Here is a 57671-nt window from a genome sequence, read left to right as displayed (position 1 = left end):
CCTCGCGCGCGAACGAGCTTACGCAGATGCTAGCCGTCGACGAGCTGCGTTCGCTGCAGTCGCAGTGGAACGACTTGGAGAGCCGCTCCAAGGAAGGTGCCGCCGAGCTGGAGCTTGCGCAGTACCGCTTGGGCGAAAAGGAACGCGAGCTCGAGAAGCTCCAGGTCATGCTCGAGGAAAAGGGCCTGTTTGTGGGCGATCTGGGCGAGCAGCGCCGCCATATGCAAGACGTGGTCGGCCGCATTAACTCCGATATGCGCCTGCTCGAGGAAAAGGGCCACAACATGGTGTCGCGCCTGTCCGACATGCGCGGCCAGATCTCGAGCTCCGAGCATCAGCGTCGTCGCGTGGTAGAGGAGCTCGAGGACGCGCGTGCGCAGCTTGAGGAAGTGACCGGCGCGCACATGCAGGCCCAGGAGGACGTTGACGCCGCTGGTCCTGCCGCCGCTCAGCTCCACGAGCGGCGCGTGGCGCTCGACAATCAGATTTCGCAGCTTACGCGTGAGCAACGCGATGCGCAGCGTGTGGCCGATAACGCGGCGCTCGAACTCGCCAAGGTGAAGGACTCGCTGAGCAACGCCGAGGTCGAGGACAACATGTACGCCTCACGCCTGGAGCAGATCGACGAGCAGCTCGAGGAAGTCACGGCCTCACTCGAGAGCCGTCGCGACCGCGCCGAGGAGCTCGACAGTGCACTTGATCAGGCCCGTCAAGCCCAGATTGATGCTCGCGAGGCTACCGAGGTCGCCCGTGCAGCCCTTAAGGACCTGCGTGTCCGCGAGAGCGAGGCGCGCAACAAACTGTCCGAGGTGCGCTCGGAGCTTGCCAGCCAAAAGAAGCTCGATGCCCGCATGGCTGACAGCTCGCCGCTGGTGAGCCGTCTGATGGGTGCGCTGGGCGACGATGTCTCGGGTCGTCTGGGCGACGTGCTCGAGGCCCCGCGTGAGCTTGAGGGCCTGGTTGAGCAATTGCTCGCCGGCGATATCGATGCGCTGCTGTTCGACGATGCGTCCGCGCTTGAGCGTGCCGGTCGTGCCGCTCTGGACCAGAAGAAGGCCTCGGGCGAGGCGCTGCTGGTCGCGCGCGGTGTGAGCGCCTCTGCTGCCGCTAAGGGCGCTGCCGGTTCCCGCCTGGTCGATCGCCTGTCCGTACGCGCCGGCTATGGCCCGGTTGTCGAGGCGCTGCTCGGCGGCTATTACGTTGTCGACGACTTGGCGGCTGCGCTGGCCGCGCCTGTCGTTGACGGCGTGACTTACGTGACCCCCGATGGCGCCCGCGTCGCCTGCGGCGGCCTGGTGCGTGTGGGGCTCGACGCCGGCGAGGCTTCGGGTGCTTTGGAGCGCAAGCGCCGCATCCGTGAGCTCGAGGGCCTGGAACCCGATCTGGCTGCTGTGTTTGAGCATGTGTCGGATCAGGTCGTCGAGGCCAATGCGGCCGTTGAGGAGGCGCGTGCCGCCGAGGGCGATGCCGCCGGCGAGATCGCCCGTCTTGAGGGCGAGCGCCGCTCGCTGCTCTCCGAGATTGGCCGCCTGGAGCAAAGCGCCAACAACGCCGAGGTCGAGCACGTGCGCATCTCCAAGCGCCGCGAGCAGGCCGCCGAGGCCGTTCGCGCTGCGCGCCCGCGCGTTGACGAACTCACCCGTTCGCGTGACGAGGCGCGTGCACAGGCAAGCGACCTGGGTCTCCAGATTGCCGAGGCCAACGATGAGCTCGATCGCGTTCGCCGTGACGATTCCGAGGCCGCCGGTAAGCTCGCCGATGCCAAGGTGCGCCTGGCCCAGACGAGCGAGCGCCTGCGTTCGCTGAAGGGCCGCGTGCCCGACCTTGAGCATCGTCTTGAGGGCATCGACCGTCGTATCCGCGGAACACGCCAGGCTTCGCGCTCGCTCGAGCTGCTGCGCCTGCGCGTCGACCCCATGCACGAACGCTATTCTGCCCTGTTGGAACGCGCATCGGATTGGGCAGCGCGCCTGCGTGACCAGGCCTCTCTGGAAGAGGCGGACTCCGCTTCGCTCAAGAAGACCATCGAGGATGCCAAGGCCGAGGTTGCCCGCGCTAAGGAGCGGGTCGATACCGCCACTGCCACGCAAAACGAGTTCAAGGTCGCACGCGGCAAGCTTGAGGTGCAGGTAGAGGCTGCCATTAAGGCCATTACCGCCGATGGCACCACGGTGCTCGAGGAAGCGCTCATGCTTCCTGCTCCCACCGACCGCGACGCCGCCGAGCGGGAGCTCAACCAGCTCGTGCGTCATATCAACAATCTGGGCCCCGTGAACCAGGTTGCCATGGAGGAGTACGAGCAGCTCAAGCGCCGCGCCGACTACATCGAGGACCAGCTGGCCGATCTGGAGAGCGCGCGCAAGGCGCTCACCAAGATCACAGTGGCCATTGATCGCAAGATGCGCAAGGCGTTTCTGGTGACGTTTGAGAAGGTCGACGCGAACTTCCGCGAGATCTTCGCCATGCTGTTCCCGGGTGGCCAGGCTCATCTTGAGATGACCGATCCCGAGCATCCTGCCGAGACGGGCATTGAGGTTGTGGCGCAGCCGCGCGGCAAGCGCATTACTAAGATGATGCTCATGTCGGGTGGCGAGAAGAGTCTGACGGCGCTCGCCCTGCTCTTTGCCGTGTACCGCACGCGCACGGTGCCGTTCTATGTGCTTGACGAGGTCGAGGCGGCGCTTGATGACGCCAACCTGTCCAAGCTCATCGGAGCCCTCGATGTGCTGCGTTCCGATACACAGCTCTTGGTCATTTCGCATCAGCGCCGTACTATGGAGGACGCTGACGTTCTCTATGGCGTCTCGATGCAAGCCGACGGCGTCAGCCGCGTCGTCTCGCAAAAACTCGATCGCGAAACCGGAAAGGTCGTGAATGCATAATGGGATTCTTTGACGCTCTCTCGCGCGGACTTGAGCGCAGCCGCGAGGCCCTCAACGAGGTCTTCTACTTTGGTGGCGAGGTCGACGAGGACTTTTGGGAGGACCTTGAGGACACCCTCGTCATGGGTGACATGGGTGCCGAGGTCGCTATTCAGGTCTCCGATGACCTGCGCGATGCTGCTGCCAAGAAGAACCTTAAGACCGCCCCGCAGCTTCGCCGCGCTCTGGCCGAGCAGCTCGAGGGCCATTTTGTGCCTGTTGAGCGTGATCCGTTTTCCGATACGCCGAGCTGCGTGCTGTTTGTGGGCATCAACGGCGCCGGCAAGACCACAACGGTCGGCAAGATTGCGAGCGCCATGGCTGCCCGCGGCAAGAACGTGGTGATCGGTTCGGCCGACACCTTCCGCGCCGCCGCCATCGAGCAGCTCGATGTGTGGGGCCAGCGTGCCGGCGTACCGGTTATTAAGCGTGACCGCGGCTCCGATCCGGCGAGCGTGTGCTATGACGTGCTCGACGAGGCCGATAAGCGCGGCAGCGACCTGGTGCTCATCGATACCGCCGGCCGTCTGCACACAAGCCCCGAGCTCATGCGCGAGCTTGCCAAAGTGGTCAACGTGACGCGTAAGCGCGCCGCCAATATGGCTGCCGGCCCCATGCCTGTCTCGGTCGTCCTCGTAATCGATGCCGCGACGGGCCAAAACGGTCTGAACCAGGCGCTCGAGTTTAACGAGGCGCTGGGCCTGGACGGTATTATCATGACTAAGCTCGACGGCACGGCTAAGGGCGGTATCGCCATGGCCGTGGCCGAGAAGCTCAAGCTCCCGATCCTGCGCATCGGCGTGGGCGAGCAGGTCGATGACCTGCAGGAGTTTAACGCCAAAGATTTCTGCCGCGCCCTGGTGGGCGAGTCCAACTAAGGAGTAACCAGTGTTTGATTCCCTGAGCGATCGCCTCAACGACACATTTGACCGCCTTCGCGGCAAGGGTAAGCTGACCGAGGCCGATATCACCTCGGCCATGCGCGACATTCGCATGGCGCTGCTCGAGGCCGACGTTAACTTTAAGGTCGTCAAGGAGTTCGTTGCTAAGACCAAAGAGCGCTGCATGACCGCCGAGGTCATGGAGTCGCTGTCGCCGGCGCAAAACGTCGTCAAGATCGTGCTCGACGAGCTCACCGAGATGCTCGGTTCCACCGAGAGCAAGCTCGTCTTCAGCAATCGCATCCCCAACGTCATCATGCTCGTGGGCCTGCAGGGCTCCGGTAAGACCACGGCAGCTGTAAAGCTGGCCTACCTGCTCAAGAAGCAGGGCCGCTCGCCGTTGCTCGCCGCGTGCGACGTCTACCGCCCTGCCGCTGCCGACCAGTTGGCCACGCTCGGCGGAGAGATCGGCGTACCGGTCTTCCGCGGCGACGGCGCACACCCGGTCGACATTGCCAAGGGTGCCATTCAGGAGGCCGTCGACCACCTGCGTGACGTCGTCATCGTCGATACCGCCGGTCGTTTGCAGATCGACGAGCAGATGATGCAGGAGGCCGTGGACATCAAGAAGGCCGTCAAGCCCGATCAGGTGCTGATGGTCGTCGATGCCATGACCGGCCAGGATATCGTCAACGTTGTCTCGACCTTCGCCGAGCGCACCGACTTTGACGGTGTGATTATCTCCAAGCTCGACGGCGACGCCCGTGGCGGCGGCGCACTTTCAGTGCGTCAGGTGACCGGCAAGCCCATCAAGTTTGTGAGTATGGGCGAGAAACCCGATTCGCTGGAGCCGTTCTACCCCGACCGCATGGCCAAGCGAATCTTGGGCATGGGCGATGTTGTCGGCATCATCGAGAAGGCCCAGGAGGCGGCCGACGCCGAGCAGCTCGAGGCTGCCGAGCGTATGCTGCGCGAGGGCTTTACCATGAACGACATGCTCGACCAGATGAAGGCTGTCAAGAAGATGGGCGGCATGAAGGGCATTCTGGGCATGCTCCCCGGTGGCCAGCGTGCGCTCAACCAGATGGGCGGCAACCTGGATGAGGGCATCTTCGACAAGAACGAGGCCATTATCATGTCGATGACTAAGGAGGAGCGCCTGCGTCCCTCCATCATCAACGGCCAGCGTCGCGCGCGTATCGCCAAGGGCGCCGGTGTGACCCCCACCGAGGTCAATAGCCTTATGAAGCAGTGGGGCGAGATGAACAAGATGATGGGCCGCATGCGCTCGATGGCCAATCAGGCACAGGCCGGCGGCAAGAAGGGCAAAAAGGGTAAGAAGGGCAAAAAGATGCGCATGCCCAATATTCCCGGTCTGGATGCCATGGGCCTGGGCGGCATGGGCGGCCTTGGCGGTCTTGGGACGGGCGGCCCTAAGTCCGATATGGATCTGCTGCGTCAGATGGAAGCGCAGATGCGTAATAAAAAGTAACGGCTGGTTAGCCGAGTGCAGCGAAGGCCGCCCGGATGGTGTTCCAGGCGGCCTTCGCCGTTAGACCATTGTTTGTTGCGCACGTGGAAGTGCGTTCGCGCCAGGGTATTTGCCGCTAGTGGCAACCGCAGCCCTCATGGCCCTCGTGCTCGTGATGGCCGTGGCAGCCACAGGATTCGCCGTGCTCATGGGCGTGCTCGTGGTCATGGTCGTGGCAGCCGCACGTGGCCTCGCCGTTCTTTGCGAGCGTGCCGGCAATGAGGGCCTCGACGCAGGCATCGCAGCTGCCCTGGGCGCCCGCATAGACCGTGATGCCGGCCTGGGTGAGCGCGTTGATAGCACCGCCGCCGATACCGCCGCAGATGAGCGTGTCGACGCCGGCGTTGGCGAGCAGACCCGCCAGCGCGCCATGGCCGGTGCCACCGGTGCCTACGACCTGCTCGTTGAGCACCTTGCTATCCTGGATGTCGTAGATCTTGAACTGCTCGCTGCGGCCAAAGTGCATAAAGATGTTGCCGTTGTCGTACGTCGTTGCCACCCTCATGGTGTCGACCTCCTTTGCTGGCCATGCGGCCGTCGTCGTGGTAATGGGGGAGTACGCGATATTGCCACCTTCGATGACAAGTGCTCGCCCGTTGACCAGCGCGTTTGCCACCTTGCGATGTGCGCGGCTGCAGATGGCCGCCACGGTGGCACGAGCGATACCCATGTGCTGGGCGACTGTCTCCTGATTAAGGCCTTCCAGGTCGCATAGGCGCAGGACCTCGAGCTCGTCGACCGTCATATCGATAGCGTCTCCGCTGGCAAGGCCATCGGGGGTAAAGCCGCGGTATTCGGGGATGATCCCGACGCGGCGCAGTTTTTCGCGTCTTCCTGCCATACACTCTCCAAATCTGACATATGTCAATAATAGGATAACGAACGCGCGGATTTGCGCAAGGAAATTCTGGCATATGTCAGAAAATGAGGGCTTATGTTTGGGCTGTGGGGCCGCGTGCGCCTGGGCTACAATGAATCTCGCTTGTAGGCGACTGACAGGAGGGTCAATGAGCAAGGCTGATCAACAGTTTGTAACCATGTGCCGCGATATTCTGGACCATGGCACCACCACCGAGGGGCAAAAGGTCCGTCCGGTGTGGGAGGACGGCACCCCTGCCTATACCATTAAAAACTTTGGCGTTACGGCACGCTACGACCTGCGCGAGGAGTTCCCCGCGCTTACCCTGCGCCGCACGGCTCTTAAGTCTGCGATGGACGAGATCCTGTGGATCTATCAAAAGAAGTCCAATAACGTCCATGACCTTAACAGCCATATTTGGGATGAGTGGGCCGACGAGACCGGCTCCATCGGCAAGGCCTACGGGTACCAGATTGGCCAGAAAAGCCATTATGCCGAGGGCGATTTCGACCAGATGGACCGCGTACTGTACGACCTTAAGCATACACCGTACAGCCGCCGCATCATGACCAACACGTACGTGTTTAGCGACCTTTCCGAGATGCACCTGTATCCGTGCGCCTACAGCGTGACTTATAACGTCACGCAGCGCCCGCAGGACGATAAGCCCACGCTCAACATGATTCTCAACCAGCGCAGCCAGGACATTTTGGCCGCGAACAACTGGAATGTGTGCCAGTACGCCATCTTGCTGATGATGGTCGCGCAATCGGTCGATATGATTCCCGGCGAGCTGCTACATGTGATTGCCGATGCCCACATTTACGATCGTCATGTCGATATCGTCCGCGAACTTATCGAGCGTCCGCAGTTTGCGGCGCCTAAGGTAACGCTTAACCCCGACGTGCACGATTTCTATGCGTTTACGACCGATGACCTGATCGTGGAGGGCTACGAGCACGGCCCGCAGGTCAAGAACATTCCCATTGCGGTGTAGGTGGTGCTCATGACGTGTAAGCTATCTGCCATCGTCGCCGTGTGTGACGATTGGGGCATTGGGTGCGAGGGCGACATGGTGGTGTCCAATCGCGCCGACATGCGCCATTTTGTGGCGTGCACCAAAGGGTGCCCGGTTATTATGGGACGCAAGACCCTGCTGAGTTTTCCCGGTGGGCGTCCGCTCAAGAACCGCCGCAATATCGTGCTCACGCGTGACGAGAGCTTTGCTGCCGAGGGCGTCGACGTGGTGCATAGCGTCGACGAAGCGCTCGCCGTGGTTGCCGATGAGCCCGTTGCGTGGGTGATCGGCGGTGGCGAGGTGTATCGTCAGTTTTTGCCGTACTGCGTGGAGGCCGAGGTCACGCATGACCACTGCGTCCATCCCGTGGACACGTACTTTCCCGACTTGGACGCCGATCCCGCGTGGGAGATTGCGCGGCGTGGCGGGGTTGCCACGATTGCCTCGGGCGAGGGTGACGAGGGTGTCGATTATGAGTTCGTGACGTATCGTCGCGTTGAGGCATAAATCGCCTGGCGTGAACGGTATCATCGGGTTGATTGAGTGCATGGGGCGGCGCTTAGCGTCGCCTCGTTTGGTATAGATGTGCTGTAAAGAAGGGTGCGGGCTGGCTGCTATGACTGATGCCGTTGAGGTGCTGCGAATCGATTCGCTCGAGGACGAGCGGCTCGATGCCTACGTGCGACTGACCGAGCGTGAGCTTCGCTGCGTGCTGGAGCCGCAGAAGGGCATTTTTATCGCCGAGAGCGCCAAGGTCATCGAGCGTGCGGTTCGCGCCGGATACGAGCCGGTGAGCTTTCTTTTGGGCGAACGCTGGCTCGATCAGATGATGCCGCTGTTTGAGCGCCTGGTTGTGCGCGAGGGCGCGGGTCCGGTTCCTGTGTTCGTTGCCTCCATGGAGCTCATGGAGCAGCTGACGGGTTTTAACGTGACGCGCGGTGCGCTCGCGGCATTCCGTCGTCCACGCCAGATTCCGGTAGCCGAGTTCTTGAGTGGCGTCGTCGAGGCGGCGGGTGAGCGCCCGGTGCGCGTGTGCGTGCTCGAGGGCATTGTCGACCACACCAATGTCGGCGCGATTTTCCGCTCGGCGGCTGCGCTGAACGTCGATGGCATTTTGGTGAGCCCCACTTGCTGTGACCCGCTGTACCGTCGCTCGGCCCGCGTGAGCATGGGCACGGTGTTCCAGGTGCCCTGGACGCGCATTGGCAGCGAGGCGCGCGTATGGCCGCATGATGGGCTGGCGGCGCTGCACGATGCCGGCTTTTCGTGTGCCGCCATGGCGTTGACGGATGATTCGGTGTCGCTGGACGATCCCGTGCTGCAGGAGATTGACCGCCTAGCGATCTTTATGGGTACCGAGGGTGCCGGCTTGGGCACCAAGACCATTGCCGGCTGCGACCGAGCCGCGCGCATTCCGATGGCGCACGGGGTCGATTCACTCAACGTTGCCGCTGCGAGTGCCGTCGCCTTTTGGCAACTGTGCCCGCATGTGAGCAACGAGTACCACTACCAGCCGGGGCTGTATCACTAGGCAGATATTTCGCACCGGGCTCTGGTTCGGGACGTTTCGGCCGACGTCGGTCGGTGCTAAGCTGGTTTTGGCTTTCGTTTTAAAGTGCCGTTTTGTTGTTTGACGTACGCTGGTGGGGAGGGCGTGTGGCTAAGAAATCTACGGCTATCGATGTAACGCAGGGCGTTATTTGGCAGCAGCTGCTGTCGCTGTGCGTCCCCATCTTCTTTAGTTCGTTCTTTCAGCAGGCATACACGCTTATCGGTACCTATATCGTCGGTCAGTTTGGCGGCAAGCTCGCGCTGGGTGGCATTCAGGCCACGATGGTGCTTACGGAGCTCTGCATTGGTTTTTGCGTCGGTGTTGGTGCTGGATGTGCCGTTATTACCGGCCAGTTTTTTGGTCAGCACGATGACGAGCGCTTGAGCCGATCGGTCCATACGGCCATGACGCTCGCGCTGGTGGGCGGCATTGTCATTTCCATTCTGGGCATGGTGTTTGTCGAGCCGATGCTTGTGCTGATGAATACACCGCATGAGCTGCTGGCCGAGGGTGTGGCGTATGCCCGTTGCTACTTTGCCGCCATGTTTGCGGCGCTGCTGCTCAATATGGGCACCGCGCTGCTGCGCGCCGTGGGTGATACGCGTGGCCCTGCCGTGATCATTGCCTCCGGCTGCCTCGTGAACGTGGTACTGGATATCATTTTTGTCGCCGTGCTGCATATGGAGGCCCTGGGCTGCGGTATCGCTGTGGCGCTGACCATTTGCTCCAATGCCACGATGATTGTGATTCGCATGATGCGCGCTCCGGGCGCGTGGCGCCTGTCGCTCTCTAAGCTCGGCATCGATCGCGGCATTTGCAAGAGCATGCTTTCGTGCGGTTTGCCGCTTGGTTTTCAATCGGCGGCGTATTCGATCTCCAACGTCTTGATTCAGGTGTCGGTCAACTCGTTTGGAGCCGATGTCACGACCGCTTGGGGTCTTTCCGGTCGCCTGGACGGCATTATCTGGATGGTGACCGAGGCGCTTGGTGTGTCGATTACTACGTTCTCGGCGCAGAACTTTGGTGCGCGCAATTACGATCGCATGCGAAAGGGATACCACACGTCGCTCGTGCTTTCATTTGTGCTTATCGGTGGCCTGTCTGCCGTGCTGCTGGTATTCTCGGGCCCGCTTTCGCGTCTGTTTATCGACGATGCCGCAATTTCGGCCTACACCACGACGATTCTTCATTTCATCGCGCCGTTCTACGCGATCTTCTCGATTATCGAAAACGCGTCCGGCTCCATCCGCGGCGCTGGCGTGAGCTTCCAGCCTATGATGCTCACGATATTCGGCACGGTCGTGCTCCGCGTGGCGTGGGTGTTCGCGATTATGCCGCTCGACCCCTCGCTCGAGCATCTGCTGCTGGTCTACCCCGTAACCTGGGTAATAACCGCCACGATGTTCACCATCTACCACCACAGCGGCAACTGGCTAGGCCGCGCCACTGCCTAGCCGGCACTTGGGAACTGGCTAGGCCGCGCCACTGCCTAGCCGGCACTTGGGAACTGGCTAGGCCGCGCCACCGCCTAGCCGGCACTTGGGGACGTTCCTTTTCTGCCGGCACATAGGGACGTTCCTTTTCTGCCGGCACATAGGGACGTTCCTTTTCTGCCGGCACTTTGGGACACTCCTTGGGAAGTAATTTCGCCTTTTTCGGAGACTCTGTTTGTCGTGCCCTGTAAACTGTCAAAACGGGCTTAGCAAATTAGATCGTCCGCGCCTATCAGATGTTGCCCGGTGGGTTTGTGATGGGAGGGCGATATGCCAAGAACGGGTAGAGTCGTTTCGTTAACAGGCTATAACCACATAATCGCACGCGGTAATGGCGGCATCTGCATCTTCGAAGACGATGAAGATCGCTATCGGATGCTTACGCTGTTCGAGGATAAACTTGTCGGTAATGGCGTTGGCGTTACAGCATGGTGTCTCATGTCGAATCATTTCCATCTTATGGTCGACGATCATCATGAGAAGATATCTTCGTGCATGAGCGGCGTTCTTACCTCGTATGCGATGTATTTCAATCGCAAAACAGATCGAGTTGGGCACTTGTTCCAAGATAGATTTACTAATATTCCGGTCGAGAATGATGTACAAGCAATTTCGCTTGCCGACTATATTCATATGAATCCGGTCAAGGCAGGCATTTCCGCCGTTGATACATATCGTTGGTCCAGTTACCGAGCGTATGCTTACGGTTATGATGGATTTGGATTCTGTGACCCCGGGATTGTTCTAGATCTCGTGGGTGGATCTCTTGAGTATCGTCACTATCTTGCCGATCGAATTGACCAAGCGCCCTACGATGCTGAGCCTCGACCACGCATCCTGGATGATGAGGCTCTTGAGGTCGCCAAAAGCGTTGCCGCCCCTATATCACTTCCCGAGCTTGCTTCCATGAAACCATCTGAGCGGAAGCCCATTCTCTGCAAATTGAGAAGAGCGGGTCTCACGATTAATCAAATAGTGAGGGTCGTTGGCATTGGTCGTACGTCTGTTGTTTCTGGTACGGCAGGTTGGAAGAAGATTTAGGTTACTGGATAGGTGACGGCGCAGGAGTGTCCCCAACTGCCGGCAAAAAAGAAACGTCCCCAAGTGCCGGATTAGTATTCGATGCCTTGGCGGGCTAGGAGGCCTTCGTCGAAGTAGTGTTTGATGGGACGCATTTCGGTTACTAGGTCGGCAAGGTCGGCGAGGGGCAGCAAGCCGCGGCCGGTGAGCACGAGCTCTGTGGTGGTCGGTTTCATTGCGATCAACGCTTCGACATCTTCGCGCGTCACAAAGCCTCGGCGCATGGCTTCTCCCAGCTCATCCAAGATCAGCATGTCTACCTGGCTAATCTGCTCGCGTGCGAGCTCCATGATCTGCGCGGCGCAAGCCTCGGGCGTGTCGCGATCGGCCTGCACAATGCGCAGTCCCAGGCGCGGCGCGGCATCGTGTTCGGCGCAGTGCAGCTTCTTGGCAAACTGCAGCATGAGTACGTTGAGACCATAACCTGTGGCACGCAAAGCCAGCCCCAAGGCGGCCGTGGTTTTGCCCTTTCCGTCGCCCGTGTAGATCTGAACCTTGCCGACTTCCAGTGATGCCATCTCTGTCCTTTCGTGCCCGGCGTCGGTTTATCGTCGCTCGGGTTGGGTATTCTAGAAACCATTATCAACCCCAGTAGATGGAGTTCAAGCAGATGGAGATGGATGACAACAAACGTAGACGGAATATGATCCTCTACGTGCTCATCGCCTTCGTCGTCTACCTCGTGCTCTCGACCGTTCTGTTCCCCAACATCGGTCACACGCAGCAGATTACGAAGACCGATTACTCGACGTTTGTCAAAGCGCTCGATAAGAAGAGCGTCAACAAGGTCGAGTACAACACGGACGATTACACGATTTATTACACCAAGAAGGGCGAGGACGAGAACATCGCCTACAAGACGACCGGTGTGCCGAATGATGCGGGTTTTACCGATCGCGTGCTTGAATCCGGTGCGTCCCTGGAATCGGTCGTTCCCGACAAGAACTCGGGTTTGATGACCTACTACCTGCTCACCCTCATTCTTCCCATGGCGATTTTCTTCCTGATTGGCTGGTGGCTCAACCGCCGCATGAAGAAGGCCATGGGTGATGACGGTCCGTCGATGAACTTTGGCGGCGGTGGTTTTGGCGGCGGTGGACTGGGCAAGTCCGGCGCGCGCGTGATCGCCTCCAAGGACGTGGGCGTGACCTTTAAGGATGTCGCCGGCCAGGAAGAGGCCAAGGAGTCCCTCAAGGAGGTCGTCGACTTTCTGGAGAAGCCGCAGCGCTACGAGGAGATCGGCGCCAAACTGCCACGCGGTGCTCTCCTTGTCGGCCCTCCGGGTACCGGTAAAACCCTGCTCGCCAAGGCTGTGGCCGGCGAGGCGGGCGTGCCGTTCTTTAGTATTTCTGGTTCTGAGTTTGTTGAGATGTTCGTTGGCCGCGGCGCCGCTAAGGTTCGCGATCTGTTTAAGCAGGCCAAGGAAAAGGCCCCGTGCATCGTGTTTATCGACGAGATCGATACCATCGGTAAGAAGCGCGATGGCGGCGGCTTTAGTGGCAACGACGAGCGCGAACAGACGCTCAACCAGCTGTTGACCGAGATGGACGGCTTCGATAACCACAAGGGTATCGTCGTTCTTGCTGCTACCAACCGTCCCGACAGCCTTGACCCGGCCCTGCTGCGCCCCGGTCGTTTTGACCGTCGCATCCCCGTTGAGCTGCCCGACCTGACCGGACGTAAGAACATCCTCGAGCTGCATGCAAAGAGCGTGAAGACGGAGCCGCCGATCGACCTGACCGCGATTGCCCGCGCCACGCCCGGTGCCTCGGGCGCCGACCTGGCCAACATCATCAACGAGGGCGCGCTGCGTGCCGTCCGCGAGGGTCGCAAGCGCGCGACTCAGGATGACTTTGAGGAGTCGGTGGAGGTCGTCATCGCCGGCCAGCAGCGTAAGTCCACGGTTCTGTCCGACCACGAGAAACAGGTCGTGTCCTATCACGAGATCGGCCATGCCATCGTTGCCGCCCGCCAGAAGGGTTCTGCGCCGGTTACCAAGATCACCATCGTGCCGCGTACGAGCGGTGCTCTGGGCTACACCATGCAGGTCGAGGAGGATGAGCGCTTCCTGACCACGCGCCAGGAAGTCCTGGACAAGCTCGCTGTCTATTGCGGTGGCCGTGCAGCCGAGGAGCTTATCTTTGGCGAGATGACGACCGGTGCCGCCAACGATATCGAGCAGGCCACCAAGCTCGCCCGCAACATGGTGACGCGCTTTGGCATGTCCGATGAGTTTGGCATGATGGCGCTTGGTACCGTTCAGAATGCGTACCTCAACCAGGATACGTCGCTCACCTGCGCCCCCGGTACGGCCGAACGCGTGGACGCGATAGTCGCCAAGCTGATCGAGGATGCGCACGACCGCGCTCTGCAGATCCTCAAGGAGAACAAGTTTAAGCTCCATGAGCTGGCTCGTTATCTGTACAAGAAGGAGACGATCACGGGCGAGGAGTTCATGAATCTCCTCACGCGCGAGAATCCGCTGATGCCAAAGCAGCAGTAATACTGGTTGCGCAGTGTCTATCGCCCCATTTGAGTGTCCATCTCAAATGGGGCGTTTTGCGTGGGGAGAGTTGAATATGAAAATCGTGGTAAGTGCCTGCTTGATGGGCGAGAGCTGCAAGTATAACGGGCTCGATAACTACCATCGCGAGCTGGTCGAAGCGTGCGAATGCACGGGGACCGAGGTACTCTTGGTGTGCCCTGAGGTCTTTGGCGGCCTGCCCACGCCGCGCAAGCCGTCCGAGATTGTGAACGGCGAGGTCCGTACCTGCGAGGGCGTCTCGATCGATCGCGAGTTTCGCCTGGGCGCAGAGCGCGCACTCGATATGTGCGAGCAGGCGGGCGGCCCGTCCGAAATCGCTGCGTGCATCCTTCAAGATCGTAGTCCCTCGTGCGGTGCGGGTCGCATCTACGACGGAACGTTCAGCGGTACGCTCACTGCGGGCAACGGTGTTTTTGTCGACCTACTGCTGCACCACGGGTATCGTGTGATTCCCGCAAGTGAGTTCGACCCCAGCATACTGGAACATTGTCCATAGCACTCGAACCCAACACTTCCTCACGGGTGACCGTTTTGGCATCATCCGTGAAGTTTATATTGAGTACGACCCGGTCATCAAAGACGTAGACCGAGTTGACAGGCACGTACCCAGGCAGCCCCTCCCCGCGGCTCTCGCGCAGGAACGCGTACACGGCCCTCCCGTCTCTTGCGCCCCTCCTGGAATTGTCCACATCAGTGTAGCCAATTCAGTCCGCCAAGGGCTGAAGCCCGGACAACGCGGCGATGGAGGGCTTCTTCGGCCTGCTCAAGAAGGAGTTCTGGCACGGCAGGGACTGGTCGGACTGGACCCCCGCCCGCTTCATCGAGGAGCTCGGGGGCTGGATCGGTCGATACAATACGGAGAGGCGCAGCGATGCGCTCGGTGGCCGCACGCCGGCCGAGTTCCGCTCCGCGCTGGGAAGGGCCGCGTAACGGTCCAAGAAATCGTCCGCAGTCCCCATTCTTGCCCCTTTGGGACAGCTTCTTGTTGGGGCGTGCCTGCCCCTAACCCTGCTAGGAACGAGTACAGCAAACTGGAATTTTCAAATTAGTCTTTGCAAATTACCTTTGAACCTTCACCATCAATTACAATTCCCTGACGGTTGTTAATTGGGCATAGATTCAAATCCGAAAACTCAGTCATTATTTTCTCGGTAACTTTCTTAAATGGTGCTGTAAGAAAATGCGGAAGAACATAGAAATCAATCAAATTAAGCCCTGAATCATCTTCTTGTGAGTAGTCCTCCGGCTTTTCATCCATTTGCTCGATATATTGGATGCTTGGAGCGCATACAATCGCACCTGCCGATTCACCAATCATCAGTTTTCCCTTTTCCAATTCTTTCTTCAACAGCTCATCCGTTCCCGTTTTACGGAGCTGGTCTATAAGGAAAAAAGAATTTCTGCCGGTAAAATAGATCACATCTGAATCTTCAAAAAGAGACTGTATCGTTGAATAAGCCTCCGTTGAAATATCAATTTCAGTTACGATTGCTCCCAACTTTTTGAATAATTTTCGAGCCGAGCCGACATAACCGGTGTAGCCTTCACGCAGCGAAGCTGTTGGAATAAATGCGACTTTTTTATTTTCAATTTCTTCCTTTACCAGACTTCCTACACTTGAAAAGTGAGAACATAAAAACAGTTTCATCAATATTCTCCTATATATAAATTCTTATTTGTTGAACTAAGCCGTGTATACCATACTCTCCAATGAAAGAACGCCCTGATATAGCGAAATTTTGCCGTTTTCCTGCGTACGTGCGTACACACTCCACAGGAATTCTAAGGGGCCTGCCCCCTTAGCACACGGACTTTGGAACAAAGTCTAGTGTGTTACGCCTTGCCAGAGGTGTACGGGCTCCCGGTATGCACGTACGCAGCAATTGCCATCAATGCGCCATATAAGTGGCGATCAAGTTCGCATAAAGCGACCTTGATCCCGCAAAACAAAAGGCAGGATACCATCACCACGATGATACCCTGCCTCTGTTCGTTCCTGTTTACCGTTCCGAGTAGTCCTTCCGCAGAATTTCCGATAAACAAAAAACGTACCCGAACCCTTTCTCGTAAAGAATCGGGTTCGAGTACGAACTGAATGCTGGAGCAATAAAAAACCACCAGAAAGGTGCCTGTCCCCTTTGTGGTGGTTTTGGGCCAGTCCTAGAGCGTGTGGCCGTAGGTGTTGGCAGCCTTGATGGCGGCGGCGAACTTTTCGTCGGTGAAGGGCTCGGGGTTTCCCTGCTTCCACTCGTTGGTGGCGTGCGCATACTCGCACAGGGCGGGGATATCGGACTCGGAAAGCCCGACCTGCTCAAGCGTTACGGGCAGCCCCATCTCCTTGTTAAAGGCTGCGTAGCGCTCAAGGTTCTCGGTGTCGCCCGTGTAGGCAAACAGCACCAGCACGCCCAGGCTCACGACCTCGCCATGCAGGTAGGTGCCCTCGCGCGGAATGCTGCAGGTGGCGTTGTAGAACGCATGCGCCACGCTCGAGTTGTAGTAGTAATCGTTTTGGTTGGTCAGGTTGGAGACATAGCCCGTGTTGACCACGATATCGAGCGCGATCTGCTTGACGGCCTCGGTCGACAGGTTCTGGCGAACGTCCTCAAGACCCTGCACGCCATAGGTAAACAGCGGCTCGGAGCAGGTGTGCGCGAGCGCCAGGCCAAGACCGGCGGTGTGCTCCAGGTTGCCGGCGCTCGTGGCGTATTCGACCTCGGGCTGCTTGGACAGGGCGTCGCCTACGCCGGCCCAGAAGTACTCCGCCGGAGCCTCGGCAATGATCTTGGGGTTGATGAAGATGTGTGCGGGGCGGTTGGGGTACGAATAGCCCTCGAGCGAGCCGTCGTCGTTGTAGACAACGGCAATGGCGGTCGCGGCCGAGCAGTTGGAACAGATCGTCGGCACCGTAAAGACGATCTTCTTGAGTTCGATGGCCGCCGTCTTGACGGTATCGAGCGCCTTGCCGCCGCCGCACGCGATAAGTACGTCGGCCTCTTGGCAGGCGGGGGAGTTCACAACCTTGGCGATATTGGCGCGCGTGCTGTTGGTGCCGTAGACACGCGTCTCCAGAATCTCGACGTCGGTTCCCGCCAGCGCGGTTTCGATTCCGGGAAGCGCCGCGGCCAGCGCTCGTTTGCCACCGATGATTGCGACCTTGGTCGCTCCGTACTCGGCCAGCGCGCCGGGCAGCTCGTCAAAGCAATCCTCGCCGACGGTATAGTCGCTCATTCCAATCGTGCGCATAGCAGCCTTCTTTCGTTAGATAAAGTGCTTTCAGGTATTTTGCTCCAAGAGAAGGCTAGTGACCGTGAGAAATTTCTAAAGTATGAAACCGATGTTGAGGGTTTTTCGCCAGCGTTGACCGTGCTACCATACAGCGCAGAAGCGTTGATGGGGACGAGTAGTCGGCCGTCCGCATGCTACAGAGAGCGGGGAGCGCTGAGAGCCCGTGCATGCGACCGATGAAAATCACCCCGGAGCTGCGATCCCAACGGACGCGCCGTGCAGGCACGTCTTAGTAGACATCGCCGAGATGGTCGTCGATACAGGCCAGCCGAGTAACGGATGCGAGCGCGCGATAACGCGAGCGAGGGCATCTAAGCTGGGTGGTTAAGCGAAGAGCTTTTGCGGGCACGCTGCCCGTTTTGTGGCGCTTCGTCCCAGCTTGTAAGGGACGGGCGCTTTTTTGGTGCCCAACGGGCGTGCGCGCCCACGACATGAAAGGGGTACCGTGGCAAACGAGTACAAGCAGACGATGAATCTGCCCAAAACCGGTTTTCCCATGCGTGCCGGTCTTTCCAAGTCCGAGCCCAAGCGACTCAAGGACTGGCAGGACAACAAGGTCTACGAGCAGGTTTTGAAGAAGAACGAGGGTCACAAGAAGTTCGTGCTGCACGACGGCCCTCCGTACGCCAACGGCCCGATCCACATCGGCCACGCCATGAACAAGATCTCCAAGGACATGATCAACCGCTACTGGATGATGCAGGGCTATGAGGTTCCCTACGTCCCCGGTTGGGACTGCCATGGCCAGCCGATCGAGCACAAGGTCGAGGAGAAGCTCGGCACCGAGAAGTTCAACCAGACCTCCACGGCTAAGATCCGCGAGCTCTGCAACGAGTTTGCTGTCGAGAACATCGAGCTGCAGAAGGCTGGCTTCCGTCGTCTGGGCGTGCTCGGCGACTGGGACAACCCCTACCTGACGCTCTACCACCAGCATGATGCTGCCGACATCGAGGTCTTTAAGGCCATGTTCGATAAGGGCATGATCTATCGCGGCCACAAGCCGGTTCACTGGTGCAAGCACTGCCACACCGCTCTGGCCGAGGCTGAGATCGAGTACTCCGACGAGACGAGCCCGTCCGTCTTCGTCCGCTTTGAGATGACTTCCAAGCCCGCTGGCCTCGAGAGCTTCGACGGCCCGGTCGACTTTATCATCTGGACGACCACGCCGTGGACCATCCCCTCCGACCAGGCAGTTTCTCTCAAGCCCGGCGCCGCCTACGTCGCCGTTGAGCATGATGGCCGCGCCGAGGTCATGCTCGAGGACCTGGCCCCCAAGTGCTGCGAGGAGTTTGGCTGGGAGTACACCCCGGTCATGGTCGACGGCAAGCCCTATGTGGTTCCCGCCGAGACCTTCCACCACATCCACTATAAGCAGCCGATCTTTGACGGTGTCGAGGGCGTGGCCCTGCTGGCCGATTACGTCGGTGTCGATGACGGTACCGGTATCGTCCACAACTCGCCCGGCCACGGCGTCGACGACTACTTCGCCTGCCTCAAGGAGGGCATCACCGACATCTGCATGCCGGTCGATGACGACGGCAAATTCTACACCGGTGAGGAGTTTGGCACCGGCGGCCCCTTCAGCGGCATGGATACCGACGAGGCCAACCCGCACATCATCGAGTTCCTGCGCGAGCGCGGTACCCTGGTCCTCGAGAAGAAGATCACGCACAGCTATCCGCACTGCTGGCGCTGCAAGCATCCGGTGCTCTTCCGTGCCACCGACCAGTGGTTCGTCTCGATGGACAAGACGGGTCTGCGTGAGCAGGCTGGCAAAGAGGTTCGCGAGAACGTCAAGTGGTATCCGGCTCACGCCGCCAACCGCATTGGCGCCATGGTCGAGCAGCGTCCCGACTGGTGCATCAGCCGTCAGCGCAACTGGGGCGTGCCTATTCCCAGCTACACCTGCGCCGACTGCGGCGAGAAGGTCATGAACGACGACACGCTCGATGCCGTCATCAAGCTCTTCCACGAGAAGGGCTCCGACGCCTGGTTCACCGACGCTCCCGAGAGCTACCTGGGCGAGGCCTGCGTCTGCCCCAAGTGCGGCGGTCATCACCTTAAGGCCGATAAGGACATCCTCGACGTGTGGTGGGACTCTGGCGTGTCCTGGAAGGCCGTCTGTGAGTACCGTCCCGAGCTGGAGTACCCGGCGGACGTCTACCTCGAGGGCTCAGACCAGCACCGTGGTTGGTTCCAGAGCTCGCTGCTTACCTCGGTGGGCGCCAACGGCCACGCTCCGTACAAGGCGGTCGTCTCGCAGGGCTTCACCCTCGACGGTCAGGGCCGCAAGATGTCCAAGTCACTCGGCAACGTCATCGACCCCAATAAGGTCTGTGACGAGATGGGCGCCGACATCATCCGCCTGTGGGTTGCCTCCGTCGACACCAGCTCCGACGTTTCCATCGACCACGAGATTCTCGCCCGTACGTCCGATGCCTACCGTCGTTTCCGCAACACGCTGCGCTTCCTGCTCTCCGAGCTCGAGGGTCAGTTTGAGCCCGAGACCGACGGCGTCGCCTTTGCCGATCTGCTGCCGCTCGACAAGCTCATGGTTGCTCGTCTGACCCAGGTCCAGGCCGAGGTCGACGACGCTTACTCTTGCTACGAGTTCCCGCGCGCCTACCGTGCGCTCTACGACTTCGTGGTTACCGAGCTTTCCAACGTGTACCTCGACGCCCTGAAGGACCGTCTGTACTGCGAAAAGCCCGGCTCGCTCGAGCGCCGCAGCGCCCAGACCGTGCTCGCCGAGCTCTTCTCGATGCTCATGCGCGATCTGCAGCCGATTCTGTCCTACACCGTCGATGAGGCCATGGCCTATGCGCCCGCCGGCTGCGTCGATCATCAGAAGTACGCCGCGCTGCTCGATTGGTACAAGTCGCCCATCACGATCGACGAGGCCAATGAGTTTGAGGGCGTGCTCGAGGCTTCGCTCGAGCTCCGTGGCGCCGTGACCAAGGCCCTTGAGGATGCCCGCTCCGTCGGCACCTTCACCAAGAGCCAGCAGGTCCGTGTCAAGGCGGTCGTTCCCGCCGAGATGTATGCGCTGCTGACCGGCGACAAGGCCGTCGACCTCGCCGAGTTCTACATCGTCTCCGCTGTTGAGCTCACCCAGGGCGAGGAGCTCTCCGTTGCCATCGACGCTGCCGAGGGCGAGTGCTGCGACCGTTGCTGGAACTACCGCACCACCGTCGGCGAGTACAACGGCCACGCTCACATCTGCGAGAGGTGTGCGAACGCCCTTTAAGGCACGGTAACTCGGCATTTTAGTTATAGGGAGAATCTGGGCGCCTTCGGCCCATTTGCTCTGTTGAATAAAAGCGGCATTCTGTTTTCAGAATGCCGCTTTCGTTTTTAGCTGGTTATTTCGCTTGTGTTGGTGGATATGTCGTGCGCTCTGCGTGTGGCAATATAAGATGGTTACTTGCACTTAACGTTATTTGAGCTTTGAGGGTAGGGGATTTCTTTGGGTCGTGGTGCGGATATGACGCCGCCTTTGCGTTGGCGCCTGGGCGTTGCTGGTGGGGTGGCGCTCGTTGTGCTGCTTGTTGACCAGCTGACCAAGCTTGCGGTTCGTGCCGTTGGCGATGCTCTGCATGTGACTGTTATCCCCGGTGTGATCGATTTCGTGTTTGTTCGCAATATCGGAGCCGCCTTTAGCATGGGTGAGGGCCATGGTATGGCTTTTGCCGTGCTGGCGCTAGCGGTCATTGTCGCCATTGCCGTGTACCTGGTTCGTGCGCCTCAGCTCGCTCAGCTGGAGGTCGTGGGCATGGCTATGGTTGCGGGCGGCGCCATCGGTAACGCGATCGATCGCCTTGTCTTTGGCTTCGTGACCGATTTTTTCGCCACCACCTTCATCGACTTTCCCGTCTTTAATGTGGCCGATATCGGCATTACGGTCGGTGTGGTGCTGGCGCTCTTCGGTTACATGTTCTTGAGCCCCGCGGCTCGTGAGGTCGATGCGACCGCCGAGCTTAACGCCCGTGACGAGGCCCGTGCCAAGCGCAAGGCTAAACAACGTGGGGAGCGTGCCCGCAAGATTCGCGAAAGGACTGAGCGCTAATGGCCGACATCCATATCCTTGTTGCCGACGATGCCGCTGGTCAGCGTCTTGACGCCTATCTGGGCGCCAATGACGGCTGCCCTACGCGCTCTGCCTGCGCACATCTGATTGAGGGTGGGGTCGTAGTGGTCAATGGCGAGACCTGCCTGTCCAAAAAGTACGCCGTGCGAGCCGGTGACCGTATTTCGGTTGATTTGCCCGAACCGCACGATCCCACCGACGTGATTCCCGAGGCCATCCCGCTCGACATTCGCTATGAGGACGACTACCTCATCGTGCTCTCCAAGCAGCGCGGCCTGGTGTGCCATCCTGCGCATGGTCATGAGAGCGGTACGCTCGCGAATGCGCTGGTCTATCACTGCGGTATCGACCATCTGGGCACCGTGCAGGGCGAGGACCGCCCCGGTATCGTACATCGTTTGGATCGCGATACCTCGGGTCTTATGCTTGCGGCAAAGGACGACGATACCCAGCGCGCGCTCCAAAATCTTATCCGTACGCGCACGCTCGACCGCCGCTACATTACGCTCGTTCACGGTCATATCGCCATGGATGAGGGCACCATTAACACCGGCATTGCCCGTTCTACACGTGACCGTGTCAAGATGGCGGTTTCCGATGATCCTTTTGCACGCCAGGCCATCACGACCTTTAAGGTCCTTGAGCGCTTTGATTCCACGCGCTTTGATGACGGCTACACACTCGTTGAGTGTCACCTGTTTACCGGTCGCACGCATCAGATTCGCGTGCACATGCGCCATATCAACCACGCCTGCGTGGGCGATCCGCTCTACGGTAAGTGCGATGCGCGTGCCGATCAGGGTCTGACCAGGCAATTCCTCCATTCCTGGCGCGTGGCGTTCGATCATCCCGTGACGGGAGAGCGCATTGAGTGCCGCGACGAGCTGCCGTGGGATCTCGCCGCCGTCCTCGACGACTTAGCCCCGCGTTCGCTTGGCCGCACTGCTGCCGGCGACGAAATCGTACCGCAGCTCGGCCTGCTCGAAGCCTAGCCAGTATTAGGTGGTTTCTTGAACTCGGTAAGCCTGCGGTAAGATATACGGTTGTTTACGTAACACGTTCCTGGGAGCCTGCATGCTCGCCTTTTTACAAACCAACACACCCATCGTGATCTTCAACCAGATTGTCGTCACGCTGCTCACGGTCTGCTTCTTGTACCAGGTGGTCTTCTTTGTCATCGGTGCTCTCCGCGGCGAGGTTGCGCCTCCCAAGGCCAAAAAACTCCACCGGTATGCCTTCTTTATCGCGGCGCATAACGAGGAGGCCGTGATCGCCAACCTCGTTCGCTCCATCAAGGACCAGGATTATCCGTCCGAGCTCATCGAGGTCTTTGTCGTCGCCGATGCCTGCACCGATAACACCGCGCAGCTCGCGCGCGAGGCGGGCGCTGTCGTGTACGAGCGAAACGACCTGGCCCGTAAAGGCAAGAGCTGGGTCATGGACTTTGGTTTTGACCGCATTCTTAACGAGTATCCCGATACCTTTGAGGGCTACTTTATCTTCGATGCCGACAACGTTATCTCCCGCGATTACGTCTCCAAGATGAATGACGCCTTTGACCAGGGCTTCCATGTGGTCACAAGCTACCGCAACTCCAAGAACTTTGGCAGCTCGTGGATCTCGGCAGCGAATGCCACTTGGTATCTGCGCGAGGCGCGTTTTCTCAACAACGCGCGCAACATCTGCAAGACGTCCTGCGCCGTATCGGGTTCGGGCTACCTTATCTCGGCTAGCGTTATTGAGGGCATGCACGGCTGGCAGTTCCATACGCTGACCGAGGATATTCAGTTCACCACGTTCTGCGCTATTCACGGCATTCGTATTGGCTATGCGCCGGCGGAGTTCTTTGACGAGCAGCCTGTGACGTTTAAGGCGTCCTGGAAGCAGCGTATGCGCTGGACCAAGGGCTTCTACCAGGTGTTCTTTACCTACGGTAAGCATCTGGTCAAGTCGACCTTCCGCTATCATCGTTTTGCCGCCTACGACATGTTTATGACGATTGCCCCTGGTATGCTGTTATCGCTGATTTCGATGCTCGCCAACGCCACGTTCCTGATCGTCGGTGGTCTTTCGCATGGCTTTTTGGCTACCGAGGTTGAGATGCAGGCTTGTGCCGCCTCGCTCATTATGACCTTCGCGATGATGTATCAGACCTTCTTTATCCTGGCGCTACTTACGACCATCTTCGAGTACAAGCACATTCATTGTGCGCAAAAGTGGCGCCTGGTGACCAACCTGTTTACCTTCCCGATCTTTATGTTCAGCTATATCCCCATCACGGTGGCTGCGTTGTTCCTGAAGGTCGACTGGGTCCCGACGCAGCATGCCGTCAGCGTTACCCTCGACGAGGTCATGCAGGGCGCTAAATAACCACCACCAAAACCACCACGAAGGGGACAGGCACCTCTGTGGTGGTTTTTGCTTTTGAGAGACTGCCCCGGGAGGTGTTCAATGGTCTATATTCCCTTTTGGATCTGCGCCTTTGCCGGTGCGGTGATTGATGTCCGTGAACGGCGGTTTCCCAACGCGCTTGCCGCCGCATGCGCCGTGGCGGCGTTTGCAGGCGTTTGGCTGGACAGGGGCTTGAACACGGCGCTTGACCACGCCGGTCCTGCCGTTATCGTGTACCTTTCCCTTGTGCTCACTGAGTCGCTCTGGCGTCGTGCTCGCCAAGCCTCCGGCATCGGCATGGGGGATGCCAAGGCGCTCTTCGCGCTTTGCACGTTCGACCCTCTGGGGGGCATCGTGGCATTTGCCGTCGCGCTCCTGGTCCTGGCCCTCTCCTGCCTCTTCACAAAATCGCGCTCCCTGCCATTGCTCCCGTTTTTGGTGCCGATATTTGCCATAATCGAGGTCGTGGGCTGCACATTGTAACCGATTGCGCATCCTTTTTAAGGAGCATGCCATGGCAACTAATCAAGAAACGGCCGTCATTAAGGCGCGCATGGACCGCATTCCCGCGGCGTTGTCGCCCGAGCTGGTCGAGCGTATCGCCGCCGACCGCGCCTCGGGTGTCGTTAATCCTTATCGATGCTGCGACGACCAGGTCATTCGTCGTATAGATCGCGCTGCCGACAAAGGCACGCTTATGCGTCCGGCGTTTATGCGCGATACCGAAAAGATTCTTCATCTTCCTGCGTACACGCGTTATGCAGGCAAAACGCAGGTCTTTAGCTTTCGCAGCAACGACGACCTGTCGCGGCGCGGCCTTCATGTGCAGCTCGTCTCGCGCATTGCCCGCGATATCGGCCGTGCCCTGGGCCTCAACTGCGATTTGATCGAGGCGATTGGCCTGGGCCACGATTTGGGCCACACGCCCTTTGGCCATGCCGGCGAGCGTTTCCTCAACGATATCTATCACGAGCGTACGGGTCGTTATTTTTTCCATAACGTGCAGTCCGTCCGCGTGCTCGACGCGTTGTACGGCCGCAACGTGTCGCTCCAGACGCTCGACGGCGTGCTGTGCCATAACGGCGAGTACGAGCAGCGTGTCTTTGAACTCTCGGACATGGCGTCGTTTGACCAGTTCGACCGTACCGTCGAGGACTGCATTGCCAAGGGCTATGGCGCGATCGAGCACCTGCGCCCCATGACCCTCGAGGGCTGTGTGGTGCGTATCTCGGATATCCTCGCCTACGTCGGTCGTGATCGTCAGGACGCCATTGCGGCGGGCCTGCTGTCGCCCGACGCTTTTGACGATGGTCGGGGCGGCGCCTATAACAGCTGGATTCTCACGCACGCTTCCATCGATATCGTTGAGCATAGCTATGGTAAACCGCGTATCGAGATGAGCGAGGACCTGTTTGAGGAGATCCGCCGGGCGAAGCGCGAGAACTACGAGAAGATCTATAGCAAGGGCGGTATCGAAGGCGATTCTGAGGCAGAGTTGCGTGAGGCCTTCGAAAAGCTCTACGACCGTTGCCTGCAGGATCTAAATAAAGGCGACGAGTCCTCTTACATCTTTAAGCATCACGTTTCGCGCATTGAGCAGCAGCTTTCCTACTACGATCGCACCTATGCCTGGCAGGACGACAAGGATCAGGCCGTCGTCGATTACATCGCAAGCATGACGGATGGTTATTTCTGCGAGCTGACGAGCAAATTGTTCCCAGGTCTAAAGTTTCCGCACCGCACCTATATTAACGAACGGTAGTTCGTATCCTTTCGGTATACTGTTGGTCAACAACGATTTTGATTAATGCACGGGATGGCTATGGACGACCTTTTTTCTGCTTCGACGCGCGAGCGCTCCTTTAAAAATGCGCCGCTTGCGGTGCGTATGCGCCCCAATTCGCTCGACGAGTATGTGGGCCAGCAAAAGGCCGTCGGTAAGGGCTCGTGGCTGCGCGCCGCGATTGAGCATGACGTGCTGTCGAGCGTGATTCTGTACGGCCCGGCTGGCACGGGCAAGACGACGCTGGCCCACATTATCGCCAACCATACCAAGAGCGAGTTTGTCGAGGTCAGCGCCGTGACGGGCACTGTGAAGGACCTGCGCCGCGTAATCGATGAGGCTAAGACCCGTCTGAACACCTACGACCGCCGCACCATTCTGTTTATCGATGAGATCCATCGCTTTTCGAAGTCGCAGCAAGATGCCCTGCTGCATGCGGTCGAGAACCGCACCGTCATTATGATTGGCGCTACGACGGAAAACCCGTACTTTGAGGTCAACTCGGCATTGCTCTCGCGTGGGCGTGTGGTAGAGCTTGAGCACCTGAAGGACGAGGATATCGCCACGCTCATTGAGCGTGCGCTCGAGGCGCCGCAGGGTTTAAACGGTAAGTTCTCGGCCGATGAGGATACGGTTAAGACCATCTGCACGCTGGCCGCGGGCGATGCTCGCTCAGCGCTCACGACGCTCGAGCTTGCGAGCGAGATTGCCGTTACGCGTCCCGATACCGAGGGGACGCCAGCGCCGGCGGCGGGGGAGCGCTATCCCATCACTGTTGACGATGTGAAGATCGCCAATCCACGTCGTGGGTTTTCGTATGACAAAAACGGTGACATGCACTACGACATTATCAGTGCGTTTATTAAATCTATGCGCGGCAGCGACCCCGATGCCACGATCTATTGGCTCGCGCGCATGATCGATGCAGGGGAGGATCCCAAGTTTATCGCTCGCCGCATCATGATTCAGGCTTCCGAGGATGTTGGCAACGCCGACCCGCAGGCGCTTTTGGTGGCGCATGCCGCATTTAAATCTGCCGAGGTCATTGGCTATCCCGAGTGTCGCATCAACCTGGCTCAGGCTGCGCTCTATGTGTGTCTGGCGCCTAAGTCCAACGCGTGCGAGGCCTCGATCGATGCGGCGCTGGCCGATATCCACAGCAGTGGTCTTCGCGAGGTGCCCAGCTACCTGCGCGATCGTCACCGTCCCGGCAGCGACGAGTATGGTGTATACAAGTACCCGCACGATTATCCCGAAGGCTGGGTCGATCAGCGCTATTTGCCCGAGGGGTTGGAGCGCGGCGCGTTCTGGCAGCCTGCCGGCCGCGGTTGGGAAGAGTGGCGTGTGGAGCAAAGCGAGCGCGACCGTACCGGCAACGCTCCCAAGTAGGCCATTGGCGCCTCGCACATTCCCTTTGGGTATCTTTGCCCTTCTTTGGGGTACCATGAAAAACGTCTGTATTTCGATTCCTTCGGGAGGCTTGTATGAGTCCCATTCAAATTGCCCTGCTGGTGCTCGCCGTTGCCGGCGTGTGGGCTGTTGTCGAGCTCGCGCTCACGCTGCGCAAGACCCGCACCGTCGTCGACTCGCTCGACAAGACGGTGAGCGACCTCAATAATACGCTCGCCGAGGCACAGCCCGTGGTGGCAAAGCTCGATGGCGCCGTTGACGAGCTTACGCCGGCACTTGCCCAGATGGAGCCGCTCCTCAAGTCGAGCAAGACTGCCGTTGACGCCCTGACGTCTAACCTCGTTGAGGTTGAGGCGGTCGTTCGCGACATTTCCGAGGTTACGGGCAGCATGGCCGAGGCCAGTAATGCCGTGTCGAGCGTGACTGATTCTGCGGCCGGCGCCGTGCAGAAGCTCTTCAATAAGGTGAAGGCTCCTGCAGCCGACGCCGATCGCAAGCTCGCCGCTGCCGCCGCCGAGGCCGAGCAGCCTACTGAGCGCGTTCTGATTGGCGATGACGATGCCGCTGCTGACGACGAAGATGTTCAGAAGCCCGCAGCCAAGCCTGCTCAGTATTACACCTATACGCCTGCCAAGACTTCCGAGGAGTCCTGCGATGAGTAGTGAAGCAACCTGCCCCATCACGCTGAGCGTTGCCGGTGATCCTCGTCTCGCGCGCTTGGTGCGCATGACGGCCGCCAACGTCGGCGCCCTGTGCTCTATGTCCGTCGATCGCATCGAGGATATCCGCATGGCTGCCGAGGAAGCCTTCATCTTTGGGTGCACCGCGGTCGACTGCGACGACATCACGATCAATTTCGATGTGGACGAATCTCACGTCGGCATGACCTTTACCTTTGGGGAACAGGCCACCGTCGACGAGGATGACCAGGCTACTGTGTATGCCGAGCTCATTCTTGCAAGCGTGTGCGATTCCTACGAAAAGACTGCGGCGCCCCTAACGCTTTCCCTCGACCTCAAGGCGGATATCTAATATGACCGAACGTTCCCGGAGCGGCAAGACCGCTTGGGACAAGGAGAAAACCCGCGAGCTGTTTCGTCGTTATAAGGAGACCGGTGATCCGGATGCCCGCGAGCAGCTCGTCATGTCCCATATGAACCTGGTAAGGTTTCTTGCCAACAAATTTAAGAATCGCGGCGAGCCGCTCGACGACCTGATGCAGGTTGGCTATTTGGGCCTGCTCAAGGCAATCGACCGCTTTGACCCTGAGCGCGGACTCGAGTTCACCACGTTTGCCACGCCCACCATCTTGGGCGAGATCAAGCGTCACTTCCGTGACAAGGGCTGGAGCGTGCGCGTGCCTCGTCGCCTGCAGGAGCTTTCTGCCAAGGTTAACCAGGCTACCGACAAGCTTACCAACGAGTTGCAGCGCTCGCCCAAGGTCGAAGAAATCGCTGAGTACCTGGACGTGACCGTCGACGAGGTCCTGGAGGCTATGGAATCGTCTTCGGCCTATACCTCGGTGCCCATTGAGGCTCCTGGTGCGTCCGATTCCGACGATGCGCCCTCGATTCTCGACCGCTACGCCGACGACGACAACGAGCTCGACTTTACCGATGACCGCCTGGTAATCGAGGAAGCCATCCGCGATTTCTCGCCGCGCGAGCGCGAGGTTATCGAGCTGCGTTTTGTGAAGGGCATGACCCAGATCGAGATTGCCAAGAAGCTTGGCATCTCGCAGGTGCAGGTCTCGCGCCTGCTGCGCCGTACCCTTAAGAAGATTCAAGATAAGATTGACCCCGACGGAGTGATGATTCGTTCATGAGTGAGCACCCCCAACAAATCGACCGCACGCTTCGCGATACCCGCATTCTGACGCTGCGCATTTGGGGCGTCGTCGGCTGCATTGTCATCGCTGCCGTCATCTTTAACCTTATGGGCATCCTGGCACCGGTCATCGAGTTTCTCGCTGTCGGTTCCATCATCGCTTTTGTGATGTCTCCGATCACCAACTGGCTCGAGCATCACGGCGTCGGACGTGGCCTCGGTTCGCTCATCGCACTCATTGTGGTTGTTGCCGTGCTCGTCGGCGTCGTCTGCATCCTATCGCCTATTTTGCTCGGTCAAATCATGGAAGTCCTGAGCCGCCTGCCCGAGCAGCTTCGTGTTGCGGGTGGCGATCTCAACGAGATGCTCTCGCACGCTAAGACGCTCAACAACACGCCGCTCAAGGAGTATCTGGACGACAATCTTTCTTCGTTGGTTACCGTAGCGTCCAAGTACGTCTCGCAAATCGCTGCTGAGCTCGGCCGCGGTGTGTTTCCGCTCATTACCAACACGGCCTCGCAGCTGTTCGTCATCTTCCTGGGTCTGGTGCTTGCCTACTGGCTTGCCTGCGATTATCCTCGCATGCACCACGAGGTCTGCACCATCATCGGGCAGGAAAAGGAGACCTCGTACCGCTTTATGGTGGCCATCCTTTCGCGTTCGGTCGGCGGCTACATGCGTGGCATGGTCATCACATCGATCTGTGGCGGTTTTCTTGCCTTTATTGGTTTTACGATCATCGGCCATCCGTATGCAGCACTCATGGCTATCTTTACCGGCATTATGCACCTGGTTCCGGTTGTCGGTCCCTGGGTGAGTGCGGCGATCGCCACGGTGCTCGGCTTTATGTTCAGCCCCATGCTGGCGTTGTGGACGCTTGTCGTGACCATGGTGGCTCAAAACGTCACCGATAATGTCATTTCGCCTAAGGTCATGCAGAGCTCGGTGCAGGTGCATCCCGTTATGAGCCTGACGGCTCTCGTTATCGGTTCGGCACTCATGGGTCCCATCGGCATGGTTATCGCCATTCCGCTGTGCGCGGCCCTCAAGGGCATTTTCGTCTACTACTTTGAGAACGAGACCGGCCGCCAGCTTGTGGCCTATGACGGCGCCGTGTTTAAGGGCACGCCGTACCGCGATGCCGATGGCAACCCGGTCGCCGCCTACGACGCGCTCGGCGACGACACCTTCATCTACGAGTCCGAGCTCATCGGCAACGAGACCGCGCCCGAGGCCAAGGCTATGCCCAAGCCCGAGCTCGATAATCCCTGGATCAAGCTCTCGGGTCTTCAGCCCGATGCCACGGGTTTCTTCAAGAATCCCTTCGCCAAGGATGACGATTCCAACTCTGATGACGATACCAAAACCGGCATCGACGGGTCCATGGACGATTCGGATTCTAAATAGGCCCCATTAACGTTTCTTGAAGTTGTAAATGACAAGAAACGCGAGCAAAGCGATTGATAAGGGACCGGCAACATAGAAAAAGAGAATGTCAATTGCGCGTAAAGTGTAATAAGCCTTATCGCCGGACATTACTGCATACAACACGTAGCCAAATGCTGGTTGGTTTGCGTACCAGCAGGAGAAAGCCAATAGCGTTAAAAGTGCCGCTAACAGAAGTGCATTGAGGAAAAATCGTTTGCTTTTCATCGATCGCTCCTTCCGGGTGACTCTTATATGTAATTCTACAGCAGTCCTTTTTCAAAGGATCGCACAGTACTAAATAACGTGCACTTTCGCTGGAGGGTCGCTGTTTGGCGGCCCTCTTTTTTGCACAGGCGCGGTGGGATGGTAATATCTTTACGTTTGAACTGTTTCGATGTGAAACCGAGGAGATTCCCTCTATGAGTGCTGACTACCCGTCAATGACTACGGCCGAGATTCGCTCTAAGTTCCTCAACTTCTTTGAGGAGCGCGGTCTTAAGCTCTATCCTTCTTCGTCCCTCGTCCCCGACGATCCTTCGCTGTTGCTTGCCAACGCCGGCATGAATCAGTTTAAGGAGTACTACCAGGGCAAGAAGACCATGAAGGAGATCGGCGCGATCTCCTGCCAGAAGTGCGTCCGCACCAACGACATCGATTGCATCGGCGAGGACGGCCGTCACCTGTCCTTCTTTGAGATGCTCGGCGACTTCTCCTTTGGCGGCGTCTCCAAGCAGCAGGCCTGCGCTTGGGCCTTTGAGCTCATCACCAAGGAGTTCAAGCTGCCGCTCGATCGCCTGTACTTCACCGTCTTTACCGAGGACGACGAGACCCATGACGTATGGCGCTCCCTGGGCGTTGCCGAGGATCACATCTCCCGCTTGGGCGAGGACGACAACTTCTGGGCCGCTGGCCCCACCGGTCCCTGCGGTCCGTGCTCTGAGATCTACTTTGACATGGGCGAGGAGGTCGGTTGCGGCAGCCCCGACTGCAAGCCTGGCTGCGACTGCGATCGCTTCCTTGAGTTCTGGAACCTCGTGTTTACCCAGTACGACCGCCAGGAGGACGGCTCCATGCCGGAGCTGCCGCACCGCAACCTCGATACGGGTATGGGTCTGGAGCGCATGGCCGCTATCATGCAGCACAAGACCGCTAACTACGACGGCGATCTGATGCAGCACCTCATCAAGCTCGGTGAGAAGATCAGCGGCAAGACCTATGACGCCGACGATTACTCCGGCGCCAGCCGCTCCCTGCGCATCATCGCCGACCACTCCCGTGCCGTCGACTTTATGATCTCTGACGGCATCCTGCCCGGTAACGAGGGTCGCGAGTACGTCCTTCGCCGCCTGCTCCGCCGTGCCGTGTTCCACGGTCGTCTGCTGGGCATCGAGGGCGCCTTCCTGACCAAGTTCATCGACGAGGTCAACGCTCAGATGGGCGAGGCCTATCCCGAGTTGCTCAAGAACGTCGCGCTCGTTAAGGGCATCGTCGCCTCCGAGGAGGAGCGTTTCTCCACGACGCTCGACAACGGCCGCTTCTACCTGGATGAGGCTCTGGCCGCGCTTGCCGAGGGTGCTGTCCTTCCGGGCGACGTCGCCTTTAAGCTGCATGACACCTTTGGTTTCCCCATTGACCTGACCGTCGAGATTGCCGGCGTCGCTGGCCACGACGTCGACATGGACGGCTTTACCGCCTGCATGGAGGACCAGAAGGCCCGCGCTCGCGCCAATGCCAAGGGCGACGCCTGGGGCAGCTTCAACGACGTGTGGGTCGAGCTTTCGGACAAGGTCGCTGCGACCGAGTTCGACGGCTATGACAACGATGTGATCGAGGATGCCAAAGTTGTCGCTATCGTTCGCAACGGTGAGTCCGTCGAGTCCGCCGCTGCGGGCGAGGATGTCGAGGTTGTTCTCGACTGCACCCCGTTCTACGCCGAGATGGGCGGCCAGCAGGGTGACGCCGGCGAGCTTTCCGCCGAGGGCGTTGCGCTGACCGTTTCCGATACCAAGAACCACAACGGCCTGTATGCTCACGTCGCCCACGTCACCGAGGGTACGCTGACCGTCGGTACTACCGTGACCGCCGCGCTCGACGCCGAGCGCCGTGGTTTCCTGCGCCGCAACCACACCGCCACCCACCTGCTCGACGCTGCGCTTAAGCAGGTCCTGGGCGAGCATGTCTCCCAGGCTGGCTCGCTGGTGACGCCCGAGCACCTGCGCTTTGACTTCACGCACTTCGAGGCCCTGTCCTCCGAGCAGCTCAAGGCTGTCGAGGACCTGGTCAACCAGCAGATCTTCGCCTCCAAGCCGGTCGTGACCCGCGTCATGGGCATCGACGAGGCCAAGGCCGCCGGTGCTGTCGCCCTGTTTGGCGAGAAGTATGGCGACGTCGTCCGCGTTGTCTCCGTGGGCGCCGAGGACCAGCCGTTCTCCCGTGAGCTCTGCGGTGGCACCCATGCCGCCAACACCGCCGAGATCGGCCTGTTCAAGATCATTTCCGAGTCCTCTACGGGCTCCAACGTCCGCCGTATTGAGGCCGTGACATCTAAGGGTGCTCTCGACTACATGGCCGACCGTCTGGCGCTCGTCGACGCCGCCGCTGCTGCGCTCAAGTGCCGCGTGGATGAGGTTCCCGCCCGCGTGGAGAACCTGCAGGCCGAGCTGCGCGAGACTTCCAACAAGCTCAAGAAGGCGCTGACCGGTGGCTCCTCCGACGCTATCTCCAGCGCCATCGAGGGCGCCGTCGAGCTCGACGGCTACAAGCTCGTCGTCGCTGAGCTCCAGGGCCTTGAGGCTGCCGACCTGCGCAACGTCTGGGATACCGTGCACCAGAAGGTCGCCGGTCCTGTCGCCTGCGTCGTCGCCAGCGTGACCGAGAAGGGCACCCCGGCCCTGCTCGCCGCCGGCTCCGATGACGCCGTCAAGGCCGGTTTCCACGCCGGTAACGTGATCAAGCAGATCGCGGGCCTGGTCGACGGTCGCGGTGGCGGCCGTCCCAACATGGCCCAGGCCGGTGGCAAGAACGCCGCCGGCATCGCCGATGCCCTCGCGGCCGCTAAGACCGCGCTCGGCGCCTAAGAATCTAGGTAGTCGCTGTGGTCGCGCTTGCGCTGGACATAGGGGAGACCAGGATCGGCATCGCCGTCTCGAGCCGTGATGGCAAGATGGCGATGCCTGTCAAGGTGCTCCCGGCTGCAGAGGTCACCGGTATGGCCAAGACGTTCCGCTACCTGGTTGAGGACTATGAGCCCGATATCCTGGTAAGTGGGCGTCCCCTGACCATGGCCGGTGAGCCCGGTCCCCAGGCCGAGCGCGTTGCCGCTGTTGCGCAAAAGATTGCCGACGAGCTCGATCTTCCGTTGGAGTTTGAGGACGAGCGCCTGTCCTCGCAAGAGGCAAAGCGTATCCTGCGCGAGCAGGGCCTCAACGAAAAGCAGATGAGGGGCAAGATTGACATGATTGCCGCCAGCCTGTTTTTGCAGACGTGGCTTGATCGTAAAAACGAGGAGGTTTCGCATGCCTAGCGCTTCCGATCCGCGCCAGCCGAATTGTACACGTCAGTCGGCGTCGCGCCCTGCCCAGCCTGGCCAGCGTCCGGCACAGCCGACCCAGCGCGCAGCTCAGTCTGCCGCGCGCCCGGTGCAGTCCTCCTCTCGTTCGGCCCAACCTGTTCAACGGACGGGTCAGCAGCCTTCTGCTCGTTCGGTTCAGTATCCGGCTTCTCACGCGGCTCAGCAGCCCACTGCTCGTTCGGCTCAGCCTGCAGGCGGTGCTCGCTTTAAGCAACAGGCACCTACCCAGCGAACGCAGGCCCCCCAATCGCATTCGCATCACGCTCGCGGGTCGCATGGCGTTGCTCCGGCGACTCGCTCGAGCTACAACACGCATGCTCGTCGCGGTGCTCAAAAGAAGAGTTCTCCGGTTCCTATGATCATCGGCGTTGTGGTGGCCGTAATCGCGCTTGCTACTATCGCTTTCTTTGTCGTACCTTCCGTTAAGGGCTTCTTTGCCGGTGAGGATGCGAAAGTCGCTGCTGGCCAGCAAGTTACGGTGACCATTCCCGACGGTGCTTCGGGCGATACGATCGCCTCGATTCTCTCCGAGAACCATATCGTCGAAAATCCCAAGGATTACTACGCGGCGGTGAAAAAGCTTAACGCCGATATGTCGCTTAAGCCTGGCACCTACTCGTTCACCACACTCATGGATGCGACCAAGGTTGTTCAGCAGCTCATGGAAGGCCCCAACGCGGGCTCCAATGCGCTGACTATCCCTGAGGGTCTGACAGTCGATCAAGTCGCCGATCGCGTGGCCCAGGCCTACGACAGCATCTCTAAGGAAGACTTCCTCAACCAGGCCAAGGCCTCCAACTACGTGGACGACTATAGCTTCCTTAAGGGCGCCGCCAACGACTCGCTCGAGGGTTTCTTGTTCCCCAAGACCTATTCGTTGGGTGATTCGCCGACGGCCGATGACGTGATTCGCGCCATGCTCGATCAGTTTAAGACCGAGTACAAGTCGCTTGACTTTGCGAGCTGCGAAGCCAAGATCAAGGAGCGCTACGGTGTGGAGATGTCCGACTACGACATCGTCAACTTGGCCTCTATCGTTGAGCGCGAGGGCCTCAACGCCGATCAACGTGCACACGTGGCCTCGGTCTTCTACAACCGCCTTGCCGGCAAGCTCGACGGTCTGCGCTATCTCAACAGCGATGCGACCATGATGTATGTCACCGGTGGCGAGGTTACCGCCGACGACCTGCAGAGCGATAGCCCGTATAACACCTATAAGCACGAGGGCCTGCCACCCACGCCCATCTGCTCTCCGTCGCTCGAGGCACTCAAGGCCACGCTTGAGCCAACCGACTCCGATGACCTGTATTTCTACATTACGCAGGACGAGGAGTACTTCTCGCAAACCTACGAAGAGCATCAACTGTCTTGGAATTAGCATGAGGATTTTTAGCCCCAAACGATACGTTGCCTCGGTCGATCGCATCGACCTTGATACCCTGTGGGCCGACGGCAAACGCGCCATTCTGCTCGATCGCGATAACACTCTGGTTCCGCGCGACACCGAGCAGGTTCCCGCCGCGGTTTCCGCTTGGCTCGATACCGCCCGCGCCAAAGGCTTTAAGCTGTGCATGGTGTCCAACAACTGGCATCGCGATCAGGTCATGAGCTCTGCACGCGAGCTGGGACTCGAGGCCATCAGCCACGCCATGAAGCCCGCCCCGTTTGCCTTGAAGGCGGGTCTTAAGCGCCTTGGCGCCACGGCAGACGAGGCGGTGCTGATCGGCGATCAGCTGTACACGGACGTGTGGAGCGGTAACTTTGCCGGCGTTGACACTATTCTGGTCAAGCCGCAGGCAACCCAGGACCTGTGGTACACGCAGATCTTCCGTATCTTTGAGCGCCGGGCCCTGCGCGACCTTCCCTGCGAGGAATAGGTTTCGCCATGTCTCAGCACATCAAACACGGCTGCGACCATATCTTCTTTATCGGCTTTTTGGGCGCGGGCAAATCGACGCTCGCGCGCAACGTCGGCACTATGTTCAAGCGGCGTTTTATCGATACCGATCGTTTGGTTGTGCGTCGATGTGGCAAGTCGGTGACCGAGATATTTGAGACCGAGGGCGAGGATCGTTTTCGCGAGCTTGAGACCTCGGCACTCCGTTCGCTTCAAAGCGAGCGCAGCCTGCTGGTGTCGTGCGGGGGTGGCATCGTCGAGACGCCGGTGAACATTGAGCTGATGCATGAGATGGGTATATGCGTGTACCTCGAAGGCGACTTTGAGGACTCGTTGCGCCAGATTCGCCGCTCCGATACCCGGCCCGATTTCCGCTCGCCCGAGCACGCTGCGCGCCTGTTTGAGCATCGCCGTCCGCTGTATCGCCAGGCCGCCGATATTACCCTTGATATTCGCAACAAGTCCTTCGAGGACGTTTCCTACCTTTGTGCCGAGATGCTTTTGGAGCGTGGACTGCTATGATTCGCCGTCAACTTATCAATTTCCAAAACCGCAGTGTCGATGTCCGCGTTGGATTGGGCGCGTTCGAGGAGCTGTCGCGCATGTTTGCCTCGGCTGTGGGCAAGCCTAAGCGCGCGATGGTGGTTTGGAACGACGCTACATCCGAGCGTTTTGGCGAGGTCGTCGAGCATGCGCTGGTCGACGCCGGTTTTGCCGTGTCGCTGCTCGTCCTCGAGGTTTCTCCTGCCGGTGCTACGCTGGCCGATGCCGATACCGTCTTTGGCGCCCTGTCGGCTAACGGCATTACCTGCGACGATCTCGTTGTCGCTGTCGGTGACACGGCGACCTGCTCGGTCGTTTGTTGGTGTGCCAATCAGTGGTGCGGTCGCACCGAGTGCGCCTTGCTGCCGACGACGTTCGACGCCATGCTCACGGTTGCGACGACCATGAAGCCGCTTGTCGCCTCGTCCGCGCATGCGCTTCCCGCTATCGCGTTCTGTCCCGAGCCGGGCTTGGTCGTGTGTGACCTCGACCTTGTTCGCGAGGCGGCCCCCGAGGACCTCAAGCTCGGCTATGCGGTACTTGTTGGCACCATGCTTTCGAGTAGTAAGTCCCGCTGGAATCAGTTTACCGAGACCGTTCCCGAGATTCTCGCGGGCGAGGAGGTCGCGCTCGTCAATGCCGTTCAGTGGTCTCAGACTGCCCGCAAGGACGTGCTGATGGCTACGAACCCGAGCGCCCGCCATGCGCTCGATTTTGGCAAGACGGGGGAGCGTACCCTGCGCGCCTGCTTGGGCGATGCCGCTTCGCAGGTGCCTGCCTACCAGCTGTTGTCCGAGGGCATGCGCTTTGAGGCGCGCCTAGCACACGATGCCTGCGACTTCGATATCGATTACGTCTTTGAGGTCGATGACTGCCTGGAGGACTTTGGTATCGAGGAGCTCGCCTTCGATCTGGAGCCTGCCGCATATATCGAGGAGTTCCGCAGGCAGCAGTTTGTCCGCTCGAACCGTAGTATGTTGCCGCTGCCCGTGGCACTCGGCGCCATTCGTCTAACGAGCGTTGAGGACGAGGTCCTCGACCGCCATGCTCACGCCTACTTGGCTTCTCGCAAAGAACTTCTCTAGGATTTATTGACATACATCGTCTTTCGTATCATGTTGAGGGGCGGGTTTCCAATCGGTTGCGAATCGCGCGCGATTCCGTACGCTGATTGAGCCCGTCCCGTCTTTATGAAGACAACAAGAAAGGAATCTGCATGTCAGAGTTTGCTGCCGGTCCTGCCGGTCGTATTGAGCGTGTCCGTGCCCTGATGGCTGAGCGCGGCTACGACGCTATCGTGGTGCGCGACGAGGCCAACCTTCGTTGGCTTACGGGCGTGAAGGGCGTCTTCGATTACACCTTCGAGTTCCCGCACGCTGCGTTTATTACAGCCGACCAGTGCCTGTTCCATACCGACTCGCGCTATCTCAACAGTTTTGAGGAGAACACGCCCGCCGGCAGCCCCTGGGTTTACGACATGGACGAGGGCGCCATCCCCGGTTGGGTCGCCGGCAAGATCGCGGCCAACAAGTGCCGCGTCTGCGCTGTCGAGGACGACATGCAGATCAATTTCTACCAGGGTATTCAGCGTGGCCTGGAGGACCGCTCCGTTGCCTGCATGCTGCCGCTGATGCATGACGACATCCGTAAGATGCGCGCCATCAAGGACGCCGAGGAGATCGAGCTCATGCGCCACGCGCAGTCGATCACCGACGCCGCCTTCCAGCACATGCTCGGCTATATTAAGCCCGGTATGACCGAGAAGCAGGTCCGCAACGAGCTCGAGAACTTTATGTTCGCTAACGGTGCCGACAGCCTGGCCTTTGGCTCCATCGTCGCGAGCGGTCCCAACACCGCCAATCCGCATGCCGTCCCGAGCGACCGTGTGATCGAGAAGGGCGACTTCGTTCTCATGGATTATGGCGCGGGCTACTGCGACTATCGCTCCGATATGACGCGTACCGTCGTGATGGGCGAGCCCACGCAAGAACAGCTCGACCTGTACGCGCTCGTGCGCCGTACGCACGAGGAGTGCGTCGCCGCCATCCATCCGGGCGTCGAGGGCAATGACATTTTCAAGCTTTCCAAGAAGATCATTGGCGATGCCGGCTATGGCGATTACTACAACCATGGTCTGGGCCACGGCGTGGGCATTGACATCCATGAGCTGCCCAACTTCAACCGCAGCAAGAATATCATCGAGGTCGGCTCGGTTATCACCATGGAGCCCGGCGTCTACCTGCCCGGCGTGGGCGGCGTGCGTCTGGAGGACTACGGCGTGGTCACCGAGAACGGCTACGAGCCCTTCACCAAGACGCCGCATGACCTTCACGTCATCGATTGCTAGCTCATTTCGATAGATTTTTGGGGCGGGACGTCCGGATCGATTCGGACGCCCCGCGTTCTCTTTTTATGCGCTCGCTGCAGGCGCCGTCTGCAAGTGTATAATTTCGGTCGTATGTAATTTGGACGCTTGTGCGTTCTGCCCATAACAAGAAAGGTCACTATGCCTACCATTTCTACCGCCGACTTCAAGAACGGCCTCGGTCTTCGCATTAAGGACAAGGTCTACACCATCGTCGAGTTCCAGCATGTCAAGCCGGGCAAGGGCGGCGCGTTTGTGCGCTACAAGACCCGCGACATCAAGAGCGGCCGCGTCGTCGAGAACACCTGCAACGCCGGCACCAAGTTCGAGAGCGTCATGCTCACCACCCGTGAGTTCCAGTACCTCTACAACGATGGCACCGACTACATCTTCATGGACAACGAGTCCTATGAGCAGGTTCCCGTTCCCGAGGACATGGTGGGCGAGAACTCCAAGTGGCTGCGCGAGAACGACATCTGCCAGCTGCTCTTCGCTGACGATGAGCTCATGGGCGTGACTCCGCCGATGTTCATCGAGACCACCATCGTCCAGACCGACCCGGGCTTTAAGGGCGACACCGTCCAGGGTTCCACCAAGCCGGCCACGATTGACACCGGCGCTGTCATCCAGGTCCCCATGTACCTCAACGAGGGCGAGGTCATCAAGGTTGACACCCGCGACGGCAAGTTCGTCTCCCGCGTCTAGCAACCAACTCTTCTAGGAGGACTCATGCCCCAGGAAATCAAGATTGACGGCATCGGCATTTCACCCGATGTTCTGACCGCCATCGTCTCGCGCGCCGTGTCGGATGTCGAGGGCATCGCCTCCGTTGGCGTCAAGGACCTTGCCACCAACCTTGTCTCCATGATGCTCTCGTCCAAGGCCCCGGCTTCCGAGCCGGCGGTCGAGGCCGAGGTCGTCGGCGACAAGCTCGCACTCACCGTGCGTGTCGTGGTGTTCTTTGGCTATCCGTTCAAGAAACTCGCCGAGGCCGTTCGCGCTGCCGTGGTCGCTGCCATCGATGCCCAGGTGGGCGTTGAGGTCGAGCGCGTTGACGTTTGCATCGACGGCCTCGTTTTCCCCAAGGAGTAACCTTTGAGCCTTAAGGTTTATCGCGGGCGTACGCTTGCCCGCAGTCAGGCGCTGCAGCTGCTGTTTCAGGCCGAGGCCACGGACAGCCCGCTCGAGCGCGTCCTCGAGGGCGATTTCCTGATCTCGAAGGGCCCCCTCGACCCCTATGCGCTGGAGCTGTGCCGCGGTGCCTACGAGCATATCGATCGCATCGACTGTGCCTTGCGCGCCGTCGCCAAGAACTGGGATCTTATGCGCATGCCCGGCGCCGACCGCAATCTGCTGCGTATCGCCGTCTACGAGATGCGCTTCCCTACCGACGAAGAGGTCTCGGACGCCATCGTGATCAACGAGGCCGTTGAGCTTGCCAAGGCCTATGGGACCGACCAGTCCGCGTCGTTCGTCAACGGCGTGCTGGGCAAGATCGCTCGCAGCGAGGAGCTGCCGGGTGAGGACCTGTACCAGGAGCTGCTGGCCGAGGATCGCGCTCGCGAGGAGGCCCAGGCTGCCGAGGCTGCCGCTAAAGTTGCGGTTGCTCAGGCTGAGGCTGGTGTGCTGGCCGAGGACGCGGACGCCTCCGAGGTTGTCGTCGACTCCGTCGAGGAGTAGTCATGCCAGAGGGTTCTGTCCGCAACTTTGACGAGATCTCGGACCGTCTAGACCAGATTATCGCTACCGTTCGCTCCAAGGATACCTCCTTGGAGCGTTCGCTCGATCTGTTTGACGAGGCGATTGAGCTGGGCTCCCGCGCGGTCGATATGGTCGACAAGTTTGAGCTGACGCCGCGTGAGGCCGATAAGCTCGAACAGGAATACGATGAGGATGCGGCAAACGAATCCCGCGATAGCTAGCCGCATCTCCGGATACGAATGGTTGATGGCATTCATGAAACGCGTGCGTCTTGATGACGAACTGATTTCACAGGGCATCTGCGCCGATCGCGCGGATGCCCTTCGCACTCTTATGGCCGGCTTGGTCTCGAGTGGCGGCGAGCGCTTGACTTCGCCGGGCCTTAAGGTGACCCCGGGCCTGCCGCTGCACGTGAAGGGGCGCATTCCCTATGTTGGCCGCGGCGGTCTTAAGCTCGAAGGCGCGCTTGATGCGTTTGGCATCAATCCGACGGGCCTTGCCTGTCTGGATGTGGGCTGCTCTACCGGCGGCTTTACTGATTGCCTGCTCAAGCGCGGAGCTGCGACCGTTGTCTCGGTGGACGTGGGTCGCGCCCAGTTCGATTGGTCGTTGCGTCAGGACGATCGCGTGACGCTGCATGAGCGCACCAACGTGACGCAGCTGCCTGAGCTTGGCTATGCGAGTGCCATCGACCTGGCTGTATGTGATGTCTCGTTTACCGGCATCGCGAACATTATCGATGCGGTGCTGTTGTGCCTGACGTCTACGGGCGCATTCTGCACGCTCGTAAAGCCGCAGTTTGAGGCTCCGGCGGCGCTGGTGGGTGAGGGCGGCATTGTGACCGATCCTGCCGTGCGCCGCGATACACTCGTGGCGGCGGTTGAACTCTTTGCTGCCAAGGGTCTGTTCCCGGTCGATGTGTGCGTGTCACCCATTCATGGTGCCAAGGGCAACGTTGAGTTTTTCCTGTACGGCACGAGGTTTGCTCCTGGTGAACGCACCGACGATGAGCTGCAATCCCAGGTATCGGCTTTGAGCGAGAAAGCGGCAACGCTATGAAGGTCTTTCTGGTTCCCAATTACTACAAGCAAGAGGCGGTCGAGAGCGGCCTGATACTCGAGCTTTGGCTTTCACGCCAGGGCTACGAGGTGGCATGGGCTGCCGATCAGCGCTCCAAGATCCAGAGCGCGCCCGATGTTGACGATGCCGACCTGGTCATTACGCTCGGCGGCGACGGCACGCTGCTGCGTGCGGCCCGTATCCTCAACTACCGCGAGATTCCTATCCTTGGTCTTTCCTATGGTCATCTGGGCTTTTTAACTGCTGCGAGTCCCGAGGAGCGCGACATTCTGCAGGTCGTGAGCGACGCCCTGTCCGGCGAGCTGCACGTGAGCCGTCGCGCCACGATCGCCGCGGATATCGTGTCCGTGCGCGACGAGGGCACGAAGGATGTCGTGCGCACGTTCGCTCTCAACGACATGGCGCTTACGCGCGGCCCCCTGTCCGATATGGTCGAGTTCGACATCACGGTGTCGGGCCACCATATCGATCGACTGCGTGGCGACGGCGTGGTCGTGTCCACGGCGACTGGTTCTACGGGGTACGCGCTGAGTGCCGGTGGCCCCATCGTGAGCCCCGATTACACGGGCATGGTCTGCGTACCCATTGCGCCGCACACCATTCAGGCTCGTGCCTTTTTGACTTCGCCGAGTGATGTCGTCGAAATCTTTATGTCTGACGACCGCCCGAGCGTTCCGGCGATCGCTATCGATGGACAGTTTATTACTTGCGATGGCACCGTCGAGAGTGTGGCGGTGCGCCGCGGGCCCGGAGATGTGCTGCTGCTCGATTACGGCCCCGAGAGCTTTTATAACTCGGTGAGCCGCGTATTCTACGGAGTCCGTCATGATCGATGAGCTGCAGGTTTCTAACATTGCACTCATTCGCGAGGCGACGTTGGTTCCGAGTTCGGGCCTAACGGTTTTGACTGGCGAGACTGGCGCCGGCAAGACCGCGCTGCTCTCGGCCCTCAAGCTTATTTTGGGTGAGCGCGCGGATTCGTCGACGGTGCGCGAGGGCGAGGCGCTGGCGAGTGTCGAGGCGCGCTTGTTCGACGGCCCGCACGACACGGAAGGCTTCACGGTCCAGCGCAGCCTTTCCGCTGAGGGCCGCAGCCGCGTGAAGATTGACGGCCGTATCGCCAGTGTGCGCGAGCTTTCGGAGCGCGTCGGCGTGATGATGGATCTGTGTGGCCAGCACGAGCACCAGCGCTTGCTCGATCCGGCGCATCATGTTGCCATGGTCGATGCCTGGGCAGGGCGCCCGGCACTCGAGACGCTGGATGCGTACCGCGCCTGCTTTAAGGCATCGCGCGCGGCTGCCAAGGAAGTCCGTCGCGTCGAAGAGGCCTCGCGTGCGCAGGGGAGCCGCGTCGAGGAGGCGCGCTTTGCCCTCGAGCGCATCGGCGAGGTCGATCCCAAGCCGGGCGAGTATGAGGAACTCGAGGAACTGCTGCCGCGCTCCGAACATGCCGAGGTACTCGTTGCCACAGCTAACGATGTCCATGCATCGCTTGCCGCTGAAGGGGGAGCGCTCGATGTCGTGAACAACGCCGTGGCAGAGCTTTCCCGTATGGCTACCGTCGATCGCAAACTGGGTGACATTGCCGATACGCTTTCGGATGCCTGTATCTCCCTTGAGGATTGCGCGAACGAGCTTCGTGCCTATCGTGATGGCATCGCCTTCGACCCGCGTGAGCTCGCTCGCATGCGTGAGCGGTATTCCGACCTCAAGGGCCTGTTGCGTCAGTGGGGTCCAACCATGGACGATGTGTTTGCCATGCGCGATCGCTCGCAAGAGCTGCTGTCCCTGGTCGATGATGGCGATGAACAGATCAAAAAGGCGCGTGAGGCGCTCGGGATCGCCGAGCGCGAGTTGTTTGCCGCCGCCAAGGCACTTAAGCGTGCGCGCAATACGGCAGCCCCGCGTTTTTGTCACGAGGTGGGTCGTCAGATGGCACGCCTGGAGATGGGTAGTGCCGAGCTCGTCTGGGAGTCACGTGATCTTCCCCGTGCTGAGTGGACGCCCGTTGGTCCTTCGAGCTACGAGCTGCTATACCGCAGCGGTGCCGGTTTGACGCCGCGCCCCCTGCGCCGAATTGCGTCGGGCGGCGAGCTCAGCCGCGTCATGCTGGCAAGCAAGGTTGTCCTCGGTAACGCGGACGGTGTCGATACGCTCGTGTTTGACGAGGTCGATGCTGGTGTCGGTGGCTCCACGGCGCGTGCGCTTGCGGGCGTGCTGGCAGATCTCGCCGCTACGCATCAGGTGATTGTCGTAACCCACTTGGCACAGGTCGCCGTCATGGCCGACAAGCATTATGTTGTCAGCAAGGAATCGGGCGATGTTCCCCAGACGCATTTGGACGAGGTAACCGGTGATGCGCGTACCGCCGAGATCGCCCGCATGCTCAGCGGCGATCAGTCCGAGGCAAGCTTGGCCCACGCCAAGCAGATGCTGGAAGAAGCTCGAGGCTAGGCCGTATCAGCGGTGTTGGTGGGACAAAAATATCAGTAGTTCTTGTCCCATGTGTGAAAGCCGCATCGTGCTTGTTACCGCGGGCGACCCTGGGACAAAACTACTGATATTTTTGTCCCACCACGTGCTTGCGTGGCCCATGTGTCACAAAACTATGCCGGTTTACTACGATGAATTGGCGTAGCTCGAGCATGGCTAAAATTGTAAAAAGAAAACCGCAGGTAGAACGCCTGCGGTTTTCTTTTAAAACGCGATGTGTTCGCATATTCCGAATTCATCGTAGTAAACCGGCATAGTTTTGTGGGAACGGTACATAACGACCCTTACTAAAACCTACTCCACGACCTTATCCGGCTGGATGAGCTCCTCGTAGTAGCTGATATGCTCGCGCGCGTCCTCGATTTCGGGCAGCAGGAAGTTGTAGATAACCTCGATGATCATCGTGGCGCTGATCTTGGAGAACGCAAAGTCGCCCGTCGTCAGCAGTGCTTCGTGGTTGACGGTATTAAAGGTGTAGTCTGCCAGGCGCGCGAGCGGGGATTTGCTGTCGCTGCTGATGACGACTATTGTTGCGCCGCAGTCGCGAGCCGCTTTTGCCATGCGATTCAGTCGACGCGATTTGCCGGAGTTTGAGATGAGCACGATGACATCACCTGGACGCAACGTGAGCGCAAAGCCGATTGATGTCTCGCTAATGGTGCTCGCCATGCAGCGCAGGCCCAGCTGCGAAAACTTAAACGTCGCATCGAGCGCGACCGCGTTCGTATTGCCCACAGCTGCAAACTCAATAACCCCTGCATGCTTAAGGGCATGCACAACAGCCGCCAGCGTATCGTGGTCGATCCCGTCGATGGTCGCATTAAGCTCGCTCACCTTGGCAGCCAGAATGTTCTTGAGGCTCTGCTCCATATTGTCGAGCGAGACCTCGTCAGTCAGGCCCTCGTTGCGCTGGCTTTCCAAATCCCTTGCCAACGAAAACTGAAAGCTGCGGAAGCTACCAAAGCCAAGCTTGCGGCAGAAGCGCGAAACGGTCGCCTCGGACGTGGCGGCGGCGCGCGAGAGCTGAGCCGCCGTGAGGCGTGGCGCCTCGGACTGGTGCTCCAGTATATAGTCGACAATGCGCTGCTCGGACTCGCTGTATCCCTGATGGGTACTAATGAGGGAAAGTGCGCTCTTGCTACTATCGGACATGGATGGCTCCTGGTTGGCATGAAAATCGGACTCGCTTTGTAATGTCATAGTATAGGGGGATTTTCAATTACAAGATACACCTTGCCGTTTCAAGAGTTGATGGTAAACTTTCACCTACCGTTTACGGTTATGAAAGAACCTTTCACCGGAGAATTGCGCCCTGTCTCTTCTCACGCGGACGGTAGGTTGGTATCTTTCAGTTGTGGAAAAGCGCGCAAGGACGCGCGTGTAGGGGAGCGCCTGCGGGCGCAAAACTTAAAAAGGAGGGACACATGGCTAAGTTTGACATCATCGCCGCGACCGGTTGCCCGACCGGCATTGCGCACACCTTCATGGCGAAGGAGGCGCTGGAGAAGGCAGCTGCCGAGCGCGGTCTGACCATTAAGGTCGAGACTCATGGCCAGGTCGGTGTCGAGAACGAGCTCACCAAGAGCGAGATCGCCGGTGCCAAGGCCGTCGTCGTCGCAGCCGATAAGGATGTCCAGGCTGAGCGTTTCGCCGGCAAGCCCATGGTTTCCGTTGGTGTTTCCAAGGCCCTGTCCGTTGAGGCCGCCGGTAAGCTGATTGACCGCGCACTTGCCGCCAAGGGCGACAGCACGGTTGCGGCCGCTGCCGATGTCGAGGACGAGGTCGAGGAGAAGGAGTCCATCGGCCACGTCATCTATAAGCACCTCATGAACGGCGTCAGCCACATGCTGGTCTTCGTCGTTGCCGGTGGTGTTCTGACCGCCGTTTCGTTCCTGTGGGGCATCACGTCCTTCGATTCGACGGCTGCCGACTACAACAGCTTCGCCGCTATGCTCAAGATCATCGGCGGCATTGCCATGAACCTCATGGTTCCGGTGCTTTCCGCCTACATCGCCGAGTCCATCGGCAAGCGCCCGGCGCTCGTCCCCGGTTTTGTTGCCGGTATGATCGCCATCCAGGGCCTGCCTGTTAACGCCGAGACCGGCATGATCGACGCCGGTGGCGCCGGCGTGGGCTTCGGCTTCCTGGGCGGCATCGTCGGTGGCTTCCTCGCCGGTTATGTCATCCTGCTGCTCGAGAAGGTCTTTGCCGGTCTGCCCAAGAACCTGGACGGCCTCAAGGCAATCTTTTTGTACCCGCTGTTCTCGACGGCTATCGTCGGCCTGGTCATGCTCGGCATTTCCGGCCCCATGGCTGCCATCAACACCGCCATGATGGACTTCCTCAAGGGCCTGTCCGCCTCTGGCGCCGTTGTCCTGGGTCTTGCCATCGGCTGCATGTGTGCCTTTGACATGGGTGGCCCGGTTAACAAGGCTGCTTACGTCACCGGTACCGCTATGCTCACCGAGGCCCTGGCCGCCGGTGTTGGCACCGACACCTATAACTTCGGCACCAACTTCATGGCTGCCGTCTCCGCCGCTTGCATCGTTCCGCCGCTGATCACCACCTTCGCCGTCGTTGTCGGCAAGAAGTACTTCAGCCAGGAGGATCATGACGCCGGTATCGTCAACCTCATCCTTGGTTGCACCCACATCACCGAGGGCGCCATTCCGTTCATGACCAAGAACATCTGGCCCGTTATGCCCATCATGATGCTCGGTTCCTCTATCGCTTCGATCCTGACCATTATGTTCAACGTCCACGATCCGGCGCCTCACGGTGGCTTCCTGGTCCTGCCCGTTGTCGAGAACGGTCCCCTGTGGGTCCTCGCGATCCTCATCGGCGCCGTGGTCGGCGGCATCCTTTTCGTGGCCTTCAAGAAGTACGACTTCGAGAAGAACCAGAAGGTCGCTCCTGCAGCCAAGCCGGCCGAGGCTCCCAAGCCCGCTGCTGTCGAGGCCCCCAAGGCCGAGGCTGCCGACTTCGTGAAGGTCGAGAATGTCTTTGTCGCCGAGGACTTCGCTTCTCGTGACGAGGCCCTGAGCTTCGTTTCCAACCAGGCTGTCAAGGCCGGTATCGCCGGCGACGCCGACGCCGTGATGAACGCCTTCCTGGCCCGCGAGGCCGAGGGCACCACGGGCATGATGGAGGGCTTCGCCATCCCGCATGCCAAGTCCGACGCCATTACCGAGGCTGCCGTCATCGTCGTCAAGGACGAGTCCGGCGTGACCGGTTGGGACACCATGGACGGCGCTCCCGTCAACGTGGCCATCGCGCTGCTCATCCCGGGTGCCCAGGCTGGCACCACGCACCTCAAGATCCTGTCCAAGGTCGCCGAGGCGCTCATGGACGAGGACTTCCGTGCCACTGTCAAGGGTTCCACCGACGCCGCCGAGATCGCCAAGACGATCAACGCCCGCCTGGTCTAATTCCACGGTACGCGAATAACATCGCCCCCTGTAAAAAAGGCGGAGACCCTCTCCAGGGCCTCCGCCTTTTTTCATGCCCCCCTTAAGTTGCGGTGAAATAGGGACTGTTTAAACGTTTCAACCCCATAATCAGTCCATATTTCACCGCAAGTTAGAAGAAGGGGATAGCGCTGCCTGTCTATCGGATCGTCCGGGCGGACAAATATTCAGCCTGAATTCCTTTCAGCCGACATTACTCTGGATCGACCGAGTTTCCGCAGCTTGCTCGCCCACAGGGGCCCGTGCGCGGCCTGTGAGATTTATCGCGAGTTCCGCACGAGCCGAAGAGCACTTAATGTGCTCTTCGTGCGAGCAGGACTGTAGAGCAGGAAATCTCACAGGCCGCGCACGGGCCCCTGTGGGCGAGCAAGCGGACGACAAACACATCTGTCCAATAATTCGTCTGAAACACAATGAAAAACCGTTTGATGTGAGTTAATATAAACAACGTCGTGAATCTGACTCCTGCCACATGCATGACAGGGGTTAAACACAAAAAAGGAGTCAACTATGGTTTCTGAGAAGGCTACCCTCGTTAATCCTCAGGGTCTGCACATGCGTCCGGCTGGTCTGTTCGCCTCCACCATGGGCAAGTACGCCTGTGACGTGACGGTCGTCACCCCCGAGAAGGAGGTCAACGGCAAGTCCCCGATGGCCCTCATGGCTGCTGGTATCCCCTGCGGCACCGAGGTCGAGGTCAAGTGCGACGGCGCTGACGAGGCCGAGGCTCTGGCTGCTGCCATCGAGCTCATCAAGAGCGGTCTTGGCGAGTAGAACTCAAACGGGTCGCATGTTGAACAACTAAGTTCATATTTGGGGGCGCAGTGACCTGTTGTAAGGTAGCTGCGCTCTTTTGTCATGGATATGGCAAAACGCTTTATCACATGACACGGAGAGAGGAATGGGAATGTATCAGGGAGTCAACGCTTCCGAGGGCATCGGTATCGGCACCGTCATGGTCGCCGTCGATCCCGACTTGACGTTTGAGCCGCACGAGGTTGCTGATTCGGCCGCAGAGAAGGAGCGCTATCAGACCGCTCTTTCGGTCTTCTGCGAGAAGACCCAGGCTCAGGCCGACCACATGAAGGAGACGGTGGGCGAGGCCGAGGCCGAGATCATGAGCGGACACATTGTCCTGGCTCAGGACCCGGGCATGACCGACGCCATCAACGCCGCCATTGACGGCGGCACCTGCGCCGAGCAGGCGCTCATGGACACCTCGACCATGTTCGAGAACATGTTCCTGTCCATGGACGACGAGATGTTCCGTCTGCGCGCCGCCGACATCGCCGACATCCGCACCGGTATTCTGGCCGAGCTGCTGGGCAAGGAGGTCGTCGACCTCTCCGTCCTGCCCGAGAACACCGTCGTTGTCGTGCACGACCTCACGCCGTCCATGACCGCCACGATCGATAAGGCCCACGTTGCCGGTATCGTCACCGAGACCGGTGGCCGCACGTCGCACTCCGCGATTATTGCGCGCGCCCTCGAGATCCCGGCTGTCCTTTCGGTTTCCAACAGCTGCACCGCGCTGCGCAACGGTATGACCGTTGTCGTCGACGGCGGCAAGGGTATCGTCGAGGCCGATCCCGACGAGGAGACGCTCGCCGCTTACACTGCCAAGGCCGAGGCTTTCGCTGCCGAGAAGGCAGCCCTCGAGGCCTTCCGTGGCAAGCCGTCCGTGACTGCCGATGGCATCAAGAAGATCATCGCCTGCAACATCGGTAACCCCGATGACGTGCCCAACGCGCTCGATCACGACGCCGAGGCTATCGGTCTGTTCCGCTCCGAGTTCCTGTTCATGGACTCTGCTGAGCTTCCTTCCGAGGAGGAGCAGTTCAACGCCTACCGTAAGGTCGCCAGCGCGCTCAAGGGTGCTCCGGTCATCATCCGCACGCTCGATGTGGGCGGCGACAAGGAGATTCCGTATCTGCACATGGTCAAGGAAGATAACCCCTTCATGGGCTTCCGCGCCGTGCGTTACTGCCTGGCCAATCCCGACCAGTACAAGGTACAGCTCCGCGCTCTGCTGCGCGCTAGCGCCTTCGGTGACGTCAAGATCATGATCCCGCTCGTCACCTGCGTCGAGGAGGTCTTGGCTGTCAAGGAGCTCGTCGAGCAGTGCAAGGCCGAGCTGACCGAAGAGGGTCGCAAGTTCAACGAGAACATCGAGGTCGGCATCATGGTCGAGACGCCCGCCGCTTCGCTGCTCGCAGACCGTCTGGCCGAGGTCGCCGACTTCTTCTCTATCGGCACCAACGACCTGATCGGATACACCATGTGCGCCGACCGTGGCAACGACACCATCTCTAACCTGTACCAGGTGTACTATCCCGCCGTGCTCCGCTCGCTCAAGAACATCATCGAGAGCGGCGTTAAGGCCGGCATCATGGTCGGTATGTGCGGCGAGGCCGCTGCCGATCCGCTGCTCGAGCCGCTGCTGATCAGCTGGGGCCTGGAGGAGTTCTCGATGAGCGCTCCGTCGATCCTACGCGCCCGCAAGACCATCAGCCAGTGGACCAAGGCCGAGTGCGACGAGCTCGCCGAGAAGGCGCTCGCCTGTAACACCGCCGCCGAGGTCAAGGCACTGCTTGAGTCCGCAGCTCGCTAATTTGGTATCAGAGGTATCCGCGTGGTTGGAATGGGCCGGCCACGCGGCCCTCACATATACAGGGGGTACTGTAAATGTTCTACACGCTAACCGCTAACCCGGCTGTCGACATGACGGTTTCGAGCTCTCCGCTCGAGCCCGACGAGAACGTCCGCACCGGCTCGGCCAGCTACACGGCTAACGGCAAGGGCCTCGACGTGTCCTTCGCCTTTAAGAAGATGGGCGTCGACACCGTCGCGCTCGGCTTCTTCGCTGGCTTCACGGGCAAGTTCATCGTCGAGGAGGTCATGAACCTGGGTTGCCTCTGCCGCCCGGTCTGGACCGACGGTATCACGCGCATTAACACCTACGTCAACGATGGCCAGCACGAGTACGGCATCCTGAACCCTGGCGCTCCTATTACGCCGCAGCACCAGGAGGAGCTCTACAACATCCTGGACACCGCGGGCGATCTTGAGTGCCTGATCGTCTCCGGCTCCGTGCCTCCCAAAGCTACGCCCGACTTCCTGGCTCAGGTCATGGAGCACGCTCAGGCTCGTGGCGCCGACGTCGTCCTGGACCTGTCCTCCGACAAGCTCAAGGAGCTCGCTCACAAGAAGCCGCTGCTCATCAAGCCGAACCATCACGAGATGAAGGCCATCTTCGGCGTGCCGGTCGACACCGACGACGAGGTTCGCGTTGCCATGAAGATGGCTCACGACGCTGGCGTTCAGAACGTGCTGCTCACCCGTGGTAGCCGCGGCGACGCTTACTTCTCCAACGGCGAGGACATCTGGTACGCCAAGCGTGAGTTCAACATCAAGCTGGTTTCTTCCGTCTGCGCCGGCGACTGCACCCTCGCTGCGTTCCTGCACAAGTGGTACAGGGATCGCGACAACGTCGAGGAGGCCATGAAGCTCGCTATGGCCACCGGCGCCAACGTTGCCGAGTCCGTCGGCATCGGCGACTTCGGTCACGTCGACGAGTACAGCAAGCGCGTTGCTGTCCGCAAGCTCGATCGTCAGTAATCGAAACGCGACATATTCGTGCGCATGCGGCGCCCCGGTTTCGGCCAGGGCGCCTTTTTTGTTCGGCCATGGGGGAGAGGTGTCCTTCCGTACTTCATCGCTTCCACACCGTTCGCCGAGTTGTCCTAGCCTTTTACCGATGTGTGGAATATACTTTCATTAACACGTTGCTTCGTGAAAGGAACATTCATGATTTACACGCTCACTGCAAATCCCGCCATTGACTACAACATCGCCTGCGACGGCCTTGCTGCCAACACCGTCACGCGTACCCGCAACGCCGTCTACACGCCCAACGGCAAGGGTCTCAACGTCTCGTTTACGCTTGACCACTACGGTGTCGACACCACGATCTTGGGCTTTTTCGCCGGCTTCTCGGGCGAGTTTATCGTTAAGGGCGCTGAGGCCCTGGGCGTGCCCGTCAAGCCCGTGTGGACCGACGGCATCACGCGCGTCAACGTGTTCCTCAATGCCGGCCCCGACACCGAGTACAACATGGTCAACGCCGGTGCCGCCATCAACGATGCCAACGAGCAGGAGATGTTTGAGCTTATCGATTCGCTTGATGACATGACCTGCCTGGTCATCAGCGGCTCGCTGCCTCCCAACACTTCCGAGGGCTTCCTGGCCGAGGTCCTGCGCCGCGTCAAGGCCAAGGGGGCCGAGTTCGTCCTCGATATCTCGAGCCATCAGTTGGCCGACCTCATTGCTATGGAGCCGCTCCTCATTAAGCCTAACGACGACGAGCTGCTCGACATCTTTGGCATTAAGGTGAGCGGCGGCGACGACGAGTCCGTTAAGGGTGCCATGGCCGAGCTGCACGCCAAGGGCGCCAAGAACGTGCTGCTGACCCTCGGCGGTGCCGGTGCGTACTTCTCCAACGGCGAGCACATCTGGTTTGCCAAGCGCACCTTTGACGTCAAGCTGTTGTCGACGGTGTGCGCCGGCGATTCCTCACTGGCCGCCTTCCTGTCTGTGTGGCACGACGCCCCCGAGCGTGTTGAGGACGCTCTGCGTCTCTCGATGGCCACCGGTGCCAACGTGGTCGAGTGCCCGGGCCTGGGCGATTTTGCTAAGGTCGATGAGTATCAGAAGGGCATCGCCATCCGTCAGGTCTGCTAACGCAGCGCACGGACCTTGCATCTTTGCTTTGTAGAGCACCCGTCTCGGATTGCCGAGGCGGGTGCTTTTTCATGTTTGTAGTCGATGCCTTGGGATCCAATCGTGCTTGAAGCGCGTTCGCGTGTGCGCCCGCTCTCATTTCTTGCTAGACTTCATGGAAACCATCAATCGATATGCCCGCAATTGCAGGAGGCCACAGGAATGTGCAATGTTTCGCTCAACGCTACGCAGCCGTCAGCTGCCTCTCTGCGCGTGCTGTGCGCTCTTGAGGATGCTGGTCTTGAGGCCTGGTACGTGGGCGGTTGGGTGCGCGACGCCCTGATGGGTTGCCCCAGCCACGATGTTGATATGTGCTGTAGCGGCCTGTGGCAGGAGTCCAAGGTGGCGCTCGAGGCCGCTGGTATCGCGGTCGTGGAGTCGGGCATTAAATTTGGCGGAATCACGGCTATTTCCGATTGCGAGCGTATCGAGGTCACCACGTACCGTCTGGATGGCTTTTACACCGATGGTCGCCATCCCCAGAGTGTGGAGCGTGCCGCCTCGCTCGAGGACGATCTGGCGCGCCGCGACTTTACCGTCAACGCTATGGCATGGCATCCCGAGCGCGGGCTTGTCGACCGCTACGACGGCCAGGGTGACTTGGAGCGCAAGCTGATTCGCGCTGTCGGCGATCCCAAGCGTCGCTTTAACGAGGACGCCCTGCGCATGTTGCGTGCGGTGCGCTTTGCCTGCCGCCTGGACTTTATGATTGAGCCCGAGACTAAGCGCGCGCTTGCCGAGTGCGCGCCGCTGCTCGACGCCGTGGCGCGCGAGCGTGTGGGTATTGAGCTTGAGGGCATTCTTTCGACCGGTCATGGGGGAGACGCGATGCTGCGCTACCCCGAGCTCATCTGTGCCTCTGTGCCTGAGCTGGCAGCGGGTCGCGGCTTTGATCAGCGAAGTGTCTATCATGCGTTTAACGTTTACGAGCATATCGCCCGTGTGCTGACGGTGGCAGGGGAGCTTGCGCTGTGCGACGGCGTCGCGCCCTCGTCGAGCCTTATGTGGGCGGCGTTTTTGCACGATGTGTCCAAGCCCGATTGTTTCACGGTCGATCACGCCGGCAGCGGACACTTCTACGGTCATCCCGAGCTCGGCGCCAAGAAAGCGCGCGTCATTATGGATCGCCTGGCGCTCTCGCACGACCTGGTGCGCGACGTGTGCCTGCTCATCAAATATCACGACAAGCCGCTGCGCCCCGAGCGCTCCTGCCTGCTCAATATGATGCGCGCGCTTTCGGGCGAGGGCGTCGACACGCCGCGTTTGATGGACGAGCTCATGGATCTTAAGCGTGCCGACACGCTCGGCAAGGCCCCGTCGTGCTTCTATTACGTTGAGACGATTGAGGAGATGCGCGCGATGGCGCACGAGCTGCTGAAGGCGGGGGAGCCCTATACGCTCAAGATGCTCGCCATCAACGGCGGCGACCTGATCCGTGCCGGTGTGAAGCCGGGGCCTGAGCTAGGCCAACTACTCAACGCTGCCCTCGATGCCGTTATCGAGGACAACATCCCCAACGAGCGCGAAGCTCTTTTGGTTCATCTCAACTTGAATTAGCTACCAAGTTTACCTGCGTATTCCATAACCTGCCGACAATTTTTCGGCAATTTGGAATTTCTTCTTGCGCTGACGTTTTTTGTCCCGTAATATATTTCCTCGCAGCACGGCAGTGCAGATGTCATGTGGCCCGTTCGTCTAGCGGTTTAGGACGCCGCCCTCTCAAGGCGGAGATCACCAGTTCGAATCTGGTACGGGCTACCACGCATCTGATACCCGGTCTTCCCTTGGAAGGTCGGGTTTTTTATTTTCAAACAACCGTCTGCAATTCCCGTTTGAACCAGAGCTTTGCGTTCTGTCTATGGCCCTTACGGGTACAATATCCAAGATATTTTGACTGTTAGAAGGAGTCTCATGACGGAGTCCTCTCAGCATACGTCTAAGCCCCAGGTCGAGGTTGAGGCCTCGGGCGGAGATGACAATAAGAGCGCACGCCGCGGCGCCATCTTTATCGGCGTCGTGCTGGTGGGTTATATCGTCTATCTGGTGGTAACCGGGCAGATGGGGCAGTTCTGGGCCGCAATGTCGAGCGTCCAGGCGCCATGGCTCGTTGTCGCGTGTCTCTGCATGTTCATGTATCTGTTCTTTGGCATTGTGGCCTATGCGATCGCCGTCTGGCTCGACCCATATTCGCCCGTCGGTATTCGCGACCTCATTTCGGTCGAGGCGAGCGGCATCTTCTTTGGCAACCTTACGCCCATGATGATGGGCTCGACTCCCGCCCAGATCTACCGCCTGACCAAAGCGGGCCAAAACGTCGGCGAGGCCGGAGCCACGCAGTTCACGCGCTTTATCGTGTACCAGTTTGGACTCGTTGCCTGGGGCGCTATCCTACTGCTTGCTCGCATGCCGTTTTTTGCCGAGCGCTATGGCGACATGACGCTGCTGTGCGTCTTTAGCTTTGGTGGACACTGCTGCATCTTGCTTGGCATCTTCGCCGTCGCGCTCATGCCTAAGACCGTCACGCGCGTCGCCCATTGCATCATTAATTGGCTCGAGCGCATAGGCGTCTCGTCCACTAAGATCGAGGGATGGCGCACGTTTGTCGATGGCGAGATCTACTCGTTCTCCGAGAAGTTCAAGCTTTCGGCTGGCCACTTTTCGTCCATGCTGCTCACGGTGGTCATCACCATGCTGCAGCTCGCGTTTTTCTACCTCGTGCCGTATTTCCTGATGCTTGCCTTTGGCCACCACGAGGTCGACTTTTTCTCGGTCATGGCCGCGAGCGCCTTTGTCCAGCTGCTGAGCTCTGCGGTCCCCCTGCCCGGTGGAACTGGTGGCGCTGAGGGCGGCTTTGCATTGTTCTTGGGTCATTTCTTTGGGTCGGCTTCGACCGCTGGCTATCTGCTGTGGCGCCTCATTACGTTTATTGCGCCGACCATTTTGGCTGCGCCCCTGCTGGGCCTTAAGAGCGCCCACAACGAGAGCATCCATGCGCGCTGGGATCGCGTGATGCGCAAGCTCGGCCGCACGCCTCAGACGCCCTCTGCGCCCACTATGCCGCACCCCACGAATGCTGTTACCGTTGATCCCAAGAAGCGCGCTCAGAAGGCTTCTGGGACCGCTAAGCCGGCTCATAAAGCCTATGTGCGCCAGACAGGCGATGGTATTCGCGTATCTCCGTCGGCACTCAATAAGAAGAAGCATCCCAAGTCGCAGTAGGGCAGTCGTGCGTTCTTCATGATGCGGGGCATATTTGTGCTGTATGGGGGATAATCCTCTTACGTAGATTATCTCTCATCTGTTGATGAATGCTCGCATATCGAAGGGACACGCCCATGGCAACCAGCAAACCGCGTCTTGATCGTCGCATCATTCGCAGCCGTAATGCCATCCTTTCGGCTTTCGAGCGCCTGCTCATGGAAAAGCCGCTGGCAGACATTACGGTGAGTGCCATCGCGCGCGAGGCCAATGTCGACCGCAAGACCTTTTACGTTCACTTTGGTACGGTTGACGGCCTGCTCGATGCCATTGCCGTCGATGTGGTGGAGATGATTGTCGACTCGGTCGAGAAAACGCTTGCTTCTATGGACGGTGACACCAGCGAGCGCGCTCTTGGCGCGGCGGCGACCTTCTTTAAAACCGTTAATGAGGCGCTGTGCAACAACTTAGTGCTCAATCGTCAGCTGATCGAGAATATTCCGCTCGATGATTTCATGGCTCGTCTTCGTGCGCCGCTCGAACATGAGATTGCCGAGCGCGATCTGCTGCCCCAAGGTCTCAAGGACGAGATGTTCGACTATTATCTGGCGTTTTTGCTGTCGGGTATTATCGGTATCTATCGCACGTGGGCACTGTCTGACGGCTCGGTTCCTATCGAGCGCGTCTCTGAGGTCGCCAACGACCTGACTCTCAACGGTCTGTCGAGTCTGGAATCTCGCTTCGAATAGCATCGATAATTCAACAACTTAAAGAAGTTGCGGTGGAATAGGGATTGTTTTGGTTATTGGAAGGCCGTTCCGGTCCCTATTTCACCGCAACTTAGTAAAACTGTTTTGATGGTAAGGCGGAGCAGCCTCGAAGATGAGCCTCGAGACTGCTCCGCTTCATTTCTGAGCGTTTGTCGTGTAGGGCAGCATTAATCGCCGTTTTTGAGTATGCGGCCCTGTTTTTCGAACTTGTGCATGTCGCTATCGGCCATGCCCTGCGACTTGTCCTCGTGACGCTTGGCGTATAACGGATCGTCGAAGTCGTTCCAGATGCGGTCGGCGACAGGTGACCATGCCTCGGCGGCAGCCTGGGTCTTTTCGCGCAGCTGCTCGGGTGACTCCTTCTCGATTAGGTCGGTGCTCATTGCGCCACTCTCGGCGACCAGTTTTGGCAGCACGTCGGGATTCTCGAGCATGGGGCATGGTTTGAGGTAGTTGTCGTTAAACGGCATGTTCTCGTAGTACTTCATAAAGAGGGGAGAGCGCAGCGCGTCGAGTAAGCTCACATCGTGGATGTTGGCGTTTGAGTAGTGGATGAACACGCACGGCTCCACGTCTCCGGCGGCGTTGATGTGCAGGTAGCGGCGGCCGCCGGCGATACATCCGCCTACAAACTCGCCGTCGTTTTGGAAGTCGAGCGTAAACAGCGGCTTCTTCTCACGCATTTCGCGGATAAAGTGATACATGTGCTCGCGCTGCTTGGGCGTGGGCATGAGCTCGGGGGTTGCATTGCGGCCAACCGGCATAAAGTGGAAGTACCAGCAGAAGAGTGCTCCCTCGCCGATCATCCAGTCCATGTTCTCCTCGGTAGCAACCGTATCGGCATTGGCGCTGGTCCAACAGGTGGAGATACCAAACGGCAAGTCGCGCTCGCGCAGGAGTTTCATGGCGTGCTCGATCTTTGCGTAGGTACCCTCGCCGCGACGGGCGTCGGTGGTGTGCTCATTGCCCTCGGCGCTGATGGCGGGGACAAAATTACCTACGCGAATCATATCGTCGCAGAAGGCCTCGTCGATCAGCGTGGAGTTGGTAAAGCAGAGAAACACGCAGTCCTGATGTTTTTCGCAAATTCTGATCAGGTCGTGCTTGCGGACGAGCGGCTCGCCGCCGGTATAGATGTAGATATGCGTACCGAGCTCTTTGCCCTGTGTAACGATAGAGTCGATGTCTTCGAACGAGAGATTCTGCTTGTAGCCGTACTCGGCGGCCCAGCAGCCCGTGCAATGCAGGTTGCAGGCGCTCGTGGGATCGAGCAGGATGGCCCACGGAACGTTGCACTGGTACTTTTCGCGGTTCTTTTCCTGCTCTGGCCAAGCAAGCAGGTTAGCGTCGACAATGAGGGTCTTAAGCAGCTTGGTTCGCATCTGGGGATTAAGGCTGAACACACGCATGATCAGGTCATACCAATTGCCGCGGCTCTTGATGACATTGGTGAATGCCTCTCGCTGTACAGGAAATACGCGATTGGGGACCAGCTTGTTCACGAGGTCCATGATTTTGTCGATGTTTTCTTGCGGGTTGTCGTCGAGATAATCGATGAGCTTGTTGAGCGCTGCACGCTCTGCTGACTGTGTAAGCGACATGGGTATATCCTTTCACGTGTGCTCTGTGTGTGATAATACCCACTTGTGGATTAAACGAAGTCTAAAGATTTGTAATGTGTCTATTCAACGAATCAATTTAATTTGGGGTGAAGCG

General features: G+C 59.4%; 51 protein-coding genes and 1 tRNA gene (1 of these 52 only partly in view). 45 read left to right on the top strand and 7 right to left on the bottom strand.

All coding sequences use genetic code 11. The features are described 5' to 3' along the window. The 3 genes in view from smc to ffh are tightly spaced (at most 10 nt apart) and all read left to right on the top strand, a layout consistent with a single transcriptional unit that may run on beyond the window. Positions 1 to 2882 carry the 3' portion of a chromosome segregation protein SMC gene (gene smc, locus DWY05_RS02235; protein WP_117837201.1) on the top strand. The gene continues 655 nt to the left of window position 1, outside the view, so only the last 2882 of its 3537 coding nucleotides appear in the window; its start codon lies off the left edge, out of view; it ends in the stop codon at positions 2880 to 2882. Then, positions 2882 to 3799: a signal recognition particle-docking protein FtsY gene (gene ftsY / locus DWY05_RS02230; protein ID WP_117564147.1), complete on the top strand. Its 918-nt coding sequence runs from the start codon at positions 2882 to 2884 to the stop codon at positions 3797 to 3799. The genes smc and ftsY overlap by 1 nt, the downstream gene beginning before the upstream one ends. Positions 3800 to 3809: 10 nt before the next feature. Then, a complete protein-coding gene (gene ffh / locus DWY05_RS02225) occupies positions 3810 to 5294 on the top strand; it encodes a signal recognition particle protein (protein ID WP_117837200.1) in 1485 nt (494 codons plus the stop codon). A 115-nt stretch (positions 5295 to 5409) separates the two neighbouring features. Here the strand turns inward: ffh and DWY05_RS02220 are convergent, their stop codons facing one another. Further along, on the bottom strand, positions 5410 to 6174 hold the full coding sequence (locus tag DWY05_RS02220; protein WP_117837199.1) for a DUF134 domain-containing protein: 765 nt from the start codon (positions 6172 to 6174) through the stop codon (positions 5410 to 5412). 166 nt (positions 6175 to 6340) lie between these two features. Here DWY05_RS02220 and thyA point away from each other — a divergent pair, with 166 nt between their 5' ends. The 5 genes from thyA (at position 6341) to DWY05_RS02195 (ending at position 11296) form a co-directional block, all read left to right on the top strand. Next, the gene (gene thyA, locus DWY05_RS02215; protein WP_055309513.1) at positions 6341 to 7189 is read left to right on the top strand and encodes a thymidylate synthase; all 849 of its coding nucleotides are present in this window, start codon (positions 6341 to 6343) and stop codon (positions 7187 to 7189) included. 9 nt (positions 7190 to 7198) lie between these two features. After that, a complete protein-coding gene (locus DWY05_RS02210) occupies positions 7199 to 7717 on the top strand; it encodes a dihydrofolate reductase (protein WP_117820270.1) in 519 nt (172 codons plus the stop codon). Positions 7718 to 7826: 109 nt separating this feature from the next. Beyond that, complete coding sequence (locus tag DWY05_RS02205) at positions 7827 to 8741, top strand: RNA methyltransferase (RefSeq protein WP_117798127.1); 915 nt, start codon at positions 7827 to 7829, stop codon at positions 8739 to 8741. A gap of 125 nt (positions 8742 to 8866) precedes the next feature. Next, positions 8867 to 10216, top strand: a complete 1350-nt coding sequence (locus DWY05_RS02200) for an MATE family efflux transporter (RefSeq protein WP_117820269.1) — start codon at positions 8867 to 8869, stop codon at positions 10214 to 10216. Positions 10217 to 10525: 309 nt separating this feature from the next. Then, complete coding sequence (locus DWY05_RS02195; RefSeq protein ID WP_117820268.1) at positions 10526 to 11296, top strand: transposase; 771 nt, start codon at positions 10526 to 10528, stop codon at positions 11294 to 11296. Positions 11297 to 11367: 71 nt separating this feature from the next. Here the strand turns inward: DWY05_RS02195 and DWY05_RS02190 are convergent, their stop codons facing one another. Beyond that, a complete protein-coding gene (locus tag DWY05_RS02190; protein ID WP_117757590.1) occupies positions 11368 to 11853 on the bottom strand; it encodes a cob(I)yrinic acid a,c-diamide adenosyltransferase in 486 nt (161 codons plus the stop codon). A 92-nt stretch (positions 11854 to 11945) separates the two neighbouring features. On the opposite strand from DWY05_RS02190, the gene ftsH reads away from it, so the two are divergent. From ftsH to DWY05_RS02170, 3 genes are all read left to right on the top strand, one after another. Beyond that, on the top strand, positions 11946 to 13838 hold the full coding sequence (gene ftsH / locus DWY05_RS02185) for an ATP-dependent zinc metalloprotease FtsH (RefSeq protein WP_187361833.1): 1893 nt from the start codon (positions 11946 to 11948) through the stop codon (positions 13836 to 13838). Positions 13839 to 13914: 76 nt separating this feature from the next. After that, positions 13915 to 14376: a DUF523 domain-containing protein gene (locus DWY05_RS02180; RefSeq protein ID WP_117820267.1), complete on the top strand. Its 462-nt coding sequence runs from the start codon at positions 13915 to 13917 to the stop codon at positions 14374 to 14376. Between the two features lie 245 nt (positions 14377 to 14621). Further along, entirely contained in the window at positions 14622 to 14810 is a 189-nt protein-coding gene (locus DWY05_RS02170; RefSeq protein ID WP_099431656.1) for an IS3 family transposase, read from the top strand. Positions 14811 to 14925: 115 nt separating this feature from the next. Here DWY05_RS02170 and DWY05_RS02165 read toward each other — a convergent pair whose 3' ends face one another. Further along, complete coding sequence (locus DWY05_RS02165; RefSeq protein ID WP_117820266.1) at positions 14926 to 15528, bottom strand: Type 1 glutamine amidotransferase-like domain-containing protein; 603 nt, start codon at positions 15526 to 15528, stop codon at positions 14926 to 14928. 512 nt (positions 15529 to 16040) lie between these two features. Continuing rightward, on the bottom strand, positions 16041 to 17123 hold the full coding sequence (locus tag DWY05_RS02160) for an iron-containing alcohol dehydrogenase family protein (RefSeq protein ID WP_117820265.1): 1083 nt from the start codon (positions 17121 to 17123) through the stop codon (positions 16041 to 16043). A 511-nt stretch (positions 17124 to 17634) separates the two neighbouring features. On the opposite strand from DWY05_RS02160, the gene ileS reads away from it, so the two are divergent. The 11 genes from ileS (at position 17635) to DWY05_RS02105 (ending at position 30070) form a co-directional block, all read left to right on the top strand. Further along, a complete protein-coding gene (ileS, locus tag DWY05_RS02155; protein WP_370446051.1) occupies positions 17635 to 20412 on the top strand; it encodes an isoleucine--tRNA ligase in 2778 nt (925 codons plus the stop codon). A 237-nt stretch (positions 20413 to 20649) separates the two neighbouring features. Next, complete coding sequence (gene lspA, locus DWY05_RS02150) at positions 20650 to 21231, top strand: signal peptidase II (protein ID WP_117820397.1); 582 nt, start codon at positions 20650 to 20652, stop codon at positions 21229 to 21231. Beyond that, the gene (locus DWY05_RS02145; RefSeq protein ID WP_117820263.1) at positions 21231 to 22244 is read left to right on the top strand and encodes an RluA family pseudouridine synthase; all 1014 of its coding nucleotides are present in this window, start codon (positions 21231 to 21233) and stop codon (positions 22242 to 22244) included. The genes lspA and DWY05_RS02145 overlap by 1 nt, the downstream gene beginning before the upstream one ends. Positions 22245 to 22326: 82 nt before the next feature. After that, positions 22327 to 23622, top strand: a complete 1296-nt coding sequence (locus DWY05_RS02140) for a glycosyltransferase family 2 protein (RefSeq protein WP_117820262.1) — start codon at positions 22327 to 22329, stop codon at positions 23620 to 23622. Positions 23623 to 23703: 81 nt separating this feature from the next. Beyond that, the gene (locus DWY05_RS02135) at positions 23704 to 24126 is read left to right on the top strand and encodes a prepilin peptidase (protein ID WP_117820261.1); all 423 of its coding nucleotides are present in this window, start codon (positions 23704 to 23706) and stop codon (positions 24124 to 24126) included. Between the two features lie 31 nt (positions 24127 to 24157). Further along, positions 24158 to 25405 (top strand): deoxyguanosinetriphosphate triphosphohydrolase family protein, encoded by a 1248-nt coding sequence (locus DWY05_RS02130; RefSeq protein ID WP_117820260.1) that lies wholly within the window; start codon positions 24158 to 24160, stop codon positions 25403 to 25405. Positions 25406 to 25465: 60 nt separating this feature from the next. Continuing rightward, entirely contained in the window at positions 25466 to 26815 is a 1350-nt protein-coding gene (locus tag DWY05_RS02125) for a replication-associated recombination protein A (RefSeq protein WP_197032814.1), read from the top strand. Positions 26816 to 26910: 95 nt separating this feature from the next. After that, the gene (locus DWY05_RS02120) at positions 26911 to 27498 is read left to right on the top strand and encodes a hypothetical protein (protein ID WP_117820258.1); all 588 of its coding nucleotides are present in this window, start codon (positions 26911 to 26913) and stop codon (positions 27496 to 27498) included. Further along, positions 27491 to 27868, top strand: a complete 378-nt coding sequence (locus DWY05_RS02115) for an ATP-binding protein (protein ID WP_089571730.1) — start codon at positions 27491 to 27493, stop codon at positions 27866 to 27868. Before DWY05_RS02120 ends, DWY05_RS02115 begins: the two co-directional genes overlap by 8 nt. A 1-nt stretch (position 27869) precedes the next feature. Continuing rightward, positions 27870 to 28661 carry an RNA polymerase sigma factor SigF gene (locus DWY05_RS02110; RefSeq protein WP_022094589.1) on the top strand — a complete coding sequence of 264 codons (792 nt, stop codon included), beginning with the start codon at positions 27870 to 27872 and terminating at the stop codon, positions 28659 to 28661. Beyond that, positions 28658 to 30070 carry an AI-2E family transporter gene (locus DWY05_RS02105; RefSeq protein ID WP_117820257.1) on the top strand — a complete coding sequence of 471 codons (1413 nt, stop codon included), beginning with the start codon at positions 28658 to 28660 and terminating at the stop codon, positions 30068 to 30070. The genes DWY05_RS02110 and DWY05_RS02105 overlap by 4 nt, the downstream gene beginning before the upstream one ends. Before the next feature lie 6 nt (positions 30071 to 30076). Here the strand turns inward: DWY05_RS02105 and DWY05_RS02100 are convergent, their stop codons facing one another. Then, positions 30077 to 30316, bottom strand: coding sequence for a hypothetical protein (locus tag DWY05_RS02100; protein ID WP_117736302.1), 240 nt, complete (start codon positions 30314 to 30316; stop codon positions 30077 to 30079). 194 nt (positions 30317 to 30510) lie between these two features. On the opposite strand from DWY05_RS02100, the gene alaS reads away from it, so the two are divergent. The 14 genes from alaS to DWY05_RS02030 all read left to right on the top strand — a co-directional run bounded on the left by alaS (position 30511) and on the right by DWY05_RS02030 (position 43702). Next, positions 30511 to 33168 carry an alanine--tRNA ligase gene (gene alaS / locus DWY05_RS02095; protein WP_117820256.1) on the top strand — a complete coding sequence of 886 codons (2658 nt, stop codon included), beginning with the start codon at positions 30511 to 30513 and terminating at the stop codon, positions 33166 to 33168. A 17-nt stretch (positions 33169 to 33185) separates the two neighbouring features. Then, a complete protein-coding gene (gene ruvX, locus DWY05_RS02090; protein WP_035138185.1) occupies positions 33186 to 33614 on the top strand; it encodes a Holliday junction resolvase RuvX in 429 nt (142 codons plus the stop codon). After that, positions 33607 to 35040 (top strand): endolytic transglycosylase MltG, encoded by a 1434-nt coding sequence (gene mltG / locus DWY05_RS02085; RefSeq protein ID WP_233511291.1) that lies wholly within the window; start codon positions 33607 to 33609, stop codon positions 35038 to 35040. Before ruvX ends, mltG begins: the two co-directional genes overlap by 8 nt. Before the next feature lies 1 nt (position 35041). After that, positions 35042 to 35539, top strand: coding sequence for a YqeG family HAD IIIA-type phosphatase (locus tag DWY05_RS02080; protein ID WP_099431674.1), 498 nt, complete (start codon positions 35042 to 35044; stop codon positions 35537 to 35539). 8 nt (positions 35540 to 35547) lie between these two features. After that, positions 35548 to 36081, top strand: coding sequence for a shikimate kinase (locus DWY05_RS02075; protein ID WP_117736305.1), 534 nt, complete (start codon positions 35548 to 35550; stop codon positions 36079 to 36081). After that, positions 36078 to 37187 carry a 3-dehydroquinate synthase gene (locus DWY05_RS02070; protein ID WP_117820255.1) on the top strand — a complete coding sequence of 370 codons (1110 nt, stop codon included), beginning with the start codon at positions 36078 to 36080 and terminating at the stop codon, positions 37185 to 37187. The genes DWY05_RS02075 and DWY05_RS02070 overlap by 4 nt, the downstream gene beginning before the upstream one ends. Positions 37188 to 37318: 131 nt before the next feature. Further along, the gene (locus DWY05_RS02065; protein ID WP_117820254.1) at positions 37319 to 38449 is read left to right on the top strand and encodes a Xaa-Pro peptidase family protein; all 1131 of its coding nucleotides are present in this window, start codon (positions 37319 to 37321) and stop codon (positions 38447 to 38449) included. Between the two features lie 159 nt (positions 38450 to 38608). Continuing rightward, entirely contained in the window at positions 38609 to 39172 is a 564-nt protein-coding gene (gene efp / locus DWY05_RS02060) for an elongation factor P (RefSeq protein ID WP_006233983.1), read from the top strand. A 24-nt stretch (positions 39173 to 39196) separates the two neighbouring features. Continuing rightward, a complete protein-coding gene (locus tag DWY05_RS02055; RefSeq protein WP_006233982.1) occupies positions 39197 to 39559 on the top strand; it encodes an Asp23/Gls24 family envelope stress response protein in 363 nt (120 codons plus the stop codon). Between the two features lie 3 nt (positions 39560 to 39562). After that, positions 39563 to 40147, top strand: coding sequence for a transcription antitermination factor NusB (gene nusB / locus DWY05_RS02050; RefSeq protein WP_117820253.1), 585 nt, complete (start codon positions 39563 to 39565; stop codon positions 40145 to 40147). Between the two features lie 2 nt (positions 40148 to 40149). After that, positions 40150 to 40389 (top strand): exodeoxyribonuclease VII small subunit, encoded by a 240-nt coding sequence (locus tag DWY05_RS02045; RefSeq protein ID WP_117820252.1) that lies wholly within the window; start codon positions 40150 to 40152, stop codon positions 40387 to 40389. A gap of 34 nt (positions 40390 to 40423) precedes the next feature. After that, entirely contained in the window at positions 40424 to 41227 is an 804-nt protein-coding gene (locus tag DWY05_RS02040; RefSeq protein ID WP_117820396.1) for a TlyA family RNA methyltransferase, read from the top strand. Further along, positions 41224 to 42084, top strand: coding sequence for an NAD(+)/NADH kinase (locus tag DWY05_RS02035; protein WP_117820251.1), 861 nt, complete (start codon positions 41224 to 41226; stop codon positions 42082 to 42084). The genes DWY05_RS02040 and DWY05_RS02035 overlap by 4 nt, the downstream gene beginning before the upstream one ends. Further along, entirely contained in the window at positions 42074 to 43702 is a 1629-nt protein-coding gene (locus tag DWY05_RS02030) for a DNA repair protein RecN (RefSeq protein WP_117820250.1), read from the top strand. Before DWY05_RS02035 ends, DWY05_RS02030 begins: the two co-directional genes overlap by 11 nt. Before the next feature lie 333 nt (positions 43703 to 44035). On the opposite strand, the gene DWY05_RS02025 is transcribed toward DWY05_RS02030, so the two are convergent. Continuing rightward, positions 44036 to 44893, bottom strand: coding sequence for a MurR/RpiR family transcriptional regulator (locus tag DWY05_RS02025; protein ID WP_231500809.1), 858 nt, complete (start codon positions 44891 to 44893; stop codon positions 44036 to 44038). Between the two features lie 272 nt (positions 44894 to 45165). Between DWY05_RS02025 and DWY05_RS02020 the strand changes: the two genes are divergently transcribed. The 9 genes from DWY05_RS02020 to DWY05_RS01980 all read left to right on the top strand — a co-directional run bounded on the left by DWY05_RS02020 (position 45166) and on the right by DWY05_RS01980 (position 55934). Next, positions 45166 to 47169: a fructose-specific PTS transporter subunit EIIC gene (locus tag DWY05_RS02020; protein ID WP_117837197.1), complete on the top strand. Its 2004-nt coding sequence runs from the start codon at positions 45166 to 45168 to the stop codon at positions 47167 to 47169. 549 nt (positions 47170 to 47718) lie between these two features. After that, positions 47719 to 47982: an HPr family phosphocarrier protein gene (locus tag DWY05_RS02015; RefSeq protein WP_022094575.1), complete on the top strand. Its 264-nt coding sequence runs from the start codon at positions 47719 to 47721 to the stop codon at positions 47980 to 47982. 133 nt (positions 47983 to 48115) lie between these two features. Then, complete coding sequence (gene ptsP, locus DWY05_RS02010) at positions 48116 to 49819, top strand: phosphoenolpyruvate--protein phosphotransferase (RefSeq protein ID WP_117757234.1); 1704 nt, start codon at positions 48116 to 48118, stop codon at positions 49817 to 49819. Positions 49820 to 49893: 74 nt separating this feature from the next. Then, positions 49894 to 50826, top strand: coding sequence for a 1-phosphofructokinase family hexose kinase (locus DWY05_RS02005; protein WP_006233969.1), 933 nt, complete (start codon positions 49894 to 49896; stop codon positions 50824 to 50826). Between the two features lie 189 nt (positions 50827 to 51015). Further along, positions 51016 to 51948, top strand: coding sequence for a 1-phosphofructokinase family hexose kinase (locus tag DWY05_RS02000; RefSeq protein WP_117820247.1), 933 nt, complete (start codon positions 51016 to 51018; stop codon positions 51946 to 51948). A 201-nt stretch (positions 51949 to 52149) separates the two neighbouring features. Beyond that, positions 52150 to 53544, top strand: coding sequence for a CCA tRNA nucleotidyltransferase (locus tag DWY05_RS01995; RefSeq protein ID WP_117820246.1), 1395 nt, complete (start codon positions 52150 to 52152; stop codon positions 53542 to 53544). Between the two features lie 127 nt (positions 53545 to 53671). Then, a tRNA-Glu gene (locus DWY05_RS01990) sits at positions 53672 to 53748 on the top strand. A 150-nt stretch (positions 53749 to 53898) separates the two neighbouring features. After that, complete coding sequence (locus DWY05_RS01985; RefSeq protein ID WP_117820245.1) at positions 53899 to 55206, top strand: lysylphosphatidylglycerol synthase transmembrane domain-containing protein; 1308 nt, start codon at positions 53899 to 53901, stop codon at positions 55204 to 55206. Positions 55207 to 55322: 116 nt separating this feature from the next. Then, positions 55323 to 55934, top strand: a complete 612-nt coding sequence (locus DWY05_RS01980) for a TetR/AcrR family transcriptional regulator (protein ID WP_158558596.1) — start codon at positions 55323 to 55325, stop codon at positions 55932 to 55934. A gap of 188 nt (positions 55935 to 56122) precedes the next feature. Here the strand turns inward: DWY05_RS01980 and DWY05_RS01975 are convergent, their stop codons facing one another. Further along, positions 56123 to 57556 carry a radical SAM protein gene (locus DWY05_RS01975; RefSeq protein ID WP_117837195.1) on the bottom strand — a complete coding sequence of 478 codons (1434 nt, stop codon included), beginning with the start codon at positions 57554 to 57556 and terminating at the stop codon, positions 56123 to 56125. Positions 57557 to 57671: the final 115 nt, after the last annotated feature.

It is taken from the genome of Collinsella sp. AF23-4AC (genome assembly GCF_003462685.1).
Classification (GTDB): Bacteria; Actinomycetota; Coriobacteriia; order Coriobacteriales; family Coriobacteriaceae; genus Collinsella.
This window is presented reverse-complemented; position numbering and strand designations above follow the sequence as displayed.

What these genes read in the sequence shown, in the direction of transcription:
- DWY05_RS02130 (WP_117820260.1), top strand. Translation starts at nt 24,158, where the DNA reads ATGGCAACTAATCAAGAAACGGCCGTCATTAAGGCGCGCATGGACCGC.
- DWY05_RS02205 (WP_117798127.1), top strand. Translation starts at nt 7,827, where the DNA reads ATGACTGATGCCGTTGAGGTGCTGCGAATCGATTCGCTCGAGGACGAG.
- DWY05_RS02075 (WP_117736305.1), top strand. Translation starts at nt 35,548, where the DNA reads ATGTCTCAGCACATCAAACACGGCTGCGACCATATCTTCTTTATCGGC.
- ptsP (WP_117757234.1), top strand. Translation starts at nt 48,116, where the DNA reads ATGTATCAGGGAGTCAACGCTTCCGAGGGCATCGGTATCGGCACCGTC.
- DWY05_RS02165 (WP_117820266.1), bottom strand. Translation starts at nt 15,528, where the DNA reads ATGAAACTGTTTTTATGTTCTCACTTTTCAAGTGTAGGAAGTCTGGTA.
- DWY05_RS02000 (WP_117820247.1), top strand. Translation starts at nt 51,016, where the DNA reads ATGATTTACACGCTCACTGCAAATCCCGCCATTGACTACAACATCGCC.
- DWY05_RS02015 (WP_022094575.1), top strand. Translation starts at nt 47,719, where the DNA reads ATGGTTTCTGAGAAGGCTACCCTCGTTAATCCTCAGGGTCTGCACATG.
- DWY05_RS02070 (WP_117820255.1), top strand. Translation starts at nt 36,078, where the DNA reads ATGATTCGCCGTCAACTTATCAATTTCCAAAACCGCAGTGTCGATGTC.
- mltG (WP_233511291.1), top strand. Translation starts at nt 33,607, where the DNA reads ATGCCTAGCGCTTCCGATCCGCGCCAGCCGAATTGTACACGTCAGTCG.
- efp (WP_006233983.1), top strand. Translation starts at nt 38,609, where the DNA reads ATGCCTACCATTTCTACCGCCGACTTCAAGAACGGCCTCGGTCTTCGC.
- DWY05_RS02135 (WP_117820261.1), top strand. Translation starts at nt 23,704, where the DNA reads ATGGTCTATATTCCCTTTTGGATCTGCGCCTTTGCCGGTGCGGTGATT.
- DWY05_RS02190 (WP_117757590.1), bottom strand. Translation starts at nt 11,853, where the DNA reads ATGGCATCACTGGAAGTCGGCAAGGTTCAGATCTACACGGGCGACGGA.
- DWY05_RS02125 (WP_197032814.1), top strand. Translation starts at nt 25,466, where the DNA reads ATGGACGACCTTTTTTCTGCTTCGACGCGCGAGCGCTCCTTTAAAAAT.
- DWY05_RS02180 (WP_117820267.1), top strand. Translation starts at nt 13,915, where the DNA reads ATGAAAATCGTGGTAAGTGCCTGCTTGATGGGCGAGAGCTGCAAGTAT.
- DWY05_RS02005 (WP_006233969.1), top strand. Translation starts at nt 49,894, where the DNA reads ATGTTCTACACGCTAACCGCTAACCCGGCTGTCGACATGACGGTTTCG.
- DWY05_RS02025 (WP_231500809.1), bottom strand. Translation starts at nt 44,893, where the DNA reads ATGTCCGATAGTAGCAAGAGCGCACTTTCCCTCATTAGTACCCATCAG.
- DWY05_RS02195 (WP_117820268.1), top strand. Translation starts at nt 10,526, where the DNA reads ATGCCAAGAACGGGTAGAGTCGTTTCGTTAACAGGCTATAACCACATA.
- lspA (WP_117820397.1), top strand. Translation starts at nt 20,650, where the DNA reads ATGACGCCGCCTTTGCGTTGGCGCCTGGGCGTTGCTGGTGGGGTGGCG.
- DWY05_RS02145 (WP_117820263.1), top strand. Translation starts at nt 21,231, where the DNA reads ATGGCCGACATCCATATCCTTGTTGCCGACGATGCCGCTGGTCAGCGT.
- DWY05_RS02030 (WP_117820250.1), top strand. Translation starts at nt 42,074, where the DNA reads ATGATCGATGAGCTGCAGGTTTCTAACATTGCACTCATTCGCGAGGCG.
- DWY05_RS01995 (WP_117820246.1), top strand. Translation starts at nt 52,150, where the DNA reads ATGTGCAATGTTTCGCTCAACGCTACGCAGCCGTCAGCTGCCTCTCTG.
- DWY05_RS02160 (WP_117820265.1), bottom strand. Translation starts at nt 17,123, where the DNA reads ATGCGCACGATTGGAATGAGCGACTATACCGTCGGCGAGGATTGCTTT.
- ftsH (WP_187361833.1), top strand. Translation starts at nt 11,946, where the DNA reads ATGGAGATGGATGACAACAAACGTAGACGGAATATGATCCTCTACGTG.
- DWY05_RS02220 (WP_117837199.1), bottom strand. Translation starts at nt 6,174, where the DNA reads ATGGCAGGAAGACGCGAAAAACTGCGCCGCGTCGGGATCATCCCCGAA.
- DWY05_RS02140 (WP_117820262.1), top strand. Translation starts at nt 22,327, where the DNA reads ATGCTCGCCTTTTTACAAACCAACACACCCATCGTGATCTTCAACCAG.
- DWY05_RS01980 (WP_158558596.1), top strand. Translation starts at nt 55,323, where the DNA reads ATGGCAACCAGCAAACCGCGTCTTGATCGTCGCATCATTCGCAGCCGT.
- DWY05_RS02110 (WP_022094589.1), top strand. Translation starts at nt 27,870, where the DNA reads ATGACCGAACGTTCCCGGAGCGGCAAGACCGCTTGGGACAAGGAGAAA.
- DWY05_RS02035 (WP_117820251.1), top strand. Translation starts at nt 41,224, where the DNA reads ATGAAGGTCTTTCTGGTTCCCAATTACTACAAGCAAGAGGCGGTCGAG.
- DWY05_RS02170 (WP_099431656.1), top strand. Translation starts at nt 14,622, where the DNA reads ATGGAGGGCTTCTTCGGCCTGCTCAAGAAGGAGTTCTGGCACGGCAGG.
- DWY05_RS02020 (WP_117837197.1), top strand. Translation starts at nt 45,166, where the DNA reads ATGGCTAAGTTTGACATCATCGCCGCGACCGGTTGCCCGACCGGCATT.
- ftsY (WP_117564147.1), top strand. Translation starts at nt 2,882, where the DNA reads ATGGGATTCTTTGACGCTCTCTCGCGCGGACTTGAGCGCAGCCGCGAG.
- DWY05_RS02065 (WP_117820254.1), top strand. Translation starts at nt 37,319, where the DNA reads ATGTCAGAGTTTGCTGCCGGTCCTGCCGGTCGTATTGAGCGTGTCCGT.
- alaS (WP_117820256.1), top strand. Translation starts at nt 30,511, where the DNA reads ATGAGTGCTGACTACCCGTCAATGACTACGGCCGAGATTCGCTCTAAG.
- DWY05_RS02115 (WP_089571730.1), top strand. Translation starts at nt 27,491, where the DNA reads ATGAGTAGTGAAGCAACCTGCCCCATCACGCTGAGCGTTGCCGGTGAT.
- DWY05_RS02100 (WP_117736302.1), bottom strand. Translation starts at nt 30,316, where the DNA reads ATGAAAAGCAAACGATTTTTCCTCAATGCACTTCTGTTAGCGGCACTT.
- DWY05_RS01975 (WP_117837195.1), bottom strand. Translation starts at nt 57,556, where the DNA reads ATGTCGCTTACACAGTCAGCAGAGCGTGCAGCGCTCAACAAGCTCATC.
- DWY05_RS02210 (WP_117820270.1), top strand. Translation starts at nt 7,199, where the DNA reads ATGACGTGTAAGCTATCTGCCATCGTCGCCGTGTGTGACGATTGGGGC.
- DWY05_RS02080 (WP_099431674.1), top strand. Translation starts at nt 35,042, where the DNA reads ATGAGGATTTTTAGCCCCAAACGATACGTTGCCTCGGTCGATCGCATC.
- ileS (WP_370446051.1), top strand. Translation starts at nt 17,635, where the DNA reads ATGAATCTGCCCAAAACCGGTTTTCCCATGCGTGCCGGTCTTTCCAAG.
- DWY05_RS02105 (WP_117820257.1), top strand. Translation starts at nt 28,658, where the DNA reads ATGAGTGAGCACCCCCAACAAATCGACCGCACGCTTCGCGATACCCGC.
- DWY05_RS02120 (WP_117820258.1), top strand. Translation starts at nt 26,911, where the DNA reads ATGAGTCCCATTCAAATTGCCCTGCTGGTGCTCGCCGTTGCCGGCGTG.
- thyA (WP_055309513.1), top strand. Translation starts at nt 6,341, where the DNA reads ATGAGCAAGGCTGATCAACAGTTTGTAACCATGTGCCGCGATATTCTG.
- DWY05_RS02040 (WP_117820396.1), top strand. Translation starts at nt 40,424, where the DNA reads ATGAAACGCGTGCGTCTTGATGACGAACTGATTTCACAGGGCATCTGC.
- DWY05_RS02055 (WP_006233982.1), top strand. Translation starts at nt 39,197, where the DNA reads ATGCCCCAGGAAATCAAGATTGACGGCATCGGCATTTCACCCGATGTT.
- DWY05_RS01985 (WP_117820245.1), top strand. Translation starts at nt 53,899, where the DNA reads ATGACGGAGTCCTCTCAGCATACGTCTAAGCCCCAGGTCGAGGTTGAG.
- DWY05_RS02045 (WP_117820252.1), top strand. Translation starts at nt 40,150, where the DNA reads ATGCCAGAGGGTTCTGTCCGCAACTTTGACGAGATCTCGGACCGTCTA.